Origin of the sequence: Streptomyces sp. NPDC052496, from assembly GCF_040679095.1 — a bacterium.
GTDB lineage: Bacteria > Actinomycetota > Actinomycetes > Streptomycetales > Streptomycetaceae > Streptomyces.
On sequence record NZ_JBFAUH010000033.1, the window covers coordinates 1 to 57671 of the forward strand.

Annotated in this window: 38 protein-coding genes and 1 pseudogene (1 of these 39 running past the window's edge); 16 read left to right on the forward strand and 23 right to left on the reverse strand. The window is 73.7% G+C overall.

The genetic code is table 11. The features are described 5' to 3' along the window. Positions 1 to 824: 824 nt before the first annotated feature. A complete protein-coding gene (locus AB0L45_RS33530) occupies positions 825 to 1649 on the reverse strand; it encodes a serine hydrolase (protein ID WP_365846790.1) in 825 nt (274 codons plus the stop codon). A gap of 166 nt (positions 1650 to 1815) precedes the next feature. Between AB0L45_RS33530 and AB0L45_RS33535 the strand changes: the two genes are divergently transcribed. The 4 genes from AB0L45_RS33535 (at position 1816) to AB0L45_RS33550 (ending at position 6438) form a co-directional block, all read left to right on the forward strand. Further along, positions 1816 to 3324 (forward strand): SDR family oxidoreductase, encoded by a 1509-nt coding sequence (locus AB0L45_RS33535; RefSeq protein WP_365846792.1) that lies wholly within the window; start codon positions 1816 to 1818, stop codon positions 3322 to 3324. Positions 3325 to 3467: 143 nt separating this feature from the next. After that, positions 3468 to 4157 (forward strand): hypothetical protein, encoded by a 690-nt coding sequence (locus tag AB0L45_RS33540; protein WP_365846794.1) that lies wholly within the window; start codon positions 3468 to 3470, stop codon positions 4155 to 4157. A gap of 155 nt (positions 4158 to 4312) precedes the next feature. Continuing rightward, entirely contained in the window at positions 4313 to 5593 is a 1281-nt protein-coding gene (locus tag AB0L45_RS33545) for a VWA domain-containing protein (protein ID WP_365846796.1), read from the forward strand. Then, on the forward strand, positions 5593 to 6438 hold the full coding sequence (locus AB0L45_RS33550; protein ID WP_365846798.1) for a hypothetical protein: 846 nt from the start codon (positions 5593 to 5595) through the stop codon (positions 6436 to 6438). Before AB0L45_RS33545 ends, AB0L45_RS33550 begins: the two co-directional genes overlap by 1 nt. Positions 6439 to 6514: 76 nt before the next feature. On the opposite strand, the gene AB0L45_RS33555 is transcribed toward AB0L45_RS33550, so the two are convergent. The 5 genes from AB0L45_RS33555 to AB0L45_RS33575 form a co-directional block, all read right to left on the reverse strand. Next, entirely contained in the window at positions 6515 to 6745 is a 231-nt protein-coding gene (locus AB0L45_RS33555; protein ID WP_365846800.1) for a phosphopantetheine-binding protein, read from the reverse strand. Positions 6746 to 6749: 4 nt separating this feature from the next. After that, on the reverse strand, positions 6750 to 7382 hold the full coding sequence (locus tag AB0L45_RS33560) for an isochorismatase family protein (protein ID WP_365846802.1): 633 nt from the start codon (positions 7380 to 7382) through the stop codon (positions 6750 to 6752). Between the two features lie 44 nt (positions 7383 to 7426). Continuing rightward, the gene (locus AB0L45_RS33565) at positions 7427 to 9088 is read right to left on the reverse strand and encodes a (2,3-dihydroxybenzoyl)adenylate synthase (protein WP_365846804.1); all 1662 of its coding nucleotides are present in this window, start codon (positions 9086 to 9088) and stop codon (positions 7427 to 7429) included. Continuing rightward, positions 9085 to 10290, reverse strand: coding sequence for an isochorismate synthase DhbC (dhbC, locus tag AB0L45_RS33570; protein WP_365846806.1), 1206 nt, complete (start codon positions 10288 to 10290; stop codon positions 9085 to 9087). Before dhbC ends, AB0L45_RS33565 begins: the two co-directional genes overlap by 4 nt. Positions 10291 to 10421: 131 nt before the next feature. Then, positions 10422 to 11210, reverse strand: a complete 789-nt coding sequence (locus AB0L45_RS33575) for a 2,3-dihydro-2,3-dihydroxybenzoate dehydrogenase (RefSeq protein ID WP_365846808.1) — start codon at positions 11208 to 11210, stop codon at positions 10422 to 10424. Positions 11211 to 11320: 110 nt separating this feature from the next. On the opposite strand from AB0L45_RS33575, the gene fhuB reads away from it, so the two are divergent. Both fhuB and fes read left to right on the forward strand, forming a co-directional pair. After that, a complete protein-coding gene (gene fhuB, locus AB0L45_RS33580) occupies positions 11321 to 13693 on the forward strand; it encodes a Fe(3+)-hydroxamate ABC transporter permease FhuB (protein WP_365846810.1) in 2373 nt (790 codons plus the stop codon). Positions 13694 to 13736: 43 nt separating this feature from the next. Beyond that, positions 13737 to 14954, forward strand: coding sequence for an enterochelin esterase (fes, locus tag AB0L45_RS33585; RefSeq protein ID WP_365846812.1), 1218 nt, complete (start codon positions 13737 to 13739; stop codon positions 14952 to 14954). Positions 14955 to 14981: 27 nt separating this feature from the next. Here fes and AB0L45_RS33590 read toward each other — a convergent pair whose 3' ends face one another. Together AB0L45_RS33590 and AB0L45_RS33595 are read right to left on the reverse strand one after the other, a co-directional pair. Further along, positions 14982 to 16448, reverse strand: a complete 1467-nt coding sequence (locus AB0L45_RS33590; protein ID WP_365846814.1) for a DHA2 family efflux MFS transporter permease subunit — start codon at positions 16446 to 16448, stop codon at positions 14982 to 14984. A 4-nt stretch (positions 16449 to 16452) separates the two neighbouring features. Beyond that, positions 16453 to 23865: an amino acid adenylation domain-containing protein gene (locus AB0L45_RS33595; protein ID WP_365846816.1), complete on the reverse strand. Its 7413-nt coding sequence runs from the start codon at positions 23863 to 23865 to the stop codon at positions 16453 to 16455. 147 nt (positions 23866 to 24012) lie between these two features. Between AB0L45_RS33595 and AB0L45_RS33600 the strand changes: the two genes are divergently transcribed. Continuing rightward, positions 24013 to 25191, forward strand: a complete 1179-nt coding sequence (locus AB0L45_RS33600) for an amidohydrolase (protein WP_365846818.1) — start codon at positions 24013 to 24015, stop codon at positions 25189 to 25191. Positions 25192 to 25288: 97 nt separating this feature from the next. On the opposite strand, the gene AB0L45_RS33605 is transcribed toward AB0L45_RS33600, so the two are convergent. Beyond that, positions 25289 to 26290 (reverse strand): ABC transporter substrate-binding protein, encoded by a 1002-nt coding sequence (locus AB0L45_RS33605; RefSeq protein WP_365846820.1) that lies wholly within the window; start codon positions 26288 to 26290, stop codon positions 25289 to 25291. Positions 26291 to 26444: 154 nt separating this feature from the next. On the opposite strand from AB0L45_RS33605, the gene AB0L45_RS33610 reads away from it, so the two are divergent. Then, complete coding sequence (locus AB0L45_RS33610) at positions 26445 to 27242, forward strand: ABC transporter ATP-binding protein (RefSeq protein WP_365846822.1); 798 nt, start codon at positions 26445 to 26447, stop codon at positions 27240 to 27242. A gap of 115 nt (positions 27243 to 27357) precedes the next feature. Here the strand turns inward: AB0L45_RS33610 and AB0L45_RS33615 are convergent, their stop codons facing one another. Continuing rightward, complete coding sequence (locus tag AB0L45_RS33615; protein WP_365846824.1) at positions 27358 to 28575, reverse strand: glycosyltransferase; 1218 nt, start codon at positions 28573 to 28575, stop codon at positions 27358 to 27360. A gap of 265 nt (positions 28576 to 28840) precedes the next feature. On the opposite strand from AB0L45_RS33615, the gene AB0L45_RS33620 reads away from it, so the two are divergent. From AB0L45_RS33620 to AB0L45_RS33630, 3 genes are all read left to right on the forward strand, one after another. Next, the gene (locus AB0L45_RS33620) at positions 28841 to 29608 is read left to right on the forward strand and encodes a 2OG-Fe dioxygenase family protein (RefSeq protein WP_365846826.1); all 768 of its coding nucleotides are present in this window, start codon (positions 28841 to 28843) and stop codon (positions 29606 to 29608) included. Between the two features lie 120 nt (positions 29609 to 29728). Continuing rightward, positions 29729 to 30415 (forward strand): HemK2/MTQ2 family protein methyltransferase, encoded by a 687-nt coding sequence (locus AB0L45_RS33625; protein WP_365846828.1) that lies wholly within the window; start codon positions 29729 to 29731, stop codon positions 30413 to 30415. A gap of 64 nt (positions 30416 to 30479) precedes the next feature. Next, complete coding sequence (locus AB0L45_RS33630) at positions 30480 to 30755, forward strand: CDGSH iron-sulfur domain-containing protein (protein ID WP_365846904.1); 276 nt, start codon at positions 30480 to 30482, stop codon at positions 30753 to 30755. Here AB0L45_RS33630 and AB0L45_RS33635 read toward each other — a convergent pair. Continuing rightward, entirely contained in the window at positions 30735 to 31712 is a 978-nt protein-coding gene (locus tag AB0L45_RS33635; protein WP_365846830.1) for an iron-containing redox enzyme family protein, read from the reverse strand. The two genes, AB0L45_RS33630 and AB0L45_RS33635, sit on opposite strands and share 21 nt — an antisense overlap. 116 nt (positions 31713 to 31828) lie before the next feature. Beyond that, the gene (locus tag AB0L45_RS33640) at positions 31829 to 32860 is read right to left on the reverse strand and encodes a hypothetical protein (protein WP_365846832.1); all 1032 of its coding nucleotides are present in this window, start codon (positions 32858 to 32860) and stop codon (positions 31829 to 31831) included. A gap of 541 nt (positions 32861 to 33401) precedes the next feature. Here AB0L45_RS33640 and AB0L45_RS33645 point away from each other — a divergent pair. Further along, positions 33402 to 33644: a hypothetical protein gene (locus tag AB0L45_RS33645; RefSeq protein WP_365846834.1), complete on the forward strand. Its 243-nt coding sequence runs from the start codon at positions 33402 to 33404 to the stop codon at positions 33642 to 33644. 193 nt (positions 33645 to 33837) lie between these two features. Continuing rightward, positions 33838 to 34494, forward strand: coding sequence for a hypothetical protein (locus AB0L45_RS33650; RefSeq protein ID WP_365846836.1), 657 nt, complete (start codon positions 33838 to 33840; stop codon positions 34492 to 34494). A 186-nt stretch (positions 34495 to 34680) separates the two neighbouring features. On the opposite strand, the gene AB0L45_RS33655 is transcribed toward AB0L45_RS33650, so the two are convergent. From AB0L45_RS33655 to AB0L45_RS33680, 6 genes are all read right to left on the reverse strand, one after another. Next, on the reverse strand, positions 34681 to 35736 hold the full coding sequence (locus tag AB0L45_RS33655; RefSeq protein WP_365846838.1) for a cytochrome P450: 1056 nt from the start codon (positions 35734 to 35736) through the stop codon (positions 34681 to 34683). Between the two features lie 49 nt (positions 35737 to 35785). After that, on the reverse strand, positions 35786 to 35866 hold the full coding sequence (locus AB0L45_RS33660; RefSeq protein ID WP_365846906.1) for a tryptorubin family RiPP precursor: 81 nt from the start codon (positions 35864 to 35866) through the stop codon (positions 35786 to 35788). Between the two features lie 218 nt (positions 35867 to 36084). After that, the gene (locus tag AB0L45_RS33665) at positions 36085 to 37236 is read right to left on the reverse strand and encodes a DUF2637 domain-containing protein (RefSeq protein ID WP_365846840.1); all 1152 of its coding nucleotides are present in this window, start codon (positions 37234 to 37236) and stop codon (positions 36085 to 36087) included. Positions 37237 to 37325: 89 nt separating this feature from the next. Then, positions 37326 to 37520 (reverse strand): hypothetical protein, encoded by a 195-nt coding sequence (locus AB0L45_RS33670; protein WP_365846842.1) that lies wholly within the window; start codon positions 37518 to 37520, stop codon positions 37326 to 37328. A 310-nt stretch (positions 37521 to 37830) separates the two neighbouring features. Then, positions 37831 to 38682, reverse strand: coding sequence for a helix-turn-helix transcriptional regulator (locus AB0L45_RS33675; RefSeq protein WP_365846844.1), 852 nt, complete (start codon positions 38680 to 38682; stop codon positions 37831 to 37833). A gap of 82 nt (positions 38683 to 38764) precedes the next feature. Continuing rightward, positions 38765 to 39019 (reverse strand): hypothetical protein, encoded by a 255-nt coding sequence (locus AB0L45_RS33680; protein ID WP_365846846.1) that lies wholly within the window; start codon positions 39017 to 39019, stop codon positions 38765 to 38767. Between the two features lie 12 nt (positions 39020 to 39031). On the opposite strand from AB0L45_RS33680, the pseudogene AB0L45_RS33685 reads away from it, so the two are divergent. Continuing rightward, positions 39032 to 39400 (forward strand): annotated as a pseudogene (locus AB0L45_RS33685) (transposase); the annotation flags it as partial. A gap of 201 nt (positions 39401 to 39601) precedes the next feature. Here the strand turns inward: AB0L45_RS33685 and AB0L45_RS33690 are convergent. The 5 genes from AB0L45_RS33690 to AB0L45_RS33710 all read right to left on the reverse strand — a co-directional run bounded on the left by AB0L45_RS33690 (position 39602) and on the right by AB0L45_RS33710 (position 53999). Further along, positions 39602 to 42367, reverse strand: a complete 2766-nt coding sequence (locus AB0L45_RS33690; protein WP_365846848.1) for an amino acid adenylation domain-containing protein — start codon at positions 42365 to 42367, stop codon at positions 39602 to 39604. Then, a complete protein-coding gene (locus AB0L45_RS33695) occupies positions 42351 to 49226 on the reverse strand; it encodes an SDR family NAD(P)-dependent oxidoreductase (RefSeq protein WP_365846850.1) in 6876 nt (2291 codons plus the stop codon). Before AB0L45_RS33695 ends, AB0L45_RS33690 begins: the two co-directional genes overlap by 17 nt. After that, positions 49219 to 51294, reverse strand: a complete 2076-nt coding sequence (locus tag AB0L45_RS33700) for a beta-ketoacyl synthase N-terminal-like domain-containing protein (RefSeq protein ID WP_365846852.1) — start codon at positions 51292 to 51294, stop codon at positions 49219 to 49221. The genes AB0L45_RS33695 and AB0L45_RS33700 overlap by 8 nt, the downstream gene beginning before the upstream one ends. Next, positions 51287 to 52570 (reverse strand): cytochrome P450, encoded by a 1284-nt coding sequence (locus AB0L45_RS33705; protein ID WP_365846854.1) that lies wholly within the window; start codon positions 52568 to 52570, stop codon positions 51287 to 51289. Before AB0L45_RS33705 ends, AB0L45_RS33700 begins: the two co-directional genes overlap by 8 nt. 211 nt (positions 52571 to 52781) lie before the next feature. Continuing rightward, positions 52782 to 53999: a beta-ketoacyl-[acyl-carrier-protein] synthase family protein gene (locus AB0L45_RS33710; RefSeq protein ID WP_365846856.1), complete on the reverse strand. Its 1218-nt coding sequence runs from the start codon at positions 53997 to 53999 to the stop codon at positions 52782 to 52784. A gap of 309 nt (positions 54000 to 54308) precedes the next feature. Between AB0L45_RS33710 and AB0L45_RS33715 the strand changes: the two genes are divergently transcribed. Both AB0L45_RS33715 and AB0L45_RS33720 read left to right on the forward strand, forming a co-directional pair. Next, the gene (locus tag AB0L45_RS33715) at positions 54309 to 56873 is read left to right on the forward strand and encodes an AAA family ATPase (protein ID WP_365846858.1); all 2565 of its coding nucleotides are present in this window, start codon (positions 54309 to 54311) and stop codon (positions 56871 to 56873) included. Between the two features lie 327 nt (positions 56874 to 57200). Continuing rightward, positions 57201 to 57671, forward strand: partial view of an alpha/beta fold hydrolase gene (locus tag AB0L45_RS33720; RefSeq protein ID WP_365846860.1) — the 5' portion only. The gene runs 291 nt beyond the window's last position; the window shows 471 of its 762 coding nt (coding positions 1-471); its start codon is at positions 57201 to 57203; its stop codon lies off the right edge, out of view.

Below are 57671 nucleotides of genomic sequence, written 5' to 3' on the forward strand. Positions count from 1 at the left end.
CGGTGCGTTTCGGCCTTTCGGCTTCTGCGCGGTTCCAACCTTACCAGATCCGTTCGGCGTTTCCGCTTTCCGTATCCGGCCCCTGTTGGAGCGGGTTTTGTTCGCGCCTTCCGGCGTGCTCACTACTTTAGCGGTTTTCCCCGGCGGCTCATAATCGAGCCACTGGTCCGAATTTCGGCATGCCGAAATTCATCCCGTGAGGAGGCCGTGCAGTGGTGATGTGCCGCCGGTGTGGCGTGAGGGCTGTCGTGGTGCCTGTCGGCTCCGTGACAACTCGGAGAACACTACACGACGGGCAGGCGGGGCCGAAGGCACCCCCCGATACGGAGGTGCCGGTGCGCGGACGAGCTGGTCAGGGCTGGGGTGGTCGCCCGTCGGCCGTGTCGCGCTGCCCACCGGATCCCGTAGACCCGCGCCGTATTTCGCGGGCAGCCGGAACCGCAGGGTGTCCAGGCGCTCGGGTCAGGTGCGGCCGCGTTGCCAGTGGCTCAGCGTCGCGGGGCTGACGGAGATGCCGCGTACGGCGAGGGCGCGCACCAGCTGCTTCTGGTAGTGGCCCGGTCCGGCGGCGAAGTCCGCCCAAGGGCGCCGTGGGCCGATACCGCACCTGCCGACATGACCGGGGCCGCCGTGGCGGCGCCTGAGATCAGGATCGCGCGTGGGCTGAGCGCCTTGTCTCCATAGGTGCGAAAGACCCCGCATTATTTGCGAAAGGCCCCGCATTCGCAGGAGGCCTCTCGCCGCCGGGACGGAGGCGTGGCGAGTGCCCCCGGGCTACCGTCTGCCCTCGCACAGGGCACGGTCCACGAGGCCGCGCAGGGCGTTCAGCTGCCGTACGGCGGTGTCCTGGTCCGCCGCAGGAGAGCGGTGTGCTGAAGAGGCCGAGGCCGGCGCGGGTTCCGGGGACCTCGCCGGGCTGGTCCGGTGCGGGGACGGTGCGGCGCGTCTCGGCCTGCTGGGCGGGGGGCCGGCGGGCGGCCGGAGTTCAGGGCGGTGAAGAACCGGTCGAGGTCGGCGGCGGTGCTGGTCATCGCGCCGTCGGGGCCGGTGTCGTAGGGCCGGTACGGCGCGGTGGTGTCGGTGTACGGGCCGTCCGGCGCGAACTGCTGGTACTCGGTGGCGTGCGGGTGCGGGAAGCGCGGCCGGCCTTCGGGGGCGGTGGTGTGCCGCAGGCCGAGCGGGCGCAGGATGCGGGCGCGTACCCCGTGCTGCCAGGTGTGGCCGGTGGCGGCGCGCACGATCATGCCGGTCAGGACGTCGTTGGTGTTGGAGTACGCGTGACGGGCGCCGGGGCGGAACACGGGCCGGTGGCGCATGGCGAGGGCGACCTGCTGCTCGGAGGTGTGGAAGCGGTCGCGGTTCGCCCCGAACGCGCGGCGGTCGCGCGGGGCGAGGTCGGCGACGTAGTCGGGCAGTCCGCTGGTGTGGCCGAGGAGGTGGCGCAAGGGTGACGGAGCGGACGGCGACGCCGGCGTCGCGCAGGGCGTCGGTGTCGCGCTGGTGGCGGGCAGCGTGGTGCGGTCCGGCGGCTTCGGCCGGGCCCGGCGGTACGGCGAGGAGCGCGCCGGCGACGGCCGCCGCGGCGATACGGGCACGGCGTAACGGGTGCGGCGTAACGGGTGCGGGCGGCGGGCCCCGAGTCGGTCCACGGGGCGATGGTGGCCGGGTGGCGCGGCATTGGCCCATCCGGCAGGCTCCCGTTCCGGCGGTGGGGTCACCCGCAGCCCGCGGGTGCGGATCGCCGGTACGGCGACGGGTACCGGTACGGGGCGGGGCGGTACGGGGCGAAAGCGGGGCGGCTACAGGAGGCGCGGCGTGGAACGGTGTCTGGTGACCGGGGCGACCGGGTACATCGGCGGGCGGCTGGTGCCGGAGCTGCTGGCCGCGGGGTACGCGGTGCGGTGCCTGGCGCGTACGCCGGGCAAGCTGCGGGACCATCCCTGGGCGGGCCGGGTGGAGACGGTACGGGGCGATGTCACGGACGCGGAGTCGCTCACCAGGGCGCTGGAGGGCGTCGGGGTCGCGTACTACCTGGTGCACGCGCTGGGCTCGGGCAAGGACTTCGAGGACACCGACCGCCGGGCGGCCCGTACCTTCGCCGGGTGCGCGCGGCGGGCGGGCGTACGGCGGATCGTCTACCTGGGCGGCCCGGTGCCGGAGGGCGTCGACCGGGACGGTCTCTCGCCGCACCTGCGGTCGCGGGACGAGGTGGGCCGCATCCTGCTGGCGTCCGGGGTGCCGACCGCGGTGCTGCGGGCCGCCGTGATCATGGGTTCGGGTTCGGCGTCCTTCGAGATGCTGCGGTACCTGACCGAGCGGCTGCCGGTCATGGTGACGCCGAGTTGGGTGCGTACCCGTATCCAGCCGCTGGCGGTACGGGACGTGCTGCACTACCTGGTGGGGTGCGCCGCGCTGCCGGAGTCGGTGAACCGGGCCTTCGACGTCGGCGGGCCGGACGTCCTGACGTACCGGCAGATGATGCAGCGCTACGCGCGGGTCGCGGCGCTCCCACACCGGCTGATCGTGCCGGTGCCGGTGCTCACGCCGGGGCTCTCCAGCCACTGGGTGGGGCTGGTGACGCCCGTACCGGCGGGCATCGCCCGGCCGCTGGCGGAGTCGCTGCGTCACGAGGCGGTGGCCGGGGAGCACGACATCGCGCGGTACGTGCCGGACCCGCCGGGCGGGCTGACCGGCTTCGACCGTGCGGTGGAGCTGGCGCTGCGGCGCGTACGGGAGGCGCGGGTCGCCACCCGCTGGTCGTCGGCGTCGGTGCCGGGCGCCCCCAGCGACCCGCTGCCGACCGACCCGGACTGGGCGGGCGGCAGCCTCTACACCGACCGCAGGGCCCGCGTCGTGGACGCCTCGCCCGAGGCGCTGTGGGACGTCGTCGAGGGCATCGGCGGGGAGCACGGCTGGTACTCCTTCCCCCTGGCCTGGGCGCTGCGGGGGTGGCTGGACCGGCTGGCGGGCGGGGTCGGGCTGCGCCGGGGGCGGCGGGACGCGCAGCGGCTGCGCGCGGGTGACTCGCTGGACTTCTGGCGGGTCGAGGAGATCGAGCGGGGGCGGCTGCTGCGGCTGCGCGCGGAGATGCGGCTGCCGGGGCTCGCCTGGCTGGAGCTGATGACCGGCCGGGACGCAGCGGGCCGTACGGTCTACCGGCAGCGGGCGGTCTTCCACCCGCACGGGCTGGCGGGGCATGTGTACTGGTGGAGTGTCGCGCCGTTCCACGCGGTGGTCTTCGGGGGGATGGCGCGCAACATCGCCGCGGCGGCGCGGGAGCGGGACAGGCGCGGTGGTACGGGGGGCGGTGACCGGCCCGGCTGACGTCACCCTCCGTGCGCGGCATGCCGTCGAACAGGTGATTACCGGTCGGTCGGTGTCCTCAGTCGGACGCAAGCAGGACGCGGCGCACGGCCCGCGTGGAAAGGCTTGGGTAGTTCAGGCACTCCCGGCAATGGAGGCACAACATGCCCGCACCCCGTCCACGCACCGGCTGGCGACGATCCGGCCCGTGGTATCCGCTGCTCGTCTGCGGCCTGGTCGGCGGCGTCGCCGCTCCGGCGGCCCTGGCCGCGCCGTCCGGCGCGCCGGACACGCAGCCCCGCAAGGGCACGGCGGCACAGGCCACCGACACGTCCGGCGCCCGGAGCGCCGAGGAGCGCGCGCCCAGAGGCGGCGTGCTGCGGTGGGCCAGCGTCGACAAGAAGTACCCCAACCGGACGACGCCGGCGGGTGTGACCGTCCGGGTCGGCCACGAGGACGAGACGGGCGGCACCTGGCGCACGTTCATCACGATGAACACCCGGGACCTGTGGGACAAGAAGTTCACCAAGGCCACCTTCCGCATCAGGAACACCTACTCCTGGTCGTGCGCCAAGCGGCCCGTCCAGCTCTGGGACACCGGTCAGGCCTATGCGAGTACGACGTGGAACAAGCAGCCCAAGTGGTACAAGCTGCTCGGCACCGTCACTGACGCCAAGGGCCACGGCCGGCACTGCCCGGTCGGCGAGCTGTACTTCGACGTGACCCAGTCCGCCCTGCAGGCCAAGAAGAACAAGTGGCCGACGATGACCCTCGGGCTGCGGGCCGCGAACGAGAACGACACCTTCGCCTGGAAGAAGTTCGACGCGAGCACGTCCACGCTCATCACCAGGTAACGCGGCCCCCGCCACCGTCCCGGCCGCCCCGCCGGACTCGTGTCCGGCCGGGGCGGCCGGCTCGCGTGCGCGGCGCACGCCGCCTGGCGCACCCTCAGCACGCCCCCGCGCCGCCCGTTTTGGTCCCCGGCCCCGTTCCTCACTACGATCCGCCGATGATCACAAGAAAACGGCTGGCGGCCGGGGTGTGCGGCCTGCTCGCCACCCTGGCCGTGGGGCTGCTGCCCACCTCCGCCGCAGCCGCCGGCGAACCGGACGCGAAGAAGCCCTCCCCCAAGGTCGAGCTGGTGCTGGACGTCAGCGGCTCGATGCGGGCGCGGGACATCGACGGGCAGAGCCGGATGTCGGCGGCGAAGCAGGCGTTCAACGAGGTGCTGGACGCGGTGCCGGGCGAGGTCCAGCTCGGCATTCGTACCCTCGGCGCGAACTATCCGGGTCCTGACCGGCAGACCGGGTGCAAGGACACCAAGCAGCTCTACCCGGTCGGGCCGCTCGACCGGACCGAGGCGAAGACCGCGGTGGCGACGCTCGCCCCCACCGGCTGGACGCCGATCGGCCCGGCTCTGCTGGGCGCGGCCGACGACCTCAAGGGCGGGGACGCGACCCGCCGGATCGTGCTGATCACGGACGGCGAGGACACCTGCGCGCCGCTCGACCCGTGCGAGGTGGCGCGGGACATCGCCGCCAAGGGCATCCACCTGACCGTGGACACGCTCGGGCTGCTGCCGGACGCCAAGACCCGCAAGCAGCTCAGCTGCATCGCGGAGGCCACCGGCGGTACGTACACCTCGGTCCAGCACACCAGTGAACTGCGGGACCGGGTACACCAGTTGGTGGACCGCGCGGCCGATCCGGTGGTGACGCCGGTGCCGACGCAGGGCGCCGACCAGTGTGCCAAGGCGCCGGTGCTCAAGCCGGGGCTGTACACGGACCGGGAGAAGTTCGCCGAGCACCGCTGGTACCGGGTGGACGTACGGCCCGGTCAGGAGCTGCGCGCGGCGGCGAGCATCGGCGCGGACCGCGCGGTCAACAACGATTACGGCATCCTGCTGCGCGCCTCGACCGTGCACGGCCGGGAGATCGTCCGCGGCTCGGAGGCGGGTGACGGGCGTACCGATGTCATCTCGTCCGGCCTGCGCTACCCGAAGGCACGGCTGAAGAACGCCGACGGTGCCGCGAAGGAGGCGCCGGAGACGGTCTGCCTCCAGCTCAGCAACTCCTTCGCGGCGCCCGCCTCGGTCAAGACCGAGCCGGGGCTGCCGGTCGAGCTGGCCATCGATGTCGTGGACGGCCCGTCCGACGCCTCGGACGCCGCGTCCTTCGGCCTGGGCCGCGGCTGGTGGTTCCTGGGCGCTCTGGTGCTCGTCGGCCTGGTGGCCGGTCTGCTGTGGGGCTGGCTGTCGCGCTGGCGTGTCGCCGTCTGGAGGACCAACTGATGCGTACCCGTAGGTTTGTGACCAGCGCGCTGCTGGCGGGGGCCGCGCTCTTCGGTACGGCCGGTGCGGCGGTGGCGGACAGCCCGTCGCCGTCCGCGAGCGGCAGTGCCGAGGGGCCGACGGAGGCGGGTACGTCGTTCCGTACGGCGACGCCGGTCACGGCGGGGCAGCGGGCGACGGCCGGGGCGTCGACCGGTGACTACCTGTACTGGGCGGTGCCGGTGGACACCGGGCAGCGCGCCACGATGACGGCGAAGGTGACCCTGCCCAAGGCGGCCCGGCACGGCGCCGCGACGTGGCAGCTCGACGTGTACGACGGGCTGCGGCGCCGTCAGGCGTGCGCCTACGGCGCGCAGACCCGCGCGGCGGCAGCGGACGCGGCGTCGGTGGAGGTGTCCTGCACGCTGCGGACGGTCCGCTCCTGGGCCGAGCAGTCGTCGAACGATCCGCTGCCGGGCACGTACTACGTGCGGCTGACGGTCACCGATCTGCCGCAGGAGGACCTGGGGCTGCCGGTGCGCGCCGAGTTCGAGCCCGCGGTCGCCGAGGCGGGCGGCGCGTACGCCGTGGACGGCAAGCTGGCCGCGCCGCTGGTGCCGGGGGCCGCCGCGGCGAGCCCGGAGGACGGGCAGAGCGCTTCGCCGGAGCCGTCGGCATCGGCGTCGGCGGCGGGCAAGCGGTCCGTCGCCGCGTCCGAGCCGGAGGGCGGCTGGTCCTCGGGCCGGTGGTCCGACCGGTGGGTGTGGACGGCGGTGGGCGGTCTGCTGGCGGCGCTCGCCGGGATCGCCGGGTACGCGATGACGCGCGGCAGCGGCCGTCCGTCGCGGGTGCCGCCGGGCGTCTGACGGCGTCACGCGGCATACGGCAGCGGGGCGGTGCGCGGAGGGTTCCGCGTACCGCCCCGCTGCCGTACGGAAAGGTTCAGCCGGTGGCGCCGAGCAGCACCGCCCACTTCTCCAGGGCGGGCTCCTCCGACAGGTCGGCGACGGCGACCTCGATGCCGTGGTCGCGGTTCCAGCGGCCGGCCAGGGCCATCAGGCGGACCGAGTCGAGGCCGTAGTCCACGAGGTTCTCGTCGTCGGGGATGTCGGCGGGGTCCTCGCCGAGGACGTCCGCTACGTCGTTGCGCAGCTGCTGGAGCGTCAGTGCCATGAGGTCACTTCCCTTCGAAGACGGTGGCGGTGGTGGTGACCACGGCACACTTGCCGGCTGCCCAGCGCAGCGCCATCGCGTGGTCGTCGGCGGAGAAGTCGGCCACCGCGTCGGCGACCAGGAACGCCTGGAGGTCGCGCATCCACGCGTCGCAGGCGGTCATCAGCACGCCGATGTGGGCGTAGACGCCGGTGATGACGAGCTGGTCGCGGCCGAGTTCGCGCAGTCGCTCTTCGAGGTCGGTGCGGACGAAGCCGCTGTACTTCCACTTGGTCAGCACGGTGTCGTCCGGGCCGGGCGCGACCGCGTCGGCGATGGCCGCGGCGTGCTCGTCGGCGGGCAGGCCGGGGCCCCAGAAGTCCTGCTGGAGGCCGCGTTCGGCGGGGGTCTGGCCGCCGGGCTGCGCGGTGTAGAGGACCGGGATGCCGAGCCGGGCGGCTTCCGTCTTCAGCGCGGCCACGTTGCGCAGCAGGTCGGTGGCGGGGGACGCCTGGGTGTCGAAGGCCGACAGGAAGTAGTTCTGCAGGTCGTGGACGAGCAGGACGGCGCGCGACGGGTCGGCCTCCCAGTCCACGCGGTTCGCGGGCAGGTCGCCGGCGGACGGCATGGGGTAGGGGGCGATGGCGGGCAGGGCCATGGTGCGGTGCGGTCCCTTCAGGACGGTCGGGGCGGGGCGGAGGGTCAGGAGGGTTCGGTGGCGCCGGTGGCGGCGGACCTGAGGTCCTTCTTGGAGATCTTGCCGACGCCGGTCTGCGGGAAAGCATCCACGAATACGACCCGGTCGGGCACCTTGTAGGCGGCGAGGCCGCGGGCGCGGACGAACTTCTTGACGGCGACCGGGGTGGGCCGTTCGGCGCCGGAGCGCAGGATGACGTAGGCGAGGGTGCGTTCGCCCAGGTACGGGTCGGGTTCGGCGACCACGTTGGCGTCGTGCACGGCGGGGTGGGCGAGCAGGTGGTTCTCCACCTCCTCGGCGGCGATCTTCTCGCCGCCGCGGTTGATCTGGTCCTTGGCGCGGCCCTCGACCACGAGGTGGCCGGTGGGGGTGAGCCGGACGACGTCGCCGGTGCGGTAGAAGCCGTCCTCGGTGAAGGAGCGGGCGTTGTGCTCGGGCGCCTTCCAGTAGCCGCGGATGGTGTACGGGCCGCGGGTGAGCAGGTGCCCGGTCTCGCCCACGGGCAGGTCGTTGTCCTGGTCGTCGACGACGCGGATCTCGTCGTCCGGGGAGATGGGCCGGCCCTGGGTGGTGACGATGATTTCCTCGGGGTCGTCCAGCCGGGTGTAGTTGACCAGGCCCTCGGCCATGCCGAACACCTGCTGGAGGGTGCAGCCGAGGGCGGGCCGCACCCGCCGGGCGGCCTCCTCGCTGAACTTGGCGCCGCCGACCAGCAGGACGTCCAGGCTGCTCAGGTCGTACGAGGTGGCCGGCGCGGCCTCGGTCCAGACGAGTGCGAGCGGCGGGACGAGGCCGGTGAGGGTGACGCGTTCGCGTTCGATGAGCGGGAACGCGACGTCGGGGGTGGGCTGCGGGCACAGTACGACGCGGGCGCCCGCGTACAGGGCACCGAGCGACCCGGGCGAGGAGAGCGGGAAGTTGTGGGCGGCGGGCAGTACGCACAGGTAGACGCTGTGCTCGTCGACGCCGCACAGCTCGTTGGAGCCCCACAGGGAGTAGATGTAGTCATCGTGGGTGCGCGGGATGAGCTTGGGGACGCCGGTGCTGCCGCCGGAGAGCTGGAGGAAGGCGAGGTCGTCCGGTGCGGGCTCGTCCCAGGCCGCGGTCTCCGTGTCCGGGTCCACCGGTACGTCCGCGAGGGCCTCGAAGGGGCCCGGGTCGCCGCCGGTGACGAAGACGTGGCGCAGGCCCGGTACGCCGTCCCGTACGGTCGCGGCCAGCGCGCGGTAGTCGTAGCCGCCGTGTTCGGCGGCGATGACGTAGGCGGCGGCGCCGGTGAACTCGCAGAAGTAGCGGATCTCGGTCTCGCGGTGCGCGGGCAGTGCGAAGACCGGGAGGGCGCCGAGGCGGAAGAGGGCGAAGATCACCTCGAAGAACTCGGCGACGTTCGGCAGCTGGACGACGACCCGGTCGCCGCGGACGATGCCCCGCGCGTGGAGACCGGCGGCGAGCCGGGTGGCGCGGCGGTCCAGCTCGGCGTACGTCCAGCGGCGGCCCTCGCCGGCCGGGTCGACGACGGCGATCCGGTCCGGGTGGGCGGCGGCCCGGTCGCGGAGCATCTGCCCGAAGGTCTCGCCGCGCCACCACCCGGCGGCGCGGTAGCGCTCGGCGAACTCCGCGGGCCAGGTCGGTGCGTGGGAGTGGGCGTAGGCGTACTGATCGGTCACAGTTCGGCTCCGACGGCGCTCAGGAAGGTACGGAACTTGGCGCCGGTCTCGGCGGTCTCGGCGGCGGGTTCGGAGGCGGCGACGACACCGGCCCCGGCGTACAGGCGCAGGGCGCGCTCCTCGGCCTCGGCGCAGCGGATGGTCACCACCCACTCGCCGTCGCCGGACGCGTCGCCCCAGCCGACCATGCCGGTGAAGAAGCCGCGGTCGAACGGTTCGGTCTCGGCGATCACCTGGCGGGCGGTGTCGGTGGGGGTGCCGCAGACCGCGGGGGTGGGGTGCAGGGCGCAGGCCAGTTCGAGCGCGGAGGTGTCCGGTGCGGCCAGGGTGCCGGTGACGGTGGTGGACAGGTGCCACATGGTGGCGGTGCGCACCAGGGTGGGCCGGTCGGGGACGGCGAGGTCGGTGCAGTACGGGGCGAGGGCCCGGTGGACGGCGTCCACGACGACGGCGTGCTCGTGCAGGTCCTTGGCGGACTCCAGCAGGGCGGCGGCCCGGCGGACGTCCTCGGCCAGGTCGTCGCTGCGCGGGGTGGAGCCGGCCAGGGGGTTGGCGACGACCCGGTGGCCGCGGCGGGAGACGAGGAGTTCGGGGCTGGCGCCGAGCAGGGTGCGGCCGGGCGCGGTGGGCAGCGCGAAGGTGTAGCCGGAGGGGTCGCGGCGGGCCAGGCGCTGGAGCATGGCGGGGATGTCGAGCGCTTCGGGGGTGGTCAGTTCGAGGGTGCGGGCGAGGACGACCTTGCTGAACTCGCCGCGCCACATGCGCTCGACGGCGGCGGCCACGCCGGCGCCGTACTCCTCGGGGGCCGGCACGGGTCTGATGTCCCACCGGGCCGCGGCGGGCGGGTCGGCGGGCAGCGCGATGAGCGGGTCGGCGGTGAGCGGCGGGGCGGTCTGCGCGGTGGCGGGCACGGCGAGCGCGGCGGGGGCCGTCTGGTCGAACGGCACGGCGCCGATGACCAGGGGCGCGCCGTGGCCGGCGGCCCGGGCTGCGTCGAGGGTGGCGGCGACGCGCTGCGGCAGGGGGCGTTCGTCGTGCGGGACGTCGCTGTGGGTGCCCTGCGCGAGGAGGGTGCGCGTGGGCGTGCCGAGGAAGCGGGCGCCGGGGGTGTAGGCGCTCAGGAGGGACGTGGCCGCGCCGACTGCCGGGTGGGCCGGCTCGGCGAGGGGGACGTGCGTGGCGACTTCGGGTGCCGTCGGCACGGGGGCTCCAATTCTCGGAAGGCTGCGAGGTTCCGGGGGATGGCTGATACGGGTGGTGGTGCGCAGGGTGAGCGGTGCTGCGGTAGTGCGCGCGCCCCCGGCGGCCGGTGGGCGGCGGGGCGCGGCGCGGGTCACCGCAGGGTGGCGCCGCCGTCGACGTACAGCTCCTGCATGGTGATGTGCCGGGCGCGGTCGGAGGCGAGGAAGACGACCGCGTCGGCGATGTCGGACGGGTCGGCGATCCGGCCGAGGGGGATGCCGGTGCGGTACGTCTGCGGGTCACCGGCGATGACGCGGCGGGGTGCGTCGTCGTCGGTCCACAGCGCGCGTTGCATGGCGGTGTCGGTGGAGCCGGGCGCGACGATGTTGCAGCGCACGCCGCTGCGGGCGAGTTCGAGCCCCAGGCACTTGGTGTACATGGCCGCCGCGGCCTTGGAGGCGGCGTACGCGGCCATTCCGGTCCGGGGGACGCCGGCGGCGTTGGAGCCGACGGTGACGATGCTGCCGACGCCGCGCTTGACCATGTGCGGGGCGACGGCGCGGGACGTGTGGAAGACGCCGGTGGTGTTCACGGCGAAGGTGTCGGCCCAGTCCGCGTCGGACAGCTCGGCGGCGGGGCCGGGGCGCAGGATGCCGGCGACGTTCACCAGGACGGCGATCGGGCCGAGTTCGCGCTCGACGCGTTCGACGGTGGCGTCGACCGCGGTGCGGTCGGTGACGTCCATGGCTTCGGTGGTGACGGTTCCGGCGGTGCCGTCCTCGGCCGGCGGCGCCGCGGGTGCGGTGCGGTCGGTGGCGACGACGTGGGCGCCCTGTCGCGCCAGGGCGGCGGCGACGGCGGCGCCGATGCCCTGCCCGGCGCCGGTCACCAGCGCGATACGGCCGGTGAATTCGGCGCGGCCCGGTATGTGCTCAGGCATGAGCAAACCTCCCCATTTGTTAGGCAAGCCTAACCTAATATAGGACAGGCGCCCAGCCACTCCGGCATTCCGCGCGCACGCAGGAGAAACGGTTAGGCTAGCCTCACCTTATGCAAAAGCAGCGTACGGGTATAGCCGCCCCGTCCCCCGAACACGGCACCGAGGGCGGTACGTTGCCGGGCACGGTGGCGCAAAAGCATGCCCGGCCCCCTGCGGATGACCCGCGCTTTGCCTCCGGACAGCCCGGCACGGCCCCCGGCGACGAGCGCCCCGCGGCCCCCCATGGCGCGCCCTCCGTGAACCCCGACGGCGAACGCCCCGCCGGCACCACGCGCCGCACCGTCGCGCTCGCCGTGGCGGGCTTCGTGGCCGCCGTCCTCGTACTGGCCGCCGTGTCCCTGTGCGTCGGCGCCGGCGAGGTCGGCGCGAGCGGCGTACTGGACTACCTGCTCGACCGCGGCGGCGCGCGCAGCGACCCGCGGCTCGCTCTCGTCGTCGGCGACCTGCGGTTGCCCCGTACGCTGACCGCCCTGCTCGTCGGCGGCGCGCTCGGCGTCGCCGGGTGCCTGCTCCAGGCCGTCACCCGCAACCCGCTCGCCGAGACCGGCCTGCTCGGCGTCAACGCCGGGGCCTCGCTCGGCGTCGTCGCCGGCATCGCGCTGCTGGGCCTGGACAGCGGGTACGCCTACCTCGTCTGCGCGTTCGCCGGCGCGGTCGTCGCCAGTGGCCTGGTGCTGCTCATCGCGGGCCGCAGGGGCGGCGGTTCGCCGATGCGGCTGGTGCTCGCCGGGTCCGCGCTGGGCGCCACCTTCGGCGGGCTGACCAGTGTGATCGTGGTGAACTCGGCGGAGACCTACGACCGGTTCCGGTTCTGGGTGCTCGGCTCGCTGGCCGGCGTCGAGGGCTTCGGCGAACTGGGGCGCCTCGCGCCCGTACTGGCCGTCGGGTTCGTGGTGGCGCTGCTGGTCGCCCGGCCGCTGTCCGCGCTGGCGCTCGGCGACGACCTGGCCCGCAGCCTGGGCCACCGGCCGCCGGTGATCCGTACCGTGGTCGCCGTCGGCGTGACGCTGCTGACCGCGGCCGCGGTGGCGCTGGCCGGGCCGATCTCCTTCCTCGGGCTGCTGGCGGGCTTCCTGGCCCGGGCGGTCGCCGGGACGCGGCTCGCCGCCCGGCTGCTGCTGGCCGGGCTGATCGGCGCCGCCGTGCTGATCCTCGCGGACGTGGTGGCCCGGGTGGTCTCCCGCCCGTTCGAGGCACCCGTCTCCGTCATCGTGGCGCTGATCGGCGCGCCCGTGCTCATCGGCATCGTCCGGTCCCGGCAGCTCACCGCGATGGGCATGACCGAGCCGGCCACCGAGGAGCGCGCACCGGGCAAGGCGGCGCGCGGCGTGCTGCACGCGCTGCGGGGACGCCTCCCGCGCCGCACGCCGAAGCCTGGCCGGGTGCGCCCCGCCGACACGTTCGTGCTGCGCCGCGGCCCGCTCTCCTTCCTCGTCGGCCGGCGCGCCACGCTGGCGGCGCTGCTGCTGGCCGCGCTGCTCCTGCTGGCCGTGGTGCTCTCCGCGTACGCCGGACAGAGCGAGATGGGCGTGGTGCGCACCTTCCAGGCGATCTTCGGTCAGGGCGACCGGTTCGACGTCCTGCTGGTGCAGAAGTTCCGGCTGGGGCGGATCGTGGCCGGGCTGGCGGCGGGCGCCGCGCTGGGGCTGGCCGGCTGCCTCACCCAGACGCTGGCCCGCAACCGCCTCGCCACCCCCGAACTGCTCGGCGTCAACGACGGCGCCACCGCCGCCGTCCTGCTGTCCGTCACGCTCAGCGCGACCGGCACCTTCGGCGCCTGGTGGGCGGGCCCGCTGGGCGCGCTGGCCGCGGCGGTCGTGGTGACGGTCGTCTCCGGAGGCCTCGGGCAGCGCGGCTACCGTGTGCTCGTCGTCGGTCTGGCGATGTCCGCGCTGGCCTCCGCCGCGACCCAGGTGGCGCTGTCCCGCCGCTCGCTCAACTCGGCGAGTTCGCTGTACGTGTGGACCTCCGGCAGCCTGAACGGGCGCAGCTACGCCGTCGCCGTCCCCGTCCTCGTCGGCCTGGCCGTCCTGGTCCCGCTGAGCCTCGCCGTCGCCCGGCACCTGGGCGTGCTGCGCTTCGACGACGCCACCGCCTCCTCGCTGGGTGCCGCTCCGGGCCGTACCCGCGCGGTGTGCCTGCTGCTGGCGGTGGCCCTGGCGGGCCTGGCCGTGGGCATCTGCGGGCCGGTCGGTTTCGTGGCACTGGCCTCCCCCGTCATCGCGTCACGGCTGGCGGGGCCGCTGCGGGTGCCGCTGGTCGGCACGATGCTGACGGGGGCGCTGCTGGTGGTGGCGGCCGACACGATCGGCAGGATCGTCTTCGCGGGCACGGAGGTGCCGGTGGGGGTCGTGACGACCGTACTGGGCGGGCCCTTCCTGCTGTGGGTGCTGCTGGGCCGCTCGGCGGCGACACGTGTGTGACGCAGTGTCTTCTCCTGACGCTCCCGACGAGAGGGACAAGAAAGTGACCGCTGTCCGTAGTCCCCTGCTGCGCCGCCTCGCCGAGGACGTGCGGGCCGGGCGGCCCGGCGCCGAGGCGGAGTTCTGGCGCCGTGCCGCGGCGGCCGGGACGCCGCTGGTGGAGCCGGACCCGGACGGCGAGCCGGGCCACGTCCTGGTCACGTTCGTGTGGCGGGACGACCCCGCGGCCCCGGCGACGGACGTACTGACGCTCCTGCACACCGTCACCGACCGGGACCGGCACGCGGGCGACCTGACGCCGCACCTGATGACCCGTGTCGAGGGGACCGCGGCCTGGGCCCTCAGCCACCGGCTGCGGTCCGACCACCGCGCCTCGTACCAGTTCCTCCCCGGCACCGGGCCGCGCGAGGAGATCCTGCGTACGGACCGGCAGGCGTGGCTGAAGGTCCTGGACAGCGCCGTTCCCGACCCACTGAACACCGCGCCCGTCCTGCCGTCACGGGACGGCCGCCACCCCGCCTCCGTCATGGAGCTGCCCGGCGCGCCGGCGCAGCCGTGCACCGGGCGCAGGCCGGACGCGGCACGCGGTACGTCCGTCCGTACGGAGGTGGACGGCAGGCACGTCACGGTGCACCTGCCGCCCGGGCACCGCGCCGACGACGGCCCGTACGCCGTCGCGGTCCTGCTGGACGGTGAGATGTGGGGCCCGGTCCTCGGCGCCGGCGACTTGTTCGACAACCTGCACGCCGACGCCTCCGTACCACCCACGGTCGCGCTGCTCGTGGACACCATGGGGCAGCGCATGACGGACCTGAGCTGCAACGGGGAGTTCGTCGACTGGCTGGCGGACACGCTGCTGCCGTGGGCGGACGCCGCGTACGGGACCGATCCGCGCCCGGAGCGCACGGTCGTCGCGGGGCAGAGCGCGGGCGGCCTGACCGCGGCGTACGCGGCCTTCCGGCGGCCGGACCGGTTCGGGCTGGCGCTCTCGCAGTCCGGGTCCTTCTGGTGGCCGGACGACGAGCGCGGCACCGAGTGGCTGACCCGCCAGTACGCCACCGCCGAACGCCGCCCCGTGCGGCTGCGGCTGGAGGTCGGCCTCCAGGAGTGGATGCTGCTCACGGAGAACCGCCGGCTGCGCAACGTGCTGCGGGCGCGCGGTTACGACGTGACGTACGAGGAGTTCAACGGCGGCCACGATTACGCGTGCTGGCGCGGCGGGCTGGCCACGGGGCTGGGAGCGCTGCTGTCCGGGGACTGACCCGGACAGCAGCGGGCGGGGCGCTGCTCAGCCCGCCGCCGGGGCTCCGGCGGCCCCCTCCCCCGCTTCCTCCCCCGCTTCCTCGTCGAGGTCGTCGTCGAACGGCGGCGGCTGCGGCGGGTCCTTCGGCAGCCGCAGGGCGATCAGCGCGCCCACCGCGACGAGTCCCGCCGTGGCCCACACCGCGACCCGGTACGGGCCCGGTTCGGTGGCCCCGGTGCCGTGCCCGCCGATGATGCCCGCGCAGACGGCGATGCCCAGGGCGCCGCCCAGCGTGCGCACGATCTGGAAGAGGCCCATCGCGCGGCCCATGTCGGGCGGCGCGACGTCCTCGAAGCCGGCGAGCTGGACGGTGAGCACGGCCGTGCCGAGCACCAGGCCGATGGCGAACATCAGGCCCCGTACCAGCCAGGCGTTGTCCGCGGCGCCCGGTACGGCGAGGGCCGCGAAGACCACCGCGGCGAGCAGCAGCGCGGGCACCACGAGCCGCCGCGGGCCGATGCGCGGCAGCAGCCGGTCGACGAGCTGGGAGGCGAGCATCAGGCCGACCGCTTCGGGGAAGACGCTCAGGCCCGCGTCGAGGGCGGAGGCGCCCAGGGCCGCCTGGTAGAGCAGCGGGAAGACGAACAGGACGCCCATCAGTCCGGCGGCGGTGAGCACGGCGAGCGCGGACGCCGTGCCGTACGCGCGGTCCGCCAGCAGCCGCAGCTTCAGCAGCGGCTCCGGGGCACGGAGCTGGTGGACCACGGCGGCCACCGCCAGCACCACGCCGAGTACGGCGGCGGCCGCGACGGCGGGCTGCGTCCAGCCGTGCGAGGGGCCGAACCCGAGGGCGTAGGTGAGCAGTCCGAGGCCCGGGGTGGCGAGCCAGAACCCGGCCCGGTCGAACGGCCCCGGTACGCCCTCGACGTGCTCGCGCAGCCCGAGGACACCGAGCAGGACGGCGGCCACGCCGATCGGCACGTTCACGAAGAACAGCCAGTGCCAGGACAGGTGCTGGGTCAGGAAGCCGCCCAGCGGCGGGCCCAGCGCGGGCATCAGGGCCGTCGGCACGATCAGGACCTTGCCCAGCTTGGCGCGTTCGTGCGGCGGGAACGCGCGGAACAGCAGCGTCATGCCGACGGGGGTGAGCAGCCCGCCCGCCAGGCCCTGCACGGCCCGCGCCACGACCAGCGCGGGCAGGCCGGGCGCCAGGCCGCAGGCGGCCGAGGCGGCGGTGAAGACGGCGAGCGCGCCGAGGAAGACGCGTTTGGTGCCGTAGCGGTCGCCGAGCCAGCCGGCGGCCGGCAGGGCCAGTGCGAGGGCGACGAGGAAGGCCGTCTCGACGGTGTTGGCGGCGGAGACGGGCTGCCCGAAGTCGCCCGCGATGGTGAACAGGGCCGGGTTGACGATGGTGGAGTCCAGGCCGTTCATGCACATGGCGGCCGTGTAGACGAGGACGACGGCGGTCCTCGGGTTCAGCCGGTGCCGGGTGGTCGGTTCGGTGGTGGTCACCGGGTCACCCCTCCAGTTCGGTGAGGCGGTCGGCCACCACGCGCGCGATGTGCGCGATGGGCTCGGGCAGGGTCATGTCCTTGTGGGAGCACTCGATGTTGGTGTTGTCGATGCGGCCGGTGACGTAGGGGGACCAGGTGTCGGGGGTGAGGGTGTCGTCGATGGTGTCCACGACGGCCCGGAAGAAGAGCACGTCGCCCCGGAAGACGCGGTGGTCGTAGGCGCGTACGAGGTCGTTGGTGTTGAGGTAGATGGCGCCGAGCGCCTTGATGGTGTCGGTGGACAGGGTGGACAGCGGGCTGCCCTCGCGCTGGAGGACCTCCACCACGTTGGCGGTGGTCAGCGGCTTGCCCTCCAGACTGTCCGGCCCGTAACCGCCCATGGTGAGCAGCGATTCGAGCGCTTCGGCCTCGTCCGGTACGGGCAGGTCGCGGAAGCCCTCGGCCGGGTAGGCGTCGAGGATGGCGAGGAGTTCGACCTCGTGCCCCTCGTCCTGGAGGTGGGTGGCCATGGCGTGCGCGATGATGCCGCCGGTGGACCAGCCGAGCAGCCGGTACGGGCCTTCGGGCTGCACCTCGCGGACGCGCGCGGCGTAGTGGGCGGCCAGTTCCTCCAGGGTGGCGGGCAGCGGCCGGCCCGCGGTGGCGGCGCCGACGCCCTGCGCCTGGAGGCCGTAGATCGGCACGTCGGCGGGCAGGTGGCGGATGATGCCGGCATAGCACCAGCTCAGACCGCCCGCGGGGTGGACGCAGTGGACGGGGGCGCGGCCGCTCTCCGCGCCTTCGGCGGCGGGGCGCAGCGGCAGCAGCACGTCGAGCGGGTCGTCGTGGCGTACGGCGTCCAGGGCGGCGTCGAGTGCCGCGACGGTCGGCGACTGGAAGACCGTACCGATCGACACCTCGGTGCCGAGTACGGCCTTGACGCGGCCGGCCAGCCGCACCGCGAGCAGCGAGTGCCCGCCGAGGTCGAAGAAGTTGTCCTCGACGCCGACCCGCTCCAGGCCCAGCACCTCGGCGAAGACCGAGCAGAGCAGTTCCTCGCGGGGGGTGCGGGGCGCGCGGCCGGTGGCGGCCGGGCGGTCGGGGGCGGGCAGCGCCTTGCGGTCCAGCTTGCCGTTGTTCGTCAGCGGCAGCCGGTCGAGCAGGACGACGGCGGACGGGACCATGTGGGGAGGTAGTTCGGCGGCGGTGTGGTCACGCAGGGCGGCGGGGTCGGGCGCCTGTCCCGCGGCGGGGACGGCGTAACCGACGAGCCGCTTGTCGCCCGGGGTGTCCTCCCGTACGACGACGGCCGTGTCGGCGACGGCGGGGTGCGCGGCGAGCACCGCCTCGATCTCGCCCAGCTCGATGCGGAAGCCGCGCAGTTTCACCTGCTGGTCGGCGCGGCCGAAGTACTCCAGGGCGCCGTCCGCACGGCGCCGGGCGAGGTCGCCGGAGCGGTACATCCGGCTGCCCTCCTCGCCGAAGAGGTGGGCGTACGGATCGGCGACGAAGCGGGTGGCGGTCAGGTCCGCACGCCCCAGGTAGCCGCGGGCCAGGCCCTCGCCCGCGACGTACATCTCGCCGGTGACGCCCGGCGGTACGGGCTGGAGCCGGTCGTCCAGGACGTAGACGCGCAGGTCGGGGATGTTCACGCCGATGGTGCTGGAGGTGGCGCCGGCGGCGGTGGCGCGGTCGAGCGGGAAGTACGAGACGTGCACGGTGGTCTCGGTGATGCCGTACATGTTGACCAGGACCGGCGCGTCGTCGGCGTGCCGCTCGTACCAGTCGTCGAGCCGCCCCAGCTCCAGGGCCTCACCGCCGAACACGACGTAGCGCAGGGCCAGTGCCGGCCCGTCGCTCTCCCGGTCGGCGGCGGCGAGCTGGTAGAAGGCCGACGGGGTCTGGTTGAGGACGGTGACCCGCTCGGAGGCCAGCAGCTGCCGGAAGGCCTGCGGGTCGCGGCTGGTCAGGTGGGGTACGACGACGACCTTGCCGCCGTACAGGAGCGCGCCCCACAGCTCCCAGACGGAGAAGTCGAAGGCGTAGGAGTGGAACAGCGTCCAGACGTCTTCGGGGCCGAAGCCGAACCAGTGGTCGGTGGCGGTGAACAGGCGGGTGACGTTGTGGTGGGTGACGACGACGCCCTTGGGGCGGCCGGTGGAGCCGGAGGTGTAGATGACGTACGCGGCGTCGTCGGGGCGCAGCGGCCGGGTGCGGTCGGCCTGGGTGAGCGGTGCCGCGTCGTACGCGTCGGCCGCGCCGCCGTCCACGGTGATCAGCGGCAGGGTGTGGGCCGGGAGCCGGGGCGCGGTCGCGCTGTCGGTGATCAGCGCGGCCGGTGCGGCGTCGCCGAGCATGTAGGCGAGGCGGTCCGCCGGGTAGTCCGGGTCGAGCGGCAGGTAGGCGGCGCCGGCGAGGGAGACCGCGAGCAGGCCGGTGACCAGGTCGACGGAGCGCGGCAGCGCGAGCGCGACGATGGAACCGGGGCCGATGCCACGGGCGGCCAGCAGCCGCGCCAGGCGGCGGGCGCGTGCGGAGAGTTCGGCGTAGCTGAGCGCCTGCCCGTCGCAGCTGACCGCGGTACGGCCGGGGTGGCTCCGGGCGGCGGCCTCGTAGACCTCGGGGAGGGTGGCCGCGGGGCGTACGGCGAGGGGCTGGGCGGGCGTGTTCCACTCGACGAGGGCGCGGTGCCGCTCCTCGTGGCCGAGCAGCGGCAGCAGGCCGAGCGGGGTGTCCGGGGCGTCGGCGGCCGCGGTCAGCAGCCGGGCCAGCCGGTCGGCGAGGGCCTGCACGGTGGCGCGGTCGAAGAGGTCGGTACGGAACTCGAAGAAGCCGCCGATGCCGCCGCCGGGCTGCTCGCCCGCGTTCAGGGTGAGGTCGAACTTGGCCGTGCCGGAGGGCACCGCGGTCAGCCGGGCGGTGGCCCGCGGGCCCAGCGCGAACGCGGCGTCCGGCACGGACTGCCAGGCCAGCATCGTCTGGAACAGGGGGTGCCGGGCGAGCGAGCGCCGCGGGTTCAGCTCCTCGACGAGGTGGTCGAAGGGCAGCGCGTCGTGCTCGTACGCGGCGAGGGTGGTGGCCCGTACGCGTTCCAGGAGGGTGCGGAAGGCGGGGTCGCCGGAGGTGTCGGTGCGCAGCACGACGGTGTTGGTGAAGAAGCCGACGAGGGCGGCGGTGGCGTCGTCGGCGCGCCCTGCGACGGGCGTGCCGAGGGGGATGTCGGTGCCGCAGCCGTGCCGGGTCAGGAGGGCGGCGAGGCCGGCCTGCACGGTCATGAAGACGCTGGTGCCGGTGGACCGGGCGAGGCGCTGGAGGGCGGCATGGGCCGCGCCGTCGAGGGCGAACGGCACGGTGTCGCCGGCGTGCGAGGCGACGGCCGGGCGGGGCCGGTCGGTGGGCAGTTCGAGCTGGTCGGGCAGGCCGGCGAGGGCCTGTTTCCAGTGCGCGAGCTGGGCGGCGGCGAGCGGGGTGGGCTCGGCGGGCGTGCCGAGGAGCTGCTGCTGCCGGGCGGCGTGGTCGGCGTACTGGAAGGGCAGCGGCGCGAACTCCGGTTCCCGGCCCGCGTGCCGGGCGGTGTAGGCCGTGGCGAGGTCGCGGGCCAGGGGTGTCGTGGAGGCGCCGTCACCGGCTATGTGGTGCAGCAGCAGGAGCAGCGTGTGGCGGTCCGGGCCGTCGCTGAACAGGGTGGCGCGCAGCGGGGGCTCGGTGGCCAGGTCGAAGCAGTGGCGTACGGCCTCGGTGAGGCCGTCGCCGCCGGGCCCGGCGAGGTGGACCTCCGGCCGGGCCAGCGGGTCGTCGGCGGGCAGGATCCGCTGGCAGGGCTGCTCTTCCCCGCCGTTGTCAGTGGTCGGATATACCGTTCGCAGGGTCTCGTGGCGGGCGGTCAGGTCGCACAGGGCGAGCTGGAGCGCGTCACGGTCGACCGGTCCGTCGATGCGCAGCACGAGCGGGATGTTGTAGGTGGGGCTGGGGCCTTCGAGCCGGTGGAGGAACCAGAGCCGCTGCTGGGCGGGCGACAGGGGGAGGTGTCCGGTGCGGGGTACGGCGGGTACGGGGGCCGCGGACGGTTCGCCGTCGCCGCCCGCCGGTGCGGCGGAGTGGACGAGCGCGGCGAGCGCGGCCGGGGTGGGGCTGCGGAAGACGTCCGCGGTGCTCACGGGCGCCTGGAAGATCTCCCGCAGCCGCGCGGCCAGCCGGGCGGCCAGCAGCGAGTGACCGCCCAGGTCGAAGAACCCGGCGTCGGCCGGGGGGCTGGTGTCCAGGGAGAGGAGGTCGGCCAGGAGACCGCGGACGATGTCGGTGTGCGGGCTGTCGGTGACGGCGGGGCCCGTCCCCGCGGCCGTGCCGTCGGCGCTGCTGTCGCCGGTGCCGGGGGCGCCCGGCTCGGGGTCCGGCAGGGCGCGGTGGTCCAGCTTGTCGTTGGCGGTGCGCGGCAGTTCGGCGAGCAGCGTCACCGTGGCGGGGACCATGTGCGCGGGCAGCGCCGCGGCGAGGTGCGCGCGCAGGGCGGCGGGGCCGGTGTCCCCGTCCACCGTCCGCAGGACCGCGTACGCCTGCAGCCGCTTGCCGTGCGGGGTGTCGCGGGCGATCACCGCGGCCTGGGCGACGGCGGGGTGCTGTGCCAGGGTGGCCTGGATCTCGCCGAGTTCGATGCGGAAGCCGCGGATCTTGACCTGGTCGTCGCCGCGGCCCAGGAACTCGACCGTGCCGTCCACCCGGCGCCGTACGAGGTCCCCGGTGCGGTACATCCGGCTGCCGGGCGCGCCGTGCAGCGTGCCGTACGGGTCGGCGACGAAGCGTTCGGCGCTCAGGTCGGGCCGTCCGAGGTAGCCGCGGGCCAGGCAGGCGCCCGCCACGTACAGTTCGCCGGTCGCCCCGTCCGGTACGGGCCGCAGGCAGGAGTCGAGGACGTAGACCCGGGAGCCGCGCACCGGCCGCCCCTGGGGGGCCGCGGTGCCGGCCGCGCCGCCGTCCGCCGCCGGCGCGGTCCAGTAGTACGCGTCGACGGTCGTCTCCGTCGGCCCGTAGAGGTTGACCGCGTGCAGCCCTTCGCTCGTGGTCAGCCGTTCCCACAGCGGTACGGGTACGGCCTCGCCGCCGACGACGAGCACGGCCGGGCGGTGCCGCCCGTGGTCCAGCAGCCCTTCGGCCAGCAGTGCTTCGGCGTAGGACGGGGTGACGTCGAGGTAGTCGATGCGGTGTTCGTCCACGTAGCGGGCGAGGGCGGCGGGGTCGCGGTACGAGGCGTCGTCCAGGAGGTGCAGTTCGTGCCCGTGGACCATCCACAGCACCGGATCCCAGGACGCGTCGAAGGCGAACGACGCGCTGTGCGCGACGCGCAGCCGTTCCCGGCCGGTGCGGGCGACGGCGGGGGCGACGTGGTCGCTGCCGTGCCCGGCGTACAGGTTCGCGAGTGAGGCGTGGGTGACGACGACGCCTTTGGGGCGCCCGGTGGACCCGGAGGTGTGGATGACGTAGGCGGCGTGGCCGGGCGCGGGCGGCGCGGCGGGCGCGCTGCCGGGCTGCGCGGCGAGCGCGCCGGCGGTGGCGGGGTCGTCCAGCGCGACGGCGGGCAGGCCGTGTTCCGGGAGTCCGGCCAGCGTGGCGGCCGTGCCGACGACGCAGACGGGCCGGGCGTCTTCGAGGACGGCCAGGGTCCTGGCGGCCGGGTGTCCGAGATCCAGGGGCTGGCAGACGGCGCCTGCCTTCAGGACCGCCAGCAGTGCCACCATCATGTCGGTGCCGCGCGGCAGCGCGAGCGCGACGGGGCGTTCCGGGCCGGCGCCCCGGGCGGCCAGCAGGTGGGCCAGCCGGTTGGCGGCGGTGTCCAGCGCGGCGAAGGTGAGTGTGGCCTCGCCGGTGCGGACGGCCACGGCCTGCGGGGTGCGGGCGGCCTGGTCGGCGAAGTACGCGGGCAGGGTGCGGCCGGCGGGCGGCTCGTGGCGGCCGGTGGTGGCGCGGCGTACGGCGTCGGCGTCCAGCAGGTCGATGGTGCCGACGGGGCGCCGCGGGTCGGTCAGCAGGAGGTCGGCGAGCCCGTCGAGGTAGCGCAGGAAGGAGGCGCGGTGCCGGTCGAGTTCGTCCTCGGCGTACCGTCCGGCGTGCGCGTCCAGGCTGATGCGCAGCCCGCCGTCCGCGTCGGGCACGGCGGTGACGGCGAGGTCCTCGACGGGGCCGGCGGCGAGGTTGTGGACCGTGCCGGGCAGGCCCGCGAAGTCCAGGGCGTCGTCGAACGGCTTGATGTTGACCATGGGCCCGGTCAGCGGGACGGCGGCGGAGGAGAGCGCGAGGTCGCGGCGGATGTCGGCCTGCGGGTAGCGCTGGTGGCGGCGTACCGCGCGCATTTCGAGGACGATACGGCGCAGCAGCCCGGCGCCGGTGTCCTGCGGGCGTACGGCGATGCGCAGGGGCAGGACGTTGACGGTCATGGCCGGGGTGCGCAGGGCGGCGGGGCCGCGGCGGTTGGTCAGCGGCAGGCCGAGCACCACGTCGTCGGTGCCGGTGAGGCGGTGCAGGTGGCCGGCGGTCGCGGCGATGACCAGTTCCGCCCAGGTCGCCTTGACCGCTTCGGCGGCGCGGGTGAGCCGGTCGAGCGTGGCGGCGGGCAGGTCGGTACGGGTGCGGAGCACGTCGCCGGCGGCGATGGCGTCGGCGAGCGAGGCGGCGGTGACCGGGGTTCCGGGGGTACGTGCCGCGCGGGTGCCGACCGTGCCGCTCGCCAGGGTCACCGGCTCGGGACGGCCCGCCATCCGTTCGGTCCAGAACTCCCGGTCGGCCGGGTACTGCTCGCTCTCCAGGTACCGCGTCTCCTCCTCGACGAGGTCCCGCAGCGGCGCGAAGCGGGTGGCCGCGGGCTCCTGCCCGGTGGCGAGGGCGGTGTAGAGCTCGGCGACCCGCTTGCCGACGAGTTGCAGGGCGTACGCGTCGACCGCGATGTGGTGCACCCGCTGGTACCACCAGTACCGGTCGTCGGCGACGCGGAAGAGGGCCTGGGTGGTGAGCCGGCCGGCCTCGCCGAGGTCGGCGGCCCGGGTGAGGTCGGCGTGCATCCAGTCGCGGGCGGCCTCTTCGGCGGGCCGGCCGGTGCCGCGCAGGTCCATGCGGTGCAGCAGGCGTTCCGGGTCCGGCGGTACGACGTGCTGCTGCGGGACACCGTCCGTCTCGGTCACACACACGCGGAGCGTCTCGGCCTCGGTGACAGTGCGCAGCAGGGCGCGCTCGAACAGCGTCTCGTCCAGGGCCCCCTGGATCTCGACCACGTCCGCCGTGTTGAGTGCCGGGCTCTTGGGGTGGATGTGACCCGCGTAATGGATGCCGGCCTGCGCGGTGAGCAGCGGGAATCCGTCGGGCCCGGCGGGCGGCGGGGTTCCCGGCGCGGGAGCGCTGGGGCGCGACAGGGCCGCGGGGACTGCCTGGTCGACCGGACGCTGATGCATGTGTGTGACAACTCCCAGGGAGGAATGTGACCTTCGCGGACCGGCCGGCAGCCCGCGCACAAACTTAGGGAAGCCTAAGTTATTTTTACTCTTTCGCGGTGCCGCCGACCGTCATCGGCACCGGTCACCGAGCCCGAAGAGGAGACGATGACGTCCGCCCCCGCTCCCGCCCCCGGCCCCGCCGCGCTCGCCGCCGTCAAGGACGCCGTACGGCAGCACATCAACGGCAAGAACACCGTCCTGACCGACCTCAGCCGCCGGATCCACGGCCACCCGGAGACGGCCTTTACCGAGACCAAGGCCGCCTCCTGGTGCGCCGGCCTGCTGCGTGAGCACGGCTTCGAGGTGACCGCGCCCGCCCACGGCCTGGCGACCGCGTTCACGGCCACCACCGGGACCGGCCCGGTCACGGTGGCCATCGCCTGCGAGTACGACGCCCTGCCGGACCTCGGCCACGCCTGCGGCCACAACCTGATCGCCGCGGCCGGTGTCGGCGCGGCGCTGGGCCTGGCCCCGTACGCGGCGGAACTGGGCCTGACGGTGCGGGTCGTGGGCACGCCGGCCGAGGAGCGCGGCGCGGGCAAGGCGCTGCTGCTGGAGGCCGGCGCGTTCGACGGGGTGGACGCGGCGATGATGGTGCACCCGTGTCCGTTCGAGCTGTCCGACTTCCGGTCCTTCGCGCTCGGCACGCTGTCCGTCACGTACACCGGCCGCACCGCCCACCCCAGCCTCAACCCGCACGAGGGCCGCAACGCGGCCGACGCGCTGACCGTGGCCCAGGTCGCCCTGGGCCTGCTGCGCCAGCAACTGCCGCCGCAGTGGCGGGTGCACGGCATCACGACGTCGGCGGGCGCCGCGCCCAACGCGATCCCCGACCGCGCGACGGCCGAGTACGAGATCCGCGCCGAGGCCGCCGAGGACCTGCGCGAGCTGCGGGAGCGCGTCGAGGCGTGCTTCCGGGCCGGTGCGCTGGCCACCGGCTGCGAGGTGACGTTGGAGCGCCCGGAGCCCGACTACCTGGACTTCCGCGGCGACCCCGAACTGATCGCCCTGTGGGGGGCGAACGCGCGGGCGCTCGGCCGGCCGGAGCCGGTCGAGCGCGGTCCCTTCGCCTGTACGGACATGGGCAACGTGTCCCATGTGGTGCCCGCCATCCACCCCGTGCTGGACATCAGCGGGGGCGTCTGCGGGCCGCACGAGGCGGAGTTCGCGGAGGCGGCGGTGGCACCGCGCGCCATGCAGGCACTGCTGGACGGTGCGGTGGGGCTGGCCTGGACGGCGGCGGACTTCGCGTACGCCAGGAACGGCGGCGCGCTCCAGGGGTGACGCACGCGCCGGCGGCGCCCCGGGTGTCCCGGGAGCGCCGCCGGCGCGGGTCCGGCCGTGCGGGCCGCCGTACCGGCTGCCCGTGCGGCCGTCCAGGTCAGGACTTGGTCAGCGCCTTGCTGATGTCGTTCATGACGACGTCGCCGGCCAGCGGGCCGCCGCGGGTGGACCAGACGGAGCCGTTGACGGTCACCACGTGGCCCTTCTTCACCGCGCCCAGCTCCTTGTAGGCGGGCTTGGTCTGGACGTCCTTGAGGGCCTTCTCGCCGTCGGAGGTCAGGGTGGACAGGAACAGCCAGTCGCCGTCGATCTCGTCGATCTTCTCCAGGCTGAGCGACGGGGCGTGCGCGTTGCCGTCCTTGTTCTGGTTGTCGGGCCGCTTCAGGCCCATCTCCAGGGCGACACCGCTGGCGAACTGCTTCTTCTCCATCCAGCTCGGCCCGTCCGGGTTCCAGCGCACGATGGAGACGGCGGCGCCCTTGTTCGCGCCCAGCTTCTCGCCCGCCTTCTTGGCGGCGGCCTCGTGGTCGGCGATGACCTTGTTGGCGTCGTTCAGCTTGTTGACGGCGTTGCCGATGCCGCGGAAGGAGACCTTCCAGTCGTCGGTGGGCGCCATGGTCACCAGGGTGGCGGGGGTGATCTCGCGCAGCTGCTTGAGGACCTGCTCGTCCTGCATGTCGCCGGCCAGGATCAGGTCGGGCTTGGCCGCGACCACCTTGTCCATGACGGGCTTGAGCAGGCCGCCGACGATGTCGATGCCCTTGACCTTGTCCTTGAGGTAGGCCGGCGGCTCGTCCAGGCCCTGCCCGTTGGTGATGCCCACCGGCTTGAGGTCGAGCGCGAGGACCGCGTCCAGGTCCTCCTGGGTCAGCGTGACGATGCGCTGGGGGTGCGCGGGCACCTCGACGACCTTGCCGGTGGCGTCCTTGACCGTACGGGTGCCGCCGGACGCCGCCGCGTCCTTGCCGCCCTTGTCCTTGCCGTCCGCGCCGGCGTCCGAGCCGCAGCCGGTCAGCAGCAGCGCCGCGGCACCGAGGGCGGCGACGGCCGTCGCCGTGCGGCGTCGGGCGGTGAGAAGAGAGCGGCGGGACACGGTCATCAAGAACTCCGGGTTCAATGGGACACGACGTGACGAGGCGTGCGTACGGCTGCCGGAGCAGCCACAGTTCCGCCCATTAGCGTTAAGGTTAGCCTTACCTTATGACAAATAGGCAAGAGGTGTGACCTCTGGCCCTGGGGAAAGGCCGGCATCAGTGGAACTCCGCGTCGAGCAGCTCACCGCCGGATACGCCGGGCACCCGGTCGTCGACCAGGTCGATCTGACGGTGGAGTCGGGTCAGGTGGTGGCGGTGGTCGGGCCCAACGGCTGCGGCAAGTCCACCCTGCTGCGCTGCCTGGCCCGCCTGCACGAGCCCGCCTCCGGGCGGGTGTTCGCGGGCGACGCCGACGTGTGGCGGCTCAAGCAGCGGGAGGCGGCGCACCGCATCGCCCTGCTCCCCCAGTCCCCGCAGGCGCCCGAGGCGGTCACCGTGGCGGGCCTCGTACGGTACGGACGCCACCCGCACCAGGGCCTGTTCCGCCAGTGGTCCCGCGAGGACGAACAGGCCGTCACCCGCGCCCTGGAGGCGACCGGCACCACCGGCCTGGCCGACCGCCGCCTCGACCAGCTCTCCGGCGGCCAGCGCCAGCGCTGCTGGCTGGCCATGGCGCTCGCCCAGGAGACCCCCGTCGTCCTGCTCGACGAGCCGACCAGCGCCCTCGACATCGGCCACGCCGTGGAGGTGCTGGACCTGGTCCGTGAGGTCGCGGCGGCCGGGCGGACCATCGTCATGGTCGTCCACGACCTCGCCGCGGCGGCCCGGTACGCCGACACGGTCGTCGCGATGCGGGCGGGCCGCGTGGTCGCCTCCGGCCCGCCGCGCGACATCATCGACGCGGCGCTGGTGAAGGAGCTGTACGGGGTGGAAGCGGAGATCCTCGCCGCGCCGTCCGACGGCTCTCCGGTGGTCGTACCGACGGCCCGCGTGGCGGCGGGGTCCGTACGGTCCTGACGGGGCGGGGGCGGCGTACGGGGCGCGGGGCGTGGCGTACGGGGCGCGGGGCGCAGCTCAAGCGCCCCAGGCGCCACGGCGCTTCGCCACTTTGCCGCCCCGTCGCCCCGTCGCCTCAGGCGATGAGCTTCTCCAGATCGTCCACGACCTGCCCGACGTCCGGCAGCGCGAGGCTGGCGAGCTGTGCCTGCCGCAGCCGGGCGGCGACCTCGCGGTCGTCCAGGACCTCCCGGCACACGGCGGCCACGGCCTCCGGCGCGGTGTCGGTCAGATGCCGCCCGAGGCCCAGCTCCTGCACCCGCTGCGCGTTGGACAGCTGGTCGCCGAAGTTCGGCAGTACGGCCATGGGCGTACCCGTGCGCAGCGCTTCGCGGACGCTGTTGTAGCCGCCGTGGGTGACGAACAGGTCGGCGCACTCCAGCAGCAGCGGCTGCGCGAGGCGGTCCGTGAGGTGGACGTGCGGGGCGGGCTGCGCGCCGGCCGGCTCGATGCCGCCGGTCGCCACCACGGCCGTGCAGTCCAGCCGGGACAGGCCCGCGATGATGATGCCCAACTGCTCCGCCGGGTCGGTCATGCCCACCGGCAGCGGGGTGCCCTCGGGCAGCAGGTCGCGGAACATCGGCAGCGCGGTGCCCACCGCGGCGAACACCAGCGGCCGGTCGGTGGGCAGCCGGGCCACCCAGTCGGGCAGTCCGGCGGTGCGGTCCACGACGGTGGACTGCCGGTAGGCCAGGACCGTCGCCGGGAACCGGGCGAAGGAGAACTCGGGGGGCAGGTAGTCGAAGCGGCCGTACGGGTAGAGCGACGCGGGCGACTCCTGTACGGGCAGCTCCAGTTGCTCGCGCAGCCGGTTGACCCCCGGCAGCAGCAGCGCCGGGTCGAGCACGTTGACCGTACCGGCGGGGATGGGCAGCTGGGGGATGCCGAGCCGCTCGGCGAGCAGGCACGCGCCGATGTCCATGCCGTCCCGGATGATGACGTCCGGCCGCACGGTGCGGGCCAGCGCGGCCAGCACGTCGTAGGTCTGGACGGCCATGTCGCCGGTGAGCCGGCCGATCAGCACCCGCAGGTGCCGTTCCTCGGCGGAGAGCTCCTCCGTACCGTCCGCGTCCGGCGCACCGGACACCTCCTCGACGTCCTGCTGCCAGCCGGACCCGAAGTCGATCCGCGGCAGGCAGGTCTCCACCGTGACGGCGTCGGCGGCGAAGACGGGCGCCACCTCGGGCGTCGTGGCCACCGTGACCTCGTGGCCGGCCCCGGCCAGCGCGCGGGCCAGGGGCAGCAGAGCTCTGCCGTGCGACGGTGAGCCGGTCGCGGTGCACAGGACGCGCATGAGTTCCTCTTCTCCGGGCGGGGGGCGGTGCGATCACCGTAGGAACCCGCGAAAAGAGGTGTCAAAGAAAGGTGACGACATACGGCGACATTGAGTCATCCGGCATGAAAGGGCCGTTGAGCGGGCAGGGCCGGGTCCATGATCCACCGTGGCCGCCGCGGGCCACGGGCCGGGTGCGCGCAAGATGCGATCAGCGGTGGGCCGCCACACGATGGGAGCACGCAGGCGCTGCGGCGCACGCCCGGCAGGAAGGCGGACAACCGACGTGGAGCACATCGACGACCGCTCGGCACCGGCCGGCACCGGCGGCGCGGCCGGGGCCGGATCCCCGGTCGAGGCCGCCCGCTCATGCCTGACCCACTCGGCCGTCTGCCTGATGTCCCCGGCCTCGGTCCGGGCGCAGCTGGGCGCGGACGACACGGCGTGGGCGCGCTTCGCCGCGCACTGGGACGAGCTGGGTGAGGACCGGTACGCGGCCGAGCAGGGCACCCGCAGGCTGCGCCGGTACGGCCAGTTCTCCCTCACCCCGGCCACCGGGGAGCTCGTCCAGCTGCCCCACACGCCGTTCGTGCAGCCGAAGGACACCAACCCGCTGTACGAGACGGTGGACCGGCACTTCGAGCCGCTGACCGACGCGTTCGTCTCCGATCCGCTGCTGCGGCCGCTGTTCGGCCTGCTGGCGCAGGCGGCGGCCGCCCTGGACGACGCCGGGCGGTGGCTCGTCAAGGTGCATCCGTTCCGGGTCGTCGCGACGGCCGACGACGCGGGCGACCCCACCCCGGAGGGCCGGCACAAGGACGGCGTGACGCTGGTGTCCTCCCTGCTCGTCTGCCGCGACAACGCCACCGGGGGCCAGAGCTGCGTCTACACGCACGACGGGCGGGAACTGCTGTGCACCACCCTGCACCGGCCGGGCAGCCTGCTGCTGTCGGACGACCGGGAATCGCTGCACTGCGTCTCCCCGATCCGGCCGATGGACCTCTCGCGGCCCGCGTACCGCGACGTCCTGGTGACCACCCTCACCGCGGCGTGACGCCGGCGCCTCTCCCCTGACCTCGGCGTGTCGCGGGCGCGGCCCTGCCCGGGGGCGGGCGTTCGCGGGGCGGGCACGCGCCGCGCCGGGCAGCTTGTTTCGTCTGTCGTGGGATGAACGATGTTTCCGGGGTACCCGTGGCGCGTGTTCTTCATCAAACCTCCCGGCGTGTACGCCCCTCAGGAAGACACCGGAATGCTGGCCGCGGCGCTCCGGCGCGAGACGCTGCGGCCCGGCGCCGAGGTGCTGGACGTAGGCGCGGGCAGCGGTGCCCTGGCGGTCGCCGCGGCCCGGCACGGCGCCGGGCGGGTCACCGCCACGGACGCCGCGTTCGCCGCCGTGCTCACCACCCGGCTGAACGCCTGGTTCGCCGGGCACGGCAGCCGGGTGCGCGCGCACCGGGGCGACCTGCTGCGCCCCGTGGCCGGGCGCCGCTTCGACCTGATCATGGCGAATCCGCCGTACGTACCCTGCCCGGCCCCCGTACTGCCGCGCGGCGGCCGGGCGCGTGCCTGGGACGCCGGACCGGACGGCCGGGCCGTACTGGACCGGCTGTGCGCGCAGGTGCCCGGGCTGCTGGCCCCGGACGGCGTGCTGCTGCTCGTCCACTCACAGCTCTGCGGCCCGGAGCGGACGGTGCAGCTGCTGACGGACGCCGGGCTGGAAACGTCGGTCACCGACCGGAGGTTCATTCCCTTCGGGCCCGTGATGCGGCAGCGTGCCCCGTGGCTGGAGGCCCAGGGGCTGATCGCCCCTGGGCAGGACAAGGAAGAGCTGGTGGTGGTCCGTGCACGGCGAACCGCGTGAGCAGGAGCGTGAGCAGGAGGGCGCGTCGGAGCGCGCGGAGTCCGTACCGGAGTGCGAGGGGTACATACCGAAGCCCGGGGGGAGCGCGCCCAAGGAGGCGCGCCGGGTCGTGCAGGACCCCAAGGGCCCGGTGCTCATCGAGGGCCCGGTCGAGGTGGAGCTGGACGACGGGACGACGGCCCGTTCCGACCGGCCGTTCGTAGCGCTGTGCATGTGCCGCCGCAGCCGGACCTTCCCGTGGTGCGACACCAGCCACCGCGGCCGCAAGCGGCCCCCGGCCGCGCGTACGGCCGGGGGCGCCGACGCGCGGCAGCGAGCGTCACAGGGGGGCGAACAGTGAGGACGCGCCCGCCCGCCAGGCGCTGAGCAGGTGCTCGCCCAGCCGGTCCTCCAGCAGGTCGGTGGCGGCGATGCCGAACGCGACGTCCGGGGCGAGCGCCGGCTCCTCCCGGAGCAGCCCCTTGACGACCTGGTGGCGCACCAGTTGTTCGTGCACGGCGTCCGCCTCGACGTGTTCGGCGTAGAAGTGCACGGCCGCCCGTCCGGCCTCCAGCCGCTCCATGGCCTGCGCCAGGCGGCGTGAGCCGGGGGACGAGGTGACCTCGACCCAGGCGAAGTGGCCGACCAGGGCGCCCCGGTGCAGCCGGTGCAGCCCGAACAGGGACATCAGGTTGTTGACGGCGAGCATCTGCCGCGAGCAGGCGCCCAGGTAGCGGCCGTACGAGCTGTCCAGTCCGAGGTCGTCCATCAGGTCGGCGAAGAGCCGCGCGTGCACCCGCTCGGCGCGGCCGGCCCCGAACTCGTCGAACTCCACCGCCATCATCCCGGCCTTGGCCTGGCCCCACAGGCGCGGCACCACCCACAGGTGGGGGTCGGCCTCCTTGAGGTGGTAGAGGGAGCGCTGGGCCGCGTACTCGCGCAGCTGCCAGTGTTCGCCCTTGTCCCGCAGGAAGTGCGAGACGCCGTCCCCGTCCACCGGCTCCACCAGCAGGCCGTCGAGCAGCGTGTCCACGTCGCCCGGCTCGGGGACGTCGGCGCGCAGCGCGCCGAGGAAGGCGTGCTCCAGGGCGGCCCGGAAGCGCAGCAGCTCCGGATCCCACTCCCAGGTGTCGGGTACGGCGTCGAAGCCGCGGTAGTGCAGCTCGTAGCAGAGGGCCAGGGCCAGTTGCAGGTCGTCGCCGTACGGGTCCGACGCCGCCGCCGTACGGCTGTCCGGCAGGTGCGCGGTGCCGGGCGGCTGGTCCAGCGCGGAGACGACCGCCGCTGACAGCTCTCCGCGGGCCGGGGGGCGTTTCACGTCGCAGTCCTTCCCTTCGCCCGTACGAACCCGTACGGACCCGTATGGATCCGCACGAAGCTGTGTGAACCCGTGTGGACCCGAGTGAACCCGTGCGGGACGGTGTGCCGTGTGGCTCACGAGTGCCCCCGGCGGCCCCGGGGAAACGCGGTGGCCTGCCGACTCGGCTTCGCCCCCCGCCCCGGCCTCGTCTCCCGCCCCGGCTTCCCGTGCCCCCGCGGCCCCCGGCCGTCCGGCTTCCGTGTCCGCTCCGGCGCGCCCGGTTCCGCGAAGTGGGTCAGCTCGTACAGCAGCTGCTTCATCTCCACGAGCAGCTCACCGCTCGCCGCGGCCGCCGGCGGGTCGCGCTGCTCGCGGAAGTCGTCCGCGAGCCCGTCGTACAGCTCCTGTGCCCGCTCGCGGGCCCGGCGGTAGCGCTCCCCCGCCGCCGCCCGGTCGCTGTCCGCGAGCAGTTCCTCCTCGGCCCGGCACAGCGTCGCGGCCTCGTCCGCCAGGTCGGCGTAGCGCCGCAGGAACGCGGCGCCGGGCGCGGTCAGGCGGGCCTGCTCACCTGCCGTGCCGGCCAGCGTGCGGGTGATGGCCGTCAGGTGGGCGACGGCGCGTTCCCACACGGCGTCGGCCTTCTCGGGCGGCGGCGGGGGCGGCCCGGTACGGCGCAGCCGGAAGCCGGGGTTGAAACGGGAGCTCTCGGCGGTCCACTCACGGGCACCGGCCAGCGCCCGCAGCACCTGGCCGAGGCGGCGCGCGCGGTCGTGCCAGCCCGCCGCGTCCGTGGCGCTCCACTCCTCGCCGCGCAGGCCCTCGGCCAGGACCCGCAGCAGTTCGGCGCTCTCACGGGGCAGCCGCCGCAGCTGGTCGTGCACGTTGCGCAGGTGCACCGGCGGGAGGACCAGCGCGTTGACGGCGATCCCGATGACCGCCCCGATCGCCGTCTCCATGAGCCGGTGCCCGACCTCGGTCAGCGAGTAGGCGCCGTAGGTGATGACGAACAGGGCGGTGGTCGCGCCGTAGATGCCCTGGGCACCCAGCCGGCGGTGGGTACCGACCAGCGTCATCACCGGCAGCACGATCAGCATGGCGCCCAGCGTGCTGCCGTCGGTCACGGCCATCGCCGCGGAGGCCAGCAGGGCGCCGAGGACGATCACCACGAGCTGCTGGAGCCCGGACCGCAGCGAACGGTAGGACGGTCGCGTCGACCAGCGCCAGCGCGGTCCAGGGAGCCATCAGGGCCAGCGGCGCGTTCAGCCACCAGCCCGTCAGCGCCCAGGCCGTGACCGCGGCGCCGGCCGCTTTGAGCGACTGGACGACGGTGTCCCGCTCCGGCCCGGCGCGCCGCACCGCGCTGCGCACCGTGCGGCCGACGGCGGCCACTTCCCACCACAGCCACCGCCACCCGGCCGTGCGCCTCGCCTCCGCCAACTCCGCCTCCCGGCTCGACTCCCGTGCGGGTCGGGTCCGCCGCGGTCACCGGAGGCCCGGCGCGCTGGGTACCCATGATCGTCCGGGCTAGTCGCAGCCTGTTCTCGAACACCCCTGCCGGTCCGTCTGCCGCACGAGTGATACCGGGCACCCGTAGGGGTGGTAGCGCGGACCACGGCGCTTCGTCGGCACGCGTGCGCGCCTTGACTGGGGTGCGCGCCTCGTCCGCGTCCCGCCTCGTCCCCGATCCGTACGGAAGTCCTCACCCTGATGCGTATCCGTCCCGCAGTCGTCACAGTGCTCGCCGCGGCCGGTGCGGCCGCCCTCGCCACGCCGCCCGCCGCCGCGAACTCGGCGTCGAGCCCGGTGGTCTCCTCGCTCACCGAGTCCAAGGCCGTCGAACTTCTGCGCATTCCGCTGAGCGAGTCCAACGTCAAAGCGGTGCTGGGCCTGGCCCAGAGGGCCGCCCGGCCGCTGAACATGGAGAAGGGCGCCTCCCTCACCGGGCGGTGACACCCGTGAGGCGGTCACCCGCAGGCGGGCCCGCGTGCCGGGAGGTTTCCGCGCGGGCAGGAGCCCACAGGGCGCACACACGTACGAGCCACTACGCGCGTGTGCGCCCCCGTCTGCGCCTGCCCGCCCCCTCGCCCCGGCGGCACCGTGGAGTACGAGACCGGTACCCCGGACCTTCGACGAGGAGAGCGAAGTGATCCACATCAGCGAGACGCTCATGCTCCAGACGGTCGAGGAGTTCCTCACCGCGGAAGAGATCACCCGGCTGGTCAAGATCATGGACAGTGAGGCGGCCGGCTGGCGGCCCCGCCACCAGGCCGAGGTCCTCACGGCCCCGGCGACCGCCCAGGACGTACTGGCCGAGGCCACGCAGCGGGCACTGCCCGCGATCCGGCGCAGCATGCCGTCCATCGCCGGGTCCGGGCACTGGGGTTACACCGAACTCGCCGTGGGCCAGGGCGTGCCCACCCACCTCGACGGGATCAGCAGCCCGCGGACGCCGCCCCGGCGCATCGGCCGGATCGGGGTGACGATCGCGGACGCGGCGGAAGGCGGCCGGTTCTACATCGAGACGACGTCGGACTCCGCTCCCTGGACCGACACGATGCTGGGCGCGGCCGACGGGTACGAGCCGGGCACCCCCCTCAGCCGCAGCCTGCCGCACGGCCCCGCCGTCCACGAGGAAACCCCGCAGTGGCTGAGCGCGCCGCGCAAGAGCCGGTGGCTGACGGACGCCGGGCCGGGGGTGGCCGTCGCGTACGGCGCGCAGGTCATCCACGGCGTCACACCGGTACTGCGCGGCCGGGTGCGCAAGTTCGTCACCGACCTCGTGGACACGGCAGCGGCCTGACACCGTACGCCGCGACCGCCCGCGCCCCACCGCACCGGTGGGGCCGGTCCGCTCAGCGCCGTATCACCCGGGCACCCGCCCAGTGCGTACCACCCGGCCCCGCCCAGCGCCGTACCACCCGCCCCCCTCGCTCAGCGCCGTACGACCCGGAGACCCGCTCAGCGCCGTCCCCCCCCGGAGACCCGCTCAGCGCCGTACGACCTGGACCCGTGACACCCCGAGCAGTCCGGCCAGCGGTACGTCCGCCGACGTCTGGTCCGGGTTCACCGTGAGGCCCTGCTCCCGCACCAGGTCCAGGAGCCGTTCGGCCAGCGGCATGACCATGTGCCGCCCCCAGCACCGCTCGTTGGCGTGCCCGAAGGGCAGGTAGCCGGGCTGGTCGTCGGGGTCGAGGCCGGCCCAGCGCTCGGGCCGGAACTCGTCCGGCGCGTCCCACACGCGCGGATCCCGGTGGCTGAGCAGCGGCAGCATCAGCACGTCGTCGGCCGGGCCGATCCGGTCGTCGAGGGCCGCGAACTCCGGCGACGCCACGCGCAGCAGGTTCCACGAGGGCGGCAGCAACCGCATGGACTCGTGGAGGATGTGACGGTTCGGTACGCCGTCGTCGAAGGGCGCGCCGAGCCAGAGGGCGTTGGCGACGAGCGTGGAGACGGTGAAGCACACCGGTGCCGCGGCCCGCCGGTACAGCCCCATGGCGTAGCGCCGGTCGCCGTAGCCCGCCGCGGCGGCGGTGAGCCCCGCCAGACGGGAGACCGGCGCACCGGCCGCGGGGCACCCCGGCAGCGCGGCGCCCGCCGCGATCACCGTCCAGGTCAGTTTGGGGGTCCATTCCAGTTTGCGGTCCACCAGTACCTGCAACCGGAAAGGATCGGATCCGAAAACCAGCTCACGTAAATACAGATGGCCCGTCCGCGGCCATTCCCCGGAAAGATCGGCGGCTTTTCCCGTACCGTTCCCGGGTTTTTCCAGAGCCGCGCGCACGTCCTGCGAAACGGCCCGCATGACGGCGGAGGATTCCGGGCGGCTGATCGCCCTGCCCTGCAACGGTTTGAAGGTCGGCCGCTCGGCCGCGTTGGCCGGTCTGCTGCGCAGCACGGCGTCGATCAGTTCAGGTCCCGCGACACCGACGGTGTCGTCCTCCAGCCGGAAGACGTCCGTGCCGCGGTGCTCGCTCAACAGCCGGCCGAGCCGCGGCGTGAAGACCGTGACCCGGTCGCTCCGGTCCGTGCCGTACGTACGCATCGGCGGCCTCCGAGAGCCTGGATGGGGGAACTTCCGGGTCACGTGCCGATCAGTACCAGATGTACCAGGCGTACGCCTTCAGGCTCTTCTCGCCCTGGAACTTCTTCTTCAGGGAATGGACCAGCTTCATGACAGCACCTCCGAGGGACGGCGAACTGACTGAACTGTGCTGCGACTCAGGCGCACCGGCACGGCAATGGACGCTGCCGCCGCAGAATCCGGCTTTCCGCTTGCAGTCACCGGAAAGTGAAGCCGAGCACGAAAGACACGTCAATGTGGTGTGGATCACCGTAAAATCCCGGTATGACGGGTTTATTGGTTGCGTACGTCACACCACGGGCGCGGCCGTCACCCGCCGGAACGGTGGCGGTGCTGCCCCCGGTTGCTCTGCGCGTGCCGGGCGGCGGGCGGCGGGGCGGTGGCGAGGTCGAGCTGCCGTACGAACTGGTGGAAGCAGAGCAGGACGGTCAGCGGCGGCAGCCCCGCCACGGCGATGCCCGCCGGGGAGGGGTGCACCTGGGCGACGCACAGCAGCGTGGCCACGGCGGCGAAGAAGATCACGACGGCCCAGGAGTGCAGCGTGCGGCGCCGGTAGGCGCGGGCCCGCAGGATGGACAGGGTGGCCACGACCCAGGGGCCGTAGATCAGCAGCGGCCACAGCCCCGCGATGTCCGCCGGCGCGACCCCGTCCGCGATCGCGCGCAGCGACGGGTAGGAGGCCACCGCGCCCAGCGCCGCGACGGCGACCGCGATCACCGCCGTCATCAGCACGGACGTCGCGCTCAGCAGGCGCCTCCAGGACCAGCCGTCGGGCCCGGCACCGGCTGGGGAACCGGCGCCGGTGCCGGCCTGCGCACGGGCGTCCGCGTACGCGCCGCCGTGGGCCTCCGCGTACGCGCCCTCGTGCGTGTCCTCGTAGTACGTGTCCTCGTACGCGTCCTCCTCGTAGACGCCTTCGCCGACGCCCCCGTGGGCGTCTCCGTAGACATCCGCGATCCGTGCCGCAGGACCGGTCGGGCCGAACGCGGGCTCGTCCGGCGGGAAGACGGTCCCGGAGGAGTGGAAGACGGCCTCCCCGGGGAGGAAGACGGATTCCCGGCGGCGGTGCGGGGCCTCTCCCGGGTAGTGGCCGGCGTCGTCAGGGTGATAGCTGACGCCGCCGTCGTGGAAGGCGGCACCGTCGGAACGGAAGCCGGCGTCGCCGGGGCGGAAGATGCCGTCGCCGGGCGGGAACACCGGCTCACCGGCCGCGTAGAACACGGTGCCCGGGCCGCCCGCCATGGGCGGCTGTTCGGCGCTGTCCCACAGCTCCGCCAGCTCGGGGCCCAGTTCCTGCATGACGGCGGCGTCCCACCCGTCGTCGGCCATCTCCTGGCCCAGGGGCCCGTCGTGCGGGTACGGGATACCGCCGGGGAAGGCGACGGGCTCTTCCGTACTCTGGCGCGGCAACCGGTGCCGGCCGGTACCGGGCGGCACGGGAACCCGCGGGGTGTCGTTCACAACAGCTCTCACAGGAGTCGGTGGTGGCCGGTGGGGAAGGGGCCGGCCGACGCGCCGCCCGGCGGGGGCGGCGGACGCCGGAGGAGCCGTCAGCGGCCGTCCTCGATGCCGTCGAGGGCGGCCAGGAGCTGCTCCAGCAGGTCACCGGTGTACTCCAGCCGGACACGCTGCCCGGGGCGCAGCAGGTGGACGTCGGGGCGGACGTCGGGCGCGCTGCGGGGCACGGTGGAGCTCAGCTGCCAGCTGCCGAGCTGCCGCGTGGGGGAAAGGATCGTCTCAGTCATACGTCGTCAACGAATGCGCCTCACAGCGGGTGACTGCGGCATACGGGCGAATGAGAATTAAGATAACTAATTCCTCATAACGGTGCTTCGCCGAAGGAACCGGAAGCAGTCGCACGGGCACGAGTCGAGCAGACCGGGCACCGTGCGGCCGCCCCCATCGGGTCGCCACCCCATGACGCGTCACTGACCAGCGACAACACCATAAGGGGAGAGTCGCGGGCAAAGCGTCAACTTCCCCGGCAATTCCGGCACTTTCTCACGCGTACTCGCACGACGTTCCGCCACTGCCCCGCCGCCCCGTGCCTCCGCGTCACTCCGTCACTCCCCGTGAGCGGCCGCCGGGCCCACCAGGCAGGGCCGGGGCGCCGGCGCGCTCCCGCAGGACGCGCTCGGTGTGCTGGTCCATCGGGAAGAACAGCTCGATCGCCAGCTCCGAGAGGGTGACGTCGGCCGGTGCGCCGAAGGTGGCGATGGTGCTGAACATCGCCAGTTCGCCGTACGGGGTGCGGAACCGCATCGGCACCACCGCTTCACGCGGTCCCCGCTCCTGCGGCGGAGCCGGGGCCTCGTGCGCGGGCACCTCGTAGGCACTGACCTCGTCGTACAGGGCGCTCAGCGCGGGGTCGCCGGTGGTGAGCGCCTGCTGCGCGAGCCCGCCGAGCAGGTACGCGCGCACCTCCCCGTAGCCGACCGCGTGCGCCGGGAGTCCCTTGGGGTGCAGGGCCAGCCGCATCACGTTCGGTGTGGGGGCCGACAGTTCCGCCGGGGCGACGTCGAGCATGACGCTCATCGCCCGGTTCGCGCGCACCACGTTCCACAGCCGGTCGACGACGACGGCCGGGTACGGCTCATGCCCTTCCAGCAGCATGTCCACCGCCGAACGCACCGCTTGCATCTCCTCGCCCTCCAGCGGCCGCTCGCGGTAGACGGGCGCATAGCCCGCGGCGATCAGCAGGCTGTTGCGCTCGCGCAGCGGTACGTCCAGGTGGTGGGCCAGCCGCAGCACCATCTTCCGGCTGGGCCTGGAGCGCCCGGTCTCCACGCAGGACAGGTGCCGCGACGAGGTGTCCGCCCGCAGGGCCAGCTCCAGCTGACTGAGCTTGCGCCGCAACCGCCACTCACGCAACAGCACGCCCACCCGCGGCAGTTGATCGACTCCCATACGCCCGACCCTACCGACGCCCCCGAAGCCCGGCCATGACCTCCGAGGTCATGGCCCCCCTCACCTCCCGCGCGTGGCCCGCTCAGCCCTCACACACCGGCCTGCCGATACCGGCCGCCGCCTCGGCGGCATCCGCGTGCGTCATGACCGTGGCGGTGCCGGACAGCGCGATCATCAGGCCGGCGACGACGCCCAGGACGGCGAAACGGCCCTGCGGGCCCGTACCCAGTTCATCTCCTCGGCGCCGCGCACCACGACGGAGCACGAGGTACACGCCCACCGCCAGCACGGAGGCGGCCAGACTGCCGTAGGACAGCGCGAAGTGCGTCCATGGCACGGCCATGTACCTCTCGGCATCTCCGCCGCCAACCCCCACGACAGCCAGGCGCTCATCCCGCTGGTCCGCGGCATCCCGCCCCTCCGCTCCCGCCGTGGCCCCCGGCGCCGACGGCCCGCAAAGCTCCACGGCGACAAGGGCTACGACTACACCTACCTGCGACGTTGGCTCTCCCTACGGGGCATCCGTCACCGAATCGCCCGCAAAGGCACAGAGTCCTCCCAGCGGCTGGGGCGATACCACTGGGTCGTGGAACGCACGGTGTCCTGGCTCGCCGGATGCCGCCGCCTGCACCGCCGATACGAAAGCCATCCCGAGCACTTCCTCGCCTTCACCGCGATCGCTGCGACCCTCATCCGCCACCGCCGAATTACCAAATGAAATGACGTCTGAAGGCCCGGGGCTCGGGCGGGCGTTTCAGAAGGGCGGCATCACCGTGCGTAAGGAGGTGGACCGGTCGCACGAACCCGGTCACACGAGCCCGGCCGCTGTCCGCGACCTGCCTCGCCATGGCAGCGAACCGCAGGCCCCACCGGGAATGCCGGTGGGGCCTGCGGCCTGGCGGGGATGCGCGTTCGTGGTTCAGCCGGTCAGGAGGGTGCGCAGGTGGGTGGCCACGGCTTCCAGGTTGGGGGCCTTCAGCACCGTGTAGTGGTCGCCGGGTACCAGGTGGATGTCCGAGGGGACGGGGCACAGCCGGCGCCAGGACTCCGCTGTTTCCGTGCCGCCTCCGGCCTCGGCCTGGAGGAAGTGCACGGGGATGTCGAAACCCCGCGGACGGTATCCGCACAGGGCCCGGGCGTTGTCCTCGAAGCGCTGGAAGACCGCCTCGAATTCCGGGAGGTCGATGTCCGGGGACAGGATGTGCTGGGCGCGGAGGGCGTCGAACAGCTCAGGGACGGTGCCCGGGAGCGTGCCGGTGCCGGCCGGCTCCCGTACCCCGTCCGGTGCGTCGGCGACCGGCCAGGAGCGGCCGGTGAGCCCGGCCAGGTCCCGGCCGAGCCAGGCGAGGGCCCGCTCGCGGGTGACGTCGATGCGGGCGAGTTCGTCAGGGGACTCCAGCACGTCGACGGCGGCGACGAAGTCCACCGTGCGGCCCCGTGCGGTGAGTTCGCGCGCGAGTTCCATGGCGAGCACGCCGCCCATCGACCACCCGCCCAGCCGGTAGTGCCGGCCGGGAACGTCGCGGACGACGGCCTCCGCGTAGTCCGCCGCCATGCGCTCCAAGGTGGGCCGCTCGGCGTGCCAGTCAGGTGACTGGAGGGCGTAGAAGGGCTGGTCGTCGCCGAGCGACGGGGCCAGCTCCGAGTAGCAGAGCACCTCCCCGCCGATGGGGTGGACGAAGACCAGGGGGACGGCCGAGCCGGTGGTGCGTACGGGCACCACCACGGAGCGGTCCCCGCAGGCGCCGGCGGCTTGCAGGTCGCGCAGTCGCTGGGCCAGTTCGCGGATGGTGGGCGCGGAGAAGAGGGCCGCCACCGGTACGGCCGTACCGGTCTCGCGGCGCAGGACCGACATCAGGCGGACCGCCTGGAGGGAGTCTCCGCCGAGCTCGAAGAAGTTGTCGGTGACGGAGACCTCCGGTATCGCGAAGAAGGTGCTCCAGATGTCGAGAAGCAGTTTCTCCTCGGCGTCGGCGGGGCCTTCCACGGTGGCCTGGGCGGTCAGCTCCGCGTCGTGGAGCGCCCCCAGGGTGACCCGGTCGACCTTCCCGTTGGCGGTGAGCGGGAACTCCTCCCGTACCGAGATGACCGCGGGGATCATGTAGTGCGGGAGGGCGTCGGTGAGGAGCCTGCGGAGCTCCGCGCCGGACCGCCGGCATTCCGGTTCCAGCAGGACGTGCGCGAGCAGGCGGTTCTTGCCGCGGTCGCCGTGGACGCCGGCGACCGCGGCCCGGACGCCCGGGCAGTCGAGCAGCGCGGCCTCGACGTCGCCCAGTTCGATGCGGTGGCCGCCGACCTTGACCTGCATGTCCTCGCGGCCCAGGAACTCGATCTCGCCGTCCGGCAGGAGCCGCCCCCAGTCGCCGGTGCGGTACAGCCGGATGCCGGTTTCCGGGTCGACCACGAAGCTGTCGGCGGTCCGTTCCGCATCCCCCAGGTAGCCGCGGGCGAGCCCGGTCCCGGCGATGTAGATCTCGCCCGGCACCCAGCACGGGCGGGGCCGCCGCATGCTGTCGGCCACGTAGACGTGCTGGTTCTTCATCGGCGTCCCGTACGGAATGGACGGCAGCTCGGCGTCGGACGGCGTGATGCGGTGCCAGATGGACCAGATCGACGCCTCGGTGGCGCCGCCCAGGCTCCACAGTCCGGCGTCCGGGAAGAGGTCCCAGACGGCGGCGGGCAGCGAGACGGGAACCCAGTCACCGCTCATCAGCACGCGGCGCAGCGGCGGGAGCGCGGCGGGCCGCGGGTGCAGCGCGGAGGTGTGTGCGCAGAGCATGGCCATCAGTGCGGGGACGCTGTTCCAGACCGTGACCTGTTCGTCGGTCATCTGCTGGAGCCAGCTCCCGGGTTCCCGCGCGTCGTCCGGTGACGGGATCACGACGGCGCCGCCGACGGACAGCGGGCCGAAGATGTCGTAGACGGACAGGTCGAAGTGGAGGGCGGACAGCGCCAGTACGCGGTCCGCCGCGGTGAGGGCGATCTCCTCGTTGACGTCCTGCACCGTGTTCCAGGCCGCGCCGTGCTCGATCATGACGCCCTTGGGCACACCGGTGGAGCCCGAGGTGTAGATCACGTAGGCGAGGTCGGACGGGGTGACCGGCGCGGGGGCGTCCTCGGCCGGGACGGTCACCGGGGCGTCCTCGGCCGGGGTGGTGCCGGCGGCCGGCGGGGTGACGGCGGTGGCCGAGACCGACTCCGGCCAGGCGATCTCCGTCCCCGCTCCGGTCCCGGCCCCGGCACCGGCCAGGAGCCAGGGCTGGGTGAGCACGGTGGTGATGCCGGCCGCGGCGAGGATGTCGTGGCGGCGCTTCTCCGGCCAGCGCGGATCGACGGGTACGTAGGCGGCCCCGCTGCGCAGTACGCCCAGGCAGGCCACGACCTGCTCCCAGCCCTTGTCCATCGACACGCCGACCAGCGCGCCCGGGCCGATGCCCTGCCGCGTCAGCCCGGCGGCCACCGTGGCGGATTCGGCGGCCAGTTCACCGTAGGTGAGGGTACGGTCCCGGCCGATGACCGCGGGCGCGGCGGGTGCGGCCGCGGCCCGGTCGAGGAAGGCCCGGTGGAGCAGGGCGGTCGGCGACATCGTGCGGTGCGGGACGGCCGCCGTGAGCTCGGCCCTGATCTGCGCCGACTCGTGGGACCACGCGGGTTCGGTCCAGGCGGACTCAACGGCAGAGTTCATGGATCAGCCTTTCGTACGCGGCGAACATCTCGTCCACAACGCCGGTCGGGAATGCTTCTTCCACCACGTCCCAGTTCAGGATCAAGCTGCCCTGCTCCTCGAAGGCGGTGTGGTCGAGGATGACCTGGGGGGTGCGGACGCCGCTCCAGACCGGAGTGCCGCTCTCGCCCATCCGGCACAGGGCGCCGACCGGGCCCGCGGTGCGGTCCGTCGCCTTGGCCGCGCCGCCGATCGTGCTGTTGAAGACGACCGGCATCCGCGCCCGTCCGGCGTCCCCGTCGAGCCGGCTCAGATCGCGCAGGACGTCCAGGCCGGTGTAGGCGGCGTGCTCCATGTCGCGGACGAGCTGCCGCTGGATGGCGCCGGCGAGTTCCCGGAACGGTACGGCCGGATCGGCGTGCACCTCCAGGAGGTTGGTCGAGGAGAAGTTGCCGACCACCCGCGACATGTCCTGCGGGGTGAACCCGGCGCGGTTGGACACCAGGACGTTGACGGTGAAGTCCGGCGTCTTCGACCACCTGGCCAGCACCGTGCAGTACGCGGCGAGCAGGGCGCTGGAGGCGGTCGTGCCCGCTGCCGCGGCGTTGCGCTGGAACGCCTGCCACTGCGGTGCGTCGATCCGCAGGAAGCGGTTGCTGAACACCGGCCGGTCGATGTCGCTCAGCCGGACGGCGCGGGGCAGGTCCGGGGCGAGCGGCAGGGTGGCCGCCCGGTCCTGCCAGTACTGCCGGCTCGGTGCGATGTCCTCGGACGTGCAGAAGGCGCGGGCGGCGCGGGCGAACTCCTCGAAGGTGCTCTCCGGTTCGGGCAGCGCGCGCTGCGGGTCGCGGTACAGCTCCGCCCATTCGTCGAACAGCAGGGCGCTGCTCCCGCCGTCCGAGATCAGGACGTCGATGCCGACGTGCAGCCGGGTGACGGTGCCGTCGAGGTGGGTGGCCCGTACGAGGAAGAGCGGCCAGACGGCGGTGTCGAAGGTGTGCGCCTTCAACTCCGCGCGGAGGGCGGCCAGCCGCTGGTCGCGTTCGGCCGCGGTGAGTGCGCGCAGGTCCTCGGTGTGGATGCGGTAGGCGGGTACGTCGCCCAGTACGCGCTGGGCGCCCGGCTCGTCGAAGACCGCGCGGAGCATGGGGTGCCGCGTGATGAGCGCGCGCAGGGCGGTCTCGGCCCGCTGGACGTCGAAGGCGGTGAGGTCGACCTCGATGTAGAGGTAGGTCGACACGTTGCCGAGTTCGAAGTCCCCCGCACGGCCGGCGAGGTACGCCTCCTGCAGCTTGGTCAGGGGGAAGGGGTCGGAGCCGGCCGGGGCGGGTACGGATGCCCGGTTCTGGTCCTGATCCTCACCCTGACCCTGGCCCCGATCCTGGTCCTGGTCCTGGCCCTGGCCCTGGTTCCGGGCGCAGGACCGATCCTCCGCCTGTTCCCGCCGGCCCGGAGAGCTGCCACGGTCGCCGGCGTCCTCACGGGCAGGCGCCGACTGTCCGGTATCGGTGGCCGCCGGCTGTCCGGCACCGGTGGGCGCCGCCTCGCCGTCCGCGGCCCCGAAGAGCTCCAGGACATGCGCGGCCAGGGCTTCGGGGGTCGGGTGGTCGAAGACCACGGTGGCGCCGAGCCGCATACCGAGGCGGCGGCCCAGCCGGACCCGCAGTTCCATCGACGTCAGCGAGTCGAAGCCCATCTCGTAGAAGGACCGCTCGGCGTCGACCCGGTCGGCCTCGGTGCCCAGCAGCCCGCCGACGCTCTCCTTGACCAGCGCGAGCAGCGCGGCCAGCCGTTGGTCGCGCGAGGCGTCACCGGAGGCGAGCACGGTGAGCACGTCCGTGGCCTCCTGCTGAGCGGGGGCCGGGGACGGCGGCGTGGCGGCTCCCCGGGGCTCGGCGGGAGCGGGCCGTACGGGAGCGTGCCGTACCGGAGTGGTGCCCGCGGGCACCTGGCCGGCGGCGCGGTCGCGCTGGCCGGTGAGCGTTTCGAGCAGGAAGGGCCCGCCCAGCCCGGCGGCATCACCGGGTTCCGGGAACGCCAGCCGCGCGGCGACCAGTGCGGTGGCTTCGCTGGTGAGGGCGGCGTCGAAGAGGGCGAGGCCCTCGTCGACGTCGAAGGCCGCCACGCCGTTGCGGCGCAGCCGCAGCAGGTCGCCTTCCCCCAGGTGGCCGGTCATGCCGGACGCCTGGGACCACAGCCCCCAGGCGATCGCCTCGGCGGGCTGCCCCTGTGCCCGGCGCCATGCGGCGAACTGGTCCAGGAAGGTGTTGGCCGCGGCGTAGTTCGCCTGTCCCGGGCCGCCCAGGACGCCGTACAGCGAGGAGAAGAGCACGAAGAACTGCAGGTCGTCGTCGCGGGTGGCGGCATCGAGGTGGAGGGCGGAGTCGACCTTGCTGCGCAGCACCGTGTGGAGCTGAGCGGGGGTCATGTTGGTGACGATGGAGTCGTCCAGCACACCCGCCGCGTGGACCAGGCCCGCGATCGGGCCCTCGGTGCGGGCCTTGGCCAGCGCGGCCTGCACGCTCTGCGCGTCGGAGGTGTCGGCGGCCAGCACCTGTACCGCGGCGCCCAGCGCCTCCAGCTCGGAGCGGAAGGCGGCGACCCCGGGCGCCCCGTCACCGCTGCGGCTGAGCAGGGTCAGGCGCTGCGCGCCCCACTCGGTGATCAGGTGCCTGGCGACCTCGCGGCCGATGGTGCCGGTGCCGCCGGTGATGACGACCGTGCCTCGGCCGAGGTCGGGGCGGGCACCCTCCGCGGCGGCGTACGGGACGAGCTGCGGGCGCAGCACCCGGTCCCCGCGGACGGCGAGCTGGGGTTCGGAGCGGGTGAGCGCCGTAGCGACGGTGCCGGCGTCAGCAGCCGTGCAGCTGCTGACGTCGACGATCCGGAAGTGGTCCGGGTACTCGGTCTGGGCCGAGCGCACCAGCCCCCACAACGCGCTGTCCTCCAGGCCGGACGTGGCGTCGCCGGGGACCGTGACCGCGTCCTGGGTGACGAACGCCAGCGGGACGCGCCCGGCGATCTCCTCGTTGCGCAGCCACTGCTGGATCGTCTCCAGGGCCCATTCCGCCGAGGCGTGGACCTGTTCGCCGGTGGTTCCGGCCAGGCCGGGGGCCGGGAGGACGACCTGCCAGGCGCCGGGCAGGCCGCGGGTGACCATCGCCGCCTCGTCCAGCGTCGCGACCGAGATCCCGCCGCGTGCGGCGTCCCGGACGAGGGTGGTCAGGTCCCGTCCGTCCGCGCCGACGACGCAGATGCGGCACTCCTCGGCGGCATCGTCGGCCACCGGATCCCACTGCATCGCGTACAGCGCGGCCGCGTCGAGGTCCGGCTGCGCACCGGGCAGGCTCAGGCCGCGGACGACCATGCGGTCGACGCTGAGCAGGAGGCGGCCGTCGGCGTCGGTCAGGGTGAGCGCGACGGCGTCGGGGCCCACCGGCCGGGCGGCGGCGCGGCAGCTGTCGCCGACGGGGCCGCTGCCCAGGCGGACGCCGCTGAAGAGGAAGGGCACCGCGATGCGCCCGGCGCCGGGCTCGCCCATGAGGCCGTGGCGGACGGCGGCGTGCAGCGCGGCGTCGACCAGCGCCGGGTGGACCGTGAATCCGCGGTGGTTGACCTGGGCGGCCGCCGGGAGCGCGACGTCGGAGAGGACCCACTCGCCGCGCTGTTCCGCGGTGCGGACGCCTTGGAACGCCTCGCCGTAGCCGTAGCCCATGGCCCGTAGCGCCTCGTACAGTTCCCCGGCGCCCTGCGGCCGGTCCTGTGCGGCGGGCAGGCCGGTGGGACCGGACGGCGCGGGGCCGCGGGGTGCGGACAGCAGGCCCTGCGCGTTGCGTACCCAGGTGTCCGTGCCGGTGGTACGCGAGGAGATGGCGGCGGCGCGGGCGCCCGCGGCGTCAGCCGGTTCGACGGCCAGCTGGATCTCCACGGCGGTGCCGTCCATCGGCAGCAGCAGCGGGTCGCTCAGCAGCAGTTCGTCGAGTGCGGCGCAGCCCAGTTCCTGCCCGGCCGACAGCAGCAGTTCCGCGAAGGCGGTGCCGGGCAGCAGGGCGGTGTCCTCGACCCGGTGGTCCATGAGCCAGGGGTGGCTGCGTACGGAGAGGCGCCCGGCCATGAGCGTGCGGCCGTCCGCGGTCTCGATGACGGTCGAGATCCAGGGGTGTCCGCCGTCCGAGAGGAGGCTCGCCGGCCGGTGCTCCCGGCGGGAGGTGCCGGCGGCTCCCATGTCCTGGTGGAGCCAGTACCGCCGCCGTTCGAAGGGGTAGGTGGGCAGGTCCGCGAAGGTGGGCCGCTGCGGTACGTCGTCGGGGCAGAGGACGCCCCAGTCGACGGGGTGGCCCTGGGTGTACGCCTCGGCCACCGCGGTCAGGAAGCGCGCGTAACCGCCCTGGTCGCGCTTCATGGTCGCGCAGACCGGGGCGCTGTTGCCGGCCTGCTCCAGTGCGGACCGGATCGAGCCCACCAGTACCGGATGCGGGCTCATTTCGAGGAACGCGTCGTAGCCGTGGGTGGTCGCCGCCACGACGGTCTCGGCGAACCTGACCTGGTGGCGCAGGTTGCGGTACCAGTACTCGGCGGTCAGCTCCGTCCCGTCGACCCGGCGGACGTCGACGGTCGAGAACATCGGCAGCGTGCCGGCGACCGGGGTGAGGCCGGACAGGCCGCCGATGATGTCGTCCTGGAGGTCGGCCATGGCGGGTGAGTGCGAGGCGCACTTGGCGGGCACCGGGCGGGCGTAGATGCCGCGGTCCTCGCACAGGTCCAGCAGGCGCTGGATGCCGGGGGCGTCGTCGCCGGAGACCACGACGAAGTCGGGTCCGTTGGTGGCGGCGATCACCAGGTCGGCGCCCACTTCGCGCACCAGGCCGGTGGCCTCGGCCGCGGAGGTGGCGACGGCGGCCATGGCGCCGCGGCCGGACGTCTCCAGTGCCTGGCTGCGGCAGGCGACGACGCGGGCGGCGTCCTCCAGGGACAGGGCACCGGCGACGCAGGCGGCGGCCACTTCGCCCTGCGAGTGGCCCACGACCGCGGCCGGCCGGACTCCGGCGTGCTGCCACATGGCGGCCAGCCCCAGCATCATCGAGAAGATGAGGGGCTGGACGACGTCGGTCCGCTCCATGTCGAGGGTGTCGTCGGTACCGGCGAGGGCGGCCGTCACGTCGTAATCGAGGTGGGGCGCGAACGCCGCCGAACACTCCTCGATCCGGGCCCGGAAGACCTCGGACTCCCGCAGCAGCGCGGTGGCCATGCCCTGCCACTGCGATCCCTGTCCGGGGAAGACGAAGACGGGGCGGCGTACGCGCCGCGCCACGCCGTCGACGGCGCCGGGGTGCTCGGCTCCGGCCGTGAAGGCGCGCAGCCCGTCGAGGAGTTCCGTCCGGCCGGTGCCGACGACCACCGCGCGGTGGTCGAAGTCCTCCCGCTGGTGGGCGAGGGCGTGGGCGAGGCCGGCCACCGCGTCGGTGCCGGCTTCCAGCCGGCCGGCGACGGCGGTGGCCAGGGAGCGCAGCGCGGTGGGGGTCTTGGCGGAGAGCTTGAGCGCCGCGGGGCGCGGCTCGTCGGTTTCCGGGGCCGGGGTGACCGGCTCGTCCTCCTCCCAGCTCTCCAGGATGACGTGTGCGTTGGTGCCGCTGACGCCGAAGGAGGAGACCGCGCAGCGGCGTACGCCGTCCACGGCCGGCCACGGCCGGTTCTCGCGCAGCACCTCCACCGCGTGCGTCCAGTCCACGTGGGAGTTGAGGTCGCCTTCGACATGCAGGGTCCTGGGCAGCACCTGGGCGCGCATCGCGGTCAGGCACTTGATGACGCCGCCGACGCCGGCGGCGGCCATGGAGTGGCCGATGTTCGACTTCAGCGAGCCCAGCCAGACCGGCTCCCGGCGCTCTCCCTGGCCGTAGGTGGCCTGGATGGCGTTGGCCTCGATGGGGTCACCGAGCTTGGTCGCGGTGCCGTGCGCCTCGACGAGCTGGATGTCCTGGGGTGCCAGCCGCGCGTCGGCCAGCGCCTGGTTGATCACCTTGATCTGGGCACGGCCGTTGGGTGCCGTGAGTCCGTTGCTCGCGCCGTCCTGGTTGACCGCGGTGCCCTTGATCACGCCGAGGACGCGGCGGCCCAGCCGCCTGGCCTTCGCCAGGGGTTCCAGGATCAGGACGCCGGCGCCCTCGGCCCAGACCGTGCCGTCGGCGCTGTCGGAGAACGTCCGGCACCGGCCGCTGGGCGAGAGCGCGCCCTTCTTCGCGAAGTCCACGAACATGCCGGGCCCGGCGAGCACATTGGTGCCCGCGGCCAGGGCGAGGTCCGTCTCACCGCTGCGCAGCGACCGTACGGCGGTGTGGATGGCGACGCCGGAGGAGGAGCACGCGGTGTCGATGGTCAGCGCGGGCCCTTCGAGGCCGAGCAGGTAGGAGATGCGGCCGGAGGCGACGCTGGGCGAGGTGCCGGTGCCCATGAACCCGGCGGTCTCGCCCTCCTGCCACTTCCACAGGGGCATGCCGTACTCGTTGGTCATCAGTCCGACGAAGACGCCCGTCCGGGAGCCCTTGAGGCTGGAGGGGACGATGCCGGACCGTTCGAGGGCTTCCCAGGCGGTCTCCAGCAGGATGCGCTGCTGGGGGTCCATCGCGGTGGCCTCGGCGGGCTTGATGCCGAAGAACTCCGCGTCGAAGGTGTCGGCGTCGTGGAGGAATCCGCCCTGCCGTACGAAGCGCGCTTCGTAGAGGTCGTCGGTGTCCCAGCCGCGGTTCACCGGGAAGTCGCCGACGGCGTCCTTGCCGTCCCGTACGAGTTCCCACAGGGCCTCCGGGCTGTCCACCCCGCCCGGGAACCGGCACGCCATGCCGATGACGGCGATGTCGTCCTGCGGTATCTGCCGGTCAGCCATTCCTCGACTCCATCTTGCCGTTCACGCATGCCGCCAGTTCATTGATCGTCGGGTAATCGAAGAGAGTGGTGTCGGGGAGGTCTATTCCGGTCACGACGTGGATGCGTTCCAGGAATTCCAGCTGCGTCATGGAGTCGACGTCGTAGTCGCGGAAGGGGAGGTCCGGGTCCAGGTCCGGGACGGAGCCGCCGAGGATGAGCAGCAGCTCCCGCTCCAGCATCGCGGCGAGCTGCCAGACGCGTTCGGGGCCGGCCGGGGCGGTCGCCCAGGGCTCGGCGGGCGGCGGGCCTGCCGGGGGAAGCGGGTGGTCCTCGCCGGTGCCGCCGTGCGGGGCGGGGGCCGGCCGGTGCAGGAGCGGGAAGGCGGCCGGGGCGAAGGGGTGGGCCTGCGGGAGGGCGGCCTTACGGGCGGCACCGGCGAACAGCGCGGTGATCTCCGTGAGGTCCCCGGACCCGAGGTAGGTGCCGGCGAGTTCGACGAGCCTGCCCCGTGCGGGTGCCGCGTCCCGCAGCCAGGCCCCCGGCACGGCCAGGCCGTTCCCGGCGACGATGCGCGCGAGCCCCTGCCGGAAGTCCTCCGGTCCGGATCCGAGCACGACGGCGCGGTGCTCGCCCTGCGTGCGGTGGGCCAGCGTCCAGGCCACGTCGGCGGCCGGGGTGGCCGGCCGGGCTCCGAGGGCGGCCAGCAGGTCCGCGGCCAGGTTCCGTACGGCTTCCGGGGAGCGTCCGGAGAGGCACCAGAGGGCGTCCTGCGGCTCCGCGGGTTCGTTCCGCCCAGCGGTGGGCGAACTGCCCAGGACGACGTGGACGTTGGTGCCGCCCATGCCGAACGAGCTGACGCCGACCGCGTCGCCGGGGCGGAAGGGGTGCGCCTCCGGCTCGGTGACGACCCGGAGGTTCAGTGCGTCGAGCGGCACCTCGTCCGGGCTCCGGGTGAAGTTCAGGCTCGGCGGGATCACCCCGTGGTGCAGCATGAGGCAGGCCTTGATGAGCCCCGCCATGCCCGCGGCGGATTCCAGGTGCCCGATGTTCGTCTTGGCGGATCCGACGCGCACGGGGTCGCCCTGCGGCCGCGCCCGCCCGGCCACCGCGCCGAGTGCGCGGGCCTCGACGGGATCCCCTACGGGGGTTCCGGTGCCGTGCAGTTCGACGTACACCACATCGGCGGCGCCGGTCCCGGCGGCGGTGTGGGCCGCCTCGATCACCTCGCGCTGGGCCTCCAGGGAGGGGACCGCCAGGCCGTCCCGCCCGCCGTCGTTGTTGACGGCGCTCCCGCGGAGCACACCGTAGATGTGGTCCCGGTCGCGTACCGCGGCGGCCAGCGGCTTGAGGAGGACGCAGCCGCCGCCCTCGCCCCGGACGTAGCCGTTGGCGCGCTGGTCGAAGGTGTGACAGCGGCCGTCCGGCGACAGTCCGCCCCACAGGCGGACCTGTTCGGTGACTTCCGGCAGCAGGTTGAGGTTGACGCCCGCGGCGAGGGCGGCCTCGCACTCGCCGAGCCGCAGCGCGGCCAGCGCCCGGTGCACCGCCGTCAGTGAGGACGACTGGCCGGTGTCGACGACTTCGCTGGGGCCGCGCAGGCCGAAGTGGTGCGAGACGCGGTTGGCCAGCATCGTCCGGCTGGTGCCCAGGTGCCCGAACCTGTCGAGGCCGCCCGACATCAGGTAGGCGGTACGGAAGTCGTCGGCGCAGGCTCCGACGAACACGCCCCAGCGGGCGCCGGTGACGTCCGCGGACGGTACCGCGGCGTCCTCCAGGCACTCCCAGGCGAGTGCGAGCATCAGCCGTTGCTGCGGGTCCAGGTACCGTGCTTCGCGCGGTGAGATCCCGAAGAAGTCCGCGTCGAACTGTTCGAGGTCGTCCAGGAATCCACCGGCGGAACCGGGGGCGTCCTGGTTCGCCGCGCCGGTGCCGGCGGGCCGGCGCTCTTCCGGTACGGCGCCGATGCTCGCCGTACCGGAGACGAGGTTCTCCCAGAAACGGGCCGGGGTGGCCGCTCCGGGGAACCGGCAGGACATGCCGATGACCGCGACGGCGGTTTCCATGTGCGGGGCTCCGATGTCAGTCATGTGCGCGTCCTGTTTCCGAGATTCCCGGAACCGGCCCGACCCGGAGGTTCCGCAGCCCGCGGAAGGTCGGGCTGACCTTCCATGCGTCCGCCGCGGGCGGGGCCAGGACCGACAGTTCGGGGCAGCGTTGGATGAGCATGCCGAAGGCCACTTCGGCTTCCAGCCGGGCGAGGTGCTTTCCGATGCAGTTGTGGATTCCGCCGCCGAACGCCAGGTGTTCCCGGCGCGGTTCCTCGATGGCGAATTCATCGGGCCGGGCGAACCGCCGGTCGTCGCGGTTGGCCGCGGCGAACGCCAGGAAGACGATGGCGCCGGCGGGTAGTTCGACCCCGTTCAGCACGGTGGTCTCGGTGACGTACCGGTAGAGCGAGAGGTTGAACGGGGACTGGTGCCGGAGCATTTCCTCGACCGCGCCGGGCACGAGGGCCGGGTCCGACCAGAGCCGCCGCTTCTGCTGCGGGTCGGCCTCCAGGGTGAGGAATCCGGTGACGATGAGGTTGGCCGTGGTCTCGTAGCCGGCCGCGAGCAGGGCGTACGCCTGGGCGACGGCCTCGTCCTCGTCCAGCGAGCGCGCGAGCAGGGAGAGTACGTCGTCCTCGGTGCCGGTGCGCTTGGCCCGCAGCAGGTCCCGGAGGTACGCGGCCATCCGCCCGGCGTCCCGGGCGAGTTCCTCGGGGCCGGCGGCACCGGTGATCGTCTGGACCCAGGAGTTGAAGGCCGCGCGGTCCTGTACGGGGACGCCGAGCGTGTCGCAGATGACCGCGATGGAGAAGGGGAACGCGAAGTCCTGGACGAGGTCGAAACCGTCCCGGCCGCGGTGCGCCGCGGCCACCGCGTCCAGGGTCTCTGCCGCGGCCCGCTCGATGTCGGCGCGCTTCGGGGCGACGGCCCGCGAGGTGAAGATCCCGTTGAGCGGCTTGCGGAGCCGGGTGTGCTTGGGCGGGTCGTTGTTCGCCATGTTGTCGTAGAGCAGCGAGGAGCGCCCTGGGCCGCCGCCCTCCTGCCGTGCGGGCGCGTTGGCCGCGAAGAGCGGCATGGCGTCGGCGATGCTCTTGGCGAACCGGGGGTCGCGGAGGACGGATTCGATGTCCTCGTACGACGTCACCAGCCAGGCTTTCAGGCCGGGCGGGATGTAGGCCATGCCCGTCTTGAGGATGACCTCGGTGGGCTTGTTCCCGTTCTTCTTGATCTCGCGGTACACCGGATGCGGATCCCGGAAGAAATCATGGTCGAGCATGATGGGCCCGTTTTCGGGCGCACCGGTTTCCAGCGTCATACCAACCTTCCGATTTTCGTGCGTGCGCAGCCGCCGGAGAAGGCGCGTCAGGGCGCGTTCTCAGCTGCTTGCATGTGCTGAGCCGAAGTCAGTCGATTCCGCGGCGGAGGGCCCTCAGAGAACCCTCCGCCGGGTATGTCCGGAAGCGTTCCGGACTCGCCGCACCGGCGTTTCCCCCGTCATGTCATCCACACCAAAACCGGAAAGAGAGTCAGACCTGTCCGAAGACCAGGGAAACGTTGTGGCCGCCGAATCCGAAGGAATTCGCCAGCGCACCGTGCCAGCTGCCGCTGCGTGCGGACCCGGCGACCACGTCGAGCGTGACGGCGGGGTCGAGGGTGTCGAGGTTGCGGGTGGGCGGGACCGCTCCGTCGCGGATCGCCAGCATGGCGGCCACCGCCCCGAGCGTCCCGGAGGCGCCCAGCAGGTGCCCCGTCATGGACTTGGTCGCGGTCACCACCGGGTGTTCGCCGAGTACGGAGGCGATGGCCTCGGCCTCGGCGACGTCGCCCTGCGGGGTCGAGGTGGCGTGCGCGTGCACCAGGCCGATGTCCGCCGGAGCGAGTCCGGCGTCGCGCAGGGACTGGTTCATGGCGCGGACCTGCCCGGGCACGTCGGAGGCGGTGATGTGGGAGGCACTGGAGCTGATACCGGCGCCGAGCAGCGCGCCGTAGGCCCGGGCGCCCCGGGCCCGGGCGTGGTCGGCCCGCTCCAGCACGACCACCGAGCCGCCCTCGCCGAGCACGAACCCGTTGCGTCCGGTGTCGAACGGCCGGCAGGCGTGCGCGGGGTCGTCGTTGGCCGTGGACAGGGCCATCATCTGCCCGAACGCGGCCAGCGGCAGCGGGTGGACGCTGGCCTCGACGCCGCCGGCGACCACCATGTCCACCCGGCCGGACCGGATCAGGTCGAGGCCGAGCGCGAGCGCCTCGGCGCCCGAGGCGCAGGCGCTGACCGGGGCGTGGGCGCCGCCCTGCGCGTCGAGGTCCATGCTCACCCAGGCCGCGGGCCCGTTCGCCATCAGCATCGGGACGGTGTGCGGGGAGACGCGCCGGGGGCCGGAGTTCTCCAGGGTGCGGTTCTGCGCCAGCAGGGAGGTGACGCCGCCGATGCCGGTGCCGATGACCACGGCCAGCCGCTCGGGCTCGATCTCGGGCGCACCGGCGTCGGCCCAGGCTTCGCGGGCCGTGACCAGCGCGATCTGCTCGGAGCGGTCGAGGCGGCGGGCCTCGGTGCGGCTCAGCGACTCGGCCGGGTCCTTCTTCAGCCGGGCGGCGATCCGCACCGGCAGCTGTTCGGCCCAGCTCTCGTCCAGCGCCTCGATGCCGTTCTCCCCGGCCAGCATGGCCGACCACGTAGTGGCCATATCGGAACCAAGGGGAGTAAAGGCACCAAGGCCACTTATCAAGACATCATTCGCAATTGGCATGTTCCCGCACGCTAGTCAGCGTCCTCGTCGGTTGGCAAATGCTCGTACCGCGATGATCGGCGGCTAGGGGCCCCTACGCGCAACCCCTAACTCCCCTGGAGGGAAAGGACCTGCCAAACCTGAAACAACATTCTGAATTCGGACCGCCACCGCGGGCTTTCGACGGCGCCTCCGGGCAGCGGAACGCCCCGCGCCGGCCACGCCCCGGCAGGCCCTCTCCCGCCGCCGCCCGGCGGCTCATGTTTTGATCGTCAGGATTGCCGTCGCACGGCCGATCCGCGACGACGACCGGAATCAGGGGGAGTGACCGTGGAGCTGGTGGAACGATGTCGGACCCGGGAAGCCCTTGCCGACCTGCTGGCCCAGGCATGCCGGGGCAACGGCCGGGCGGCGCTGATCTCCGGGGCACCCGGCATGGGGAAGACCACACTGATCCAGGACATCCAGTCACACGCCGATGCCGCGGGCGCCCTCGTACTGTCCGCGGTCGCCTGCGCCGAGGAGCGCGGCCTGCCCATGGGAGTGGTGGGCCAGCTCTTCCGTTCCGTCACCCTCGCGCCGCAGCAGTCCGGGCAGCTGGCCGGGCTGCTCCAGACCCTGGGGGCCGGCGCGCTCCCGGAGCGGGACGCCGTACCGCGCCCGGGCCCGATACCGACCGGCGTCGCCGACGGGGTCAACCGGCTCGTCCACCAGCTGGCCGAGCACACCCCCCTGGTCATCACCGTCGACGACGTGCAGGAGAGCGACCCGGCCTCCCTGCAGTGCCTGCTCTACACGGTGCGCCGCATCGACAGCGCCCGGATCCTGGTGGTCCTCGGGGAACGTACCGAAGTGCCGGGGACCGGACTGGCCCTCACCGCCGAATTCGTCCGCAACGCGCGCGGGGCGGTGATCCCCCTGGGCCCGCTGTCCCCGTCGGAGACCTCCGCGCTGGTCACCGCGAGACTGGGGCCGCACACGGACCCCGCGGTGGCCGCCCGCTGGCACGAGGCGTCAGGGGGCAGTCCGCTGCTGCTGCGGGCGCTCCTGGAGGATCACGGCGGCGCGTCACCGCCCGGCGGTGAGCCGCCGGTGGCGGGCCGGGCGTTCGCCCTGGCCGTCCGGTTCGCCGTGCTGCAGCTCGGCGAGGAGCCGCTGCGCGTCGCGCGCGGCCTCGCCGTCCTGGGTGACGCCGCGTCACCGGCCCTGCTCGACCGGCTGCTCGCCCTGCCGCACGGCGGCGCCGCCCAGGCGCTCGCCGCGCTGGACACGCTCGGGCTGACCCGGGACGGACGCTACCGGCTCGCCCCCGCCGGGACCGCAGTACTGGCGGAGATGCCCCCCGGACACCGCGCGGGTCTGTGCCGCCGTGCGGCCGAAGTACTGCACGAAGAAGGCGCGCCCGCGTCCGCGGTGGCCGAACAGCTCGTGGCCGGGGGCTCGTGCGGGGCGGACTGGTCCGTCGCCACGCTGCGGGAGGCCGCTGCCCAGGCGCTGCTGCACAGTGATCCCGAGGGGGCGCTGAGGTTCCTGCGCGTGGCGCACGACGCCTGCCAGGACCCGGCGCTGCAAGCAGAGGTACGCGCCGAACTCGCCCAGGCCGAGTGGGAGGTGGACCCGGCAACGGTCCATCGCTACCTGGGCCGCCTCATGGAGGACCACCGCCAGGGCCGGACGCCGCCCGGCCGGAGCCTGCGGCTGATCGGCTACCTGCTGTGGCACGGCCGGCCCGACTGGGCCGACGAGATCCTGGGCGGCCTGGTCGCCGAGGAAGACCGGCTGGACGAGGCGACCAGGGTGCACCTGGGTACCGTGCTCGTCTGGTACGCGTACTGGTACCCGCAGCTCGGCGCCCGGTACGGCGACAACCCCGCGTTCGGCGACGCCCGGCTGGGCCGCGCCGCCGGAACCGTGGACCCGCAGAGCGGCGGGGCACGTCTGCTGTCCTCCCTGCTGGCCGAAGGGCCCAACGACGGCGCCCTGGAGGCCGCCGAGCAACTGCTGCAAGGGGTGGTGCTGCACGAACCGCCGATCGCTCCCGCCGTCGCCGCGCTCGCCTCCCTCGTGCGCGCCGCCCAACTGGACGGTGCCGCCGCATGGTGCAGCACCCTGCTCCAGGGGGCGGAGCGGCGCACCCCCACCGCCCGGGCGATCCTGCTCGCGGCGAGCGCCACGGTCGAGAGCCGGCGGGGCAACGCCGAAGCCGCGCGGCGCCACGCGGACGAGGCACTGACCCTCCTCTCGCCCATGGCCTGGGGCGTGGCCATCACCCTGCCGCTCTCGGCCAAGGTGCTGGCCTGCATCGCCCAGGGCGACCGCGAGGGCGCGGCGGCCTGCTTCCGCGTCCCGGTTCCCGACATGGCCTTCCAGACCCTTTCCGGACTGCACTACCTCCAGGCGCGTGGGCGCTACCACCTCGAACTCGGCCACCACCACGCGGCTCTCGGCGACTTCTTCGCCTGCCGCGACCTGATGGCCGCCTGGCGGCTGGACCTCTCCGCCTGTGTGCCCTGGCGGATCCACGCCGTGGAGGCACTGATCGCACTGGACAGCCCGGCCCGGGCCAAGGAGCTCCTCGCCGACGAACTCGCCGGGCAGGGCCCGGAGAACGGACCGGCGCGCGCTCGGGCGCTGCACCTGTCCGAGCGCCTCGGCACACCGCCCGAACCGCCACTCGGGCCGGAGAGCGACCGCGATCCCGTGGCCCGGCTCAGCAGGGCGGAGCAGCGGGTCGCCGTGCTGGCCACCCAAGGCTGCACCAACCGGCAGATAGCGGAGAAGCTCTACGTGACCACGAGCACCGTGGAGCAACACCTCACCCGGACCTACCACAAGCTGGGCGTACGGAACCGGGCGGAGCTGTCCGCGGTGCTGGAACCGCCGGTCAGCGCCTGAGCGGGGCGGGCGGCGCGCAGAATTTCTTGCATGCGCGTCGCCTCCGGGACGAACATCCGGCAACCACCGAGCCGATCTCGGTACAGCGTAGGAAATGCCCCGGCGCCGGAGAACCCCTAGGTTCCCCTGGTTCCCCTATGTCCCCCACCCCTACCCCTCCCCCCCTCCTTCCCCTCCCTTCCTCCCCACCCCGAAGCCCTGAGCGCCTGCCCGCCGGCGGCCGGAACGCAGGGGTGGCCAGGGGTTGTCCGGTCCCGCCCGCTCCCGCACGGTGGTAGCCGATTCCAGGCGGCGACGCCGTCGGCCGACATCACCAGCGAGGACGGAATGACCGAGAAGCCAGCCGACGGCGCACCATGGATCCGACGGTTCCACCCGGCTCCGGACGCAGCGGTGCGCCTCGTCTGCCTGCCGCACGCCGGAGGTTCGGCGAGTTTCTTCTTCCCCTTCTCACGGGAACTGGCGCCGGAGACCGAGGTGCTCTGCGTCCAGTACCCGGGACGCCAGGACCGCCGGGCGGAACCCAACATTCCCGATCTGCACGAACTGGCCGACCGGATCGCGGAGGCGCTGACGCCCTGGGACGCCCGGCCGACGGCGCTCTTCGGACACAGCATGGGAGCCACCCTCGCCTTCGAGGTGGCGCGCCGGATGCAGGCCGCGGGCCGCCCCCCGCGGGAACTCTTCGTCTCCGGCCGCCGCGCACCGCACCGTAACTTCGACGACGGACTGCATCTGCTGCCCGACGAAGAACTCGTGGCGGGCCTGAAGGAGCTGGACGGCACCGGCACGGAGGTC

What these genes read in the sequence shown, in the direction of transcription:
- AB0L45_RS33625 (WP_365846828.1), top strand. Translation starts at nt 29,729, where the DNA reads ATGTTTCCGGGGTACCCGTGGCGCGTGTTCTTCATCAAACCTCCCGGC.
- AB0L45_RS33690 (WP_365846848.1), bottom strand. Translation starts at nt 42,367, where the DNA reads ATGAACTCTGCCGTTGAGTCCGCCTGGACCGAACCCGCGTGGTCCCAC.
- AB0L45_RS33605 (WP_365846820.1), bottom strand. Translation starts at nt 26,290, where the DNA reads ATGACCGTGTCCCGCCGCTCTCTTCTCACCGCCCGACGCCGCACGGCG.
- AB0L45_RS33545 (WP_365846796.1), top strand. Translation starts at nt 4,313, where the DNA reads ATGATCACAAGAAAACGGCTGGCGGCCGGGGTGTGCGGCCTGCTCGCC.
- AB0L45_RS33695 (WP_365846850.1), bottom strand. Translation starts at nt 49,226, where the DNA reads ATGGCTGACCGGCAGATACCGCAGGACGACATCGCCGTCATCGGCATG.
- AB0L45_RS33560 (WP_365846802.1), bottom strand. Translation starts at nt 7,382, where the DNA reads ATGGCCCTGCCCGCCATCGCCCCCTACCCCATGCCGTCCGCCGGCGAC.
- AB0L45_RS33660 (WP_365846906.1), bottom strand. Translation starts at nt 35,866, where the DNA reads ATGAAGCTGGTCCATTCCCTGAAGAAGAAGTTCCAGGGCGAGAAGAGC.
- AB0L45_RS33615 (WP_365846824.1), bottom strand. Translation starts at nt 28,575, where the DNA reads ATGCGCGTCCTGTGCACCGCGACCGGCTCACCGTCGCACGGCAGAGCT.
- AB0L45_RS33655 (WP_365846838.1), bottom strand. Translation starts at nt 35,736, where the DNA reads ATGCGTACGTACGGCACGGACCGGAGCGACCGGGTCACGGTCTTCACG.
- AB0L45_RS33700 (WP_365846852.1), bottom strand. Translation starts at nt 51,294, where the DNA reads ATGACTGACATCGGAGCCCCGCACATGGAAACCGCCGTCGCGGTCATC.
- AB0L45_RS33595 (WP_365846816.1), bottom strand. Translation starts at nt 23,865, where the DNA reads ATGCATCAGCGTCCGGTCGACCAGGCAGTCCCCGCGGCCCTGTCGCGC.
- AB0L45_RS33645 (WP_365846834.1), top strand. Translation starts at nt 33,402, where the DNA reads ATGCGTATCCGTCCCGCAGTCGTCACAGTGCTCGCCGCGGCCGGTGCG.
- AB0L45_RS33670 (WP_365846842.1), bottom strand. Translation starts at nt 37,520, where the DNA reads ATGACTGAGACGATCCTTTCCCCCACGCGGCAGCTCGGCAGCTGGCAG.
- AB0L45_RS33575 (WP_365846808.1), bottom strand. Translation starts at nt 11,210, where the DNA reads ATGCCTGAGCACATACCGGGCCGCGCCGAATTCACCGGCCGTATCGCG.
- AB0L45_RS33555 (WP_365846800.1), bottom strand. Translation starts at nt 6,745, where the DNA reads ATGGCACTGACGCTCCAGCAGCTGCGCAACGACGTAGCGGACGTCCTC.
- AB0L45_RS33675 (WP_365846844.1), bottom strand. Translation starts at nt 38,682, where the DNA reads ATGGGAGTCGATCAACTGCCGCGGGTGGGCGTGCTGTTGCGTGAGTGG.
- AB0L45_RS33705 (WP_365846854.1), bottom strand. Translation starts at nt 52,570, where the DNA reads ATGACGCTGGAAACCGGTGCGCCCGAAAACGGGCCCATCATGCTCGAC.
- AB0L45_RS33550 (WP_365846798.1), top strand. Translation starts at nt 5,593, where the DNA reads ATGCGTACCCGTAGGTTTGTGACCAGCGCGCTGCTGGCGGGGGCCGCG.
- fhuB (WP_365846810.1), top strand. Translation starts at nt 11,321, where the DNA reads ATGCAAAAGCAGCGTACGGGTATAGCCGCCCCGTCCCCCGAACACGGC.
- AB0L45_RS33710 (WP_365846856.1), bottom strand. Translation starts at nt 53,999, where the DNA reads ATGCCAATTGCGAATGATGTCTTGATAAGTGGCCTTGGTGCCTTTACT.
- AB0L45_RS33540 (WP_365846794.1), top strand. Translation starts at nt 3,468, where the DNA reads ATGCCCGCACCCCGTCCACGCACCGGCTGGCGACGATCCGGCCCGTGG.
- AB0L45_RS33600 (WP_365846818.1), top strand. Translation starts at nt 24,013, where the DNA reads ATGACGTCCGCCCCCGCTCCCGCCCCCGGCCCCGCCGCGCTCGCCGCC.